Genomic DNA, 57,671 nt, shown 5'->3' on the forward strand with positions numbered 1-57,671 from the left:
CCCTTCGGCGTCGGCCTGCGCGGTGAGCGCCGCCTCTTCATCTTCAGGAAGCCGCATCGTCCATGCCATAGCTTCATGATACCTACCGTGATACCGCTCCTAGAAGTGAGCTCCGAAAGTTTCTAATCCTTATCCCCGATACGACAAAGGCCCGCTTCCCAGACGGGAAGCGGGCCTTCGAGTATCGACTTGTCAGCCGAGGAGGAGCCTTACTTGGCCTTCTCCAGGACCTCGACCAGACGCCAGCGCTTGGTGGCCGACAGCGGGCGGGTCTCCATCAGCTGAACGCGGTCGCCGATAGCGGCGATCTCGTTCTCGTCATGCGCCTTCACCTTGGAGGTGGTGCGAATGATCTTGCCGTAGAGAGCGTGCCGGTGCCGGTCTTCCAGCTCGACGACGATCGTCTTGTTCATCTTGTCGGAGACAACGTAGCCGCTGCGAACCTTGCGGCTGTTGCGCTGCCCCTCAATCTTCTCGCTCATGCCGCATCTCCCTTGCCAGCGGGTGCCGTGGCCAGGCCGAGCTCGCGCTCACGCATGACCGTGTAGATGCGCGCGATCTCGTGACGGACGACGCGCAGACGACGGTTGTTGTCGAGCTGACCCGTCGCCATCTGGAAGCGCAGGTTGAACAGCTCTTCCTTCGACTCGCGCAGGCGGGAAACGAGTTCCTCTTCGGTGAGCTCGCGGAGCTCTGCGGCTGGTGTACCGGTTGCCATCAGAACTGCTCCTCCCTGGTCACGATCCTGCACTTCATGGGGAGCTTGTGCATCGCGCGGCGCAGGGCCTCACGAGCGGTCTCCTCGTTGGGGTACGACATTTCGAACATCACGCGACCGGGCTTGACGTTCGCGACCCACCACTCCGGCGAACCCTTACCGGAACCCATGCGGGTTTCGGCCGGCTTCTTGGTCAGCGGGCGATCCGGGTAGATGTTGATCCAGATCTTGCCGCCACGCTTGATGTGGCGGGTCATCGCGATACGAGCCGACTCGATCTGTCGGTTGGTCACGTAAGCCGGCTCCAGCGCCTGGATACCGAACTCACCGAACGCCACCGAAGTGCCGCCCTTTGCCATTCCGGAACGACCCGGGTGATGCTGCTTGCGGTGCTTGACCTTGCGAGGCATCAGCATGGCGTCAGCCCTCCTGATTCTCTGCCGGAGCGGCTGCTTCCGCGGAAGCGGCCCGTCCGGCCTCGGTGCTGGTCGCCGTGGTGCCGGTCGAGCCGGACCGACGCGGGCGAGACGGACGCTCACGACGCGGACGGTCGTCACGACCGCCGGCCGGAGCGGCGGCGGCGACGAGCTCACGCTTGCCACCGACGATGTCGCCCTTGTAGATCCAGACCTTCACGCCGATACGACCGAAGGTGGTCTTGGCCTCATAGAGGCCGTAGTCGATGTCCGCGCGCAGGGTGTGCAGCGGCACGCGACCTTCACGGTAGAACTCCGAGCGCGACATTTCGGCGCCACCGAGGCGGCCCGAGCACTGCACACGGATGCCCTTGACGTTCGGCGAACGCATGGCCGACTGGATGGCCTTACGCATCGCGCGACGGAACGCCACACGGTTGGACAGCTGCTCCGCGACACCCTGAGCGACGAGCTGCGCATCCGATTCGGGGTTCTTGACCTCGAGGATGTTCAGCTGCACCTGCTTCTTGGTGAGCTTCTCCAGTTCGGCGCGGATGCGATCGGCCTCGGCGCCACGGCGGCCGATGACGATGCCCGGACGAGCGGTGTGGATGTCGACACGGACGCGATCCCGCGTGCGCTCGATCTCTACCTTGGAGATGCCGGCCCGCTCCATGCCAGTGGCGAGGAGCTTACGGATCTGGACATCTTCCTTCACGTACTCCGAGTACTGCTTGTCCGCGTACCAACGCGACTTCCAGTCGGTGGTGATACCGAGGCGGAAGCCATGGGGATTGATTTTCTGTCCCATTTACTTTGCCCCTCCCTTCCGGCGGTTGCGAGTTGCGCCACCGGCGGTGGGAACGCTCTCGACCTCGATGGTGATGTGGCTGGTGCGCTTGCGGATCCGGAACGCGCGACCCTGGGCCCGCGGCTGGAAACGCTTCATGGTCGCGCCCTCGTCGACATACGCCGTCGAGATGACCAGGGTGGCCGGGTTCAGGCCGAGGTTGTTCTCGGCGTTCGCCGCGGCACTGGCCACGACCTTGGCGACCGGCTCGCTCGCGGCTTGCGGCGCGAACTTCAGGATCGCCAGGGCGTCCTCGACTCGCTTGCCGCGGACCAGGTCCACGACACGACGAGCCTTCATCGGGGTCACGCGAACGTGCTTGGCGGTCGCGCGCGCAGTCGGATTCTGAACCGTCGCTGTGCTGTTATCGCTCATCGCCGCTTGCTCTTCCGGTCATCCTTGACGTGGGACTTGAACGTCCGAGTGGGCGCGAACTCGCCCAGCTTGTGCCCGACCATGTTGTCCGAGACGAACACCGGGACGTGCTTGCGACCGTCGTGGACGGCGAAAGTGTGGCCGATGAAATCGGGGATGATGGTCGAACGACGGGACCAGGTCTTGATGACCTGCTTGGTGCCCTTCTCGTTCTGGACGTCCACCTTCGCGAGGAGGTGGTCGTCGACGAACGGGCCCTTCTTCAGGCTGCGTGGCATTTCTTACCTCCTCCTTAGCGCTTCTTGCCGGTCTTACGACGGCGGACGATGAGCTTGTCGCTCGGGCGGTTGGGCTTGCGGGTGCGGCCTTCCGGCTGACCCCACGGCGAGACCGGGTGGCGACCACCGGAGGTCTTGCCTTCACCACCACCGTGCGGGTGGTCGACGGGGTTCATCACGACACCACGAACCGTGGGGCGACGGCCCTTCCAGCGCATACGGCCGGCCTTGCCCCAGTTGATGTTCGACTGCTCGGCATTGCCGACCTCGCCGACGGTGGCGCGGCAGCGCACGTCGACGCGGCGGATTTCACCGGAGGGCATACGCAGGGTCGCGTACGGGCCTTCCTTACCCAGCAGCTGGATGCTCATGCCGGCCGAGCGGGCCATCTTGGCCCCGCCGCCCGGACGCAGCTCCACCGCGTGGATGGTGGTACCGGTGGGGATGTTGCGCAGCGGCAGGTTGTTACCCGGCTTGATGTCGGCGGTGGGGCCGGACTCGATCGGGGTGCCCTGCGTCACGCCCTTGGGGGCGATGATGTAGCGCTTCTCGCCGTCCTTGTAGTGCAGCAGGGCGATGTTGGCGGTGCGGTTCGGGTCGTACTCGATGTGCGCGACCTTGGCCGGGATGCCGTCCTTGTCCATCCGACGGAAGTCGATCAGACGGTAGGCACGCTTGTGGCCGCCACCGCGGTGACGAGTGGTGATACGGCCGTGCGCGTTACGGCCACCCGTGCTGTGCAGCGGGCGGATCAGCGACTTCTCGGGGGTCGACCGGGTGATCTCGGCGAAATCCGAGACGGACGACCCGCGGCGGCCCGGGGTTGTCGGCTTGTATTTACGAATTGCCATGAGTTCTTCTCTACTTTCTGGATTCCCGAGCGCTTACGCGACCGGGCCTCCGAAGATCTCGATGGGCTTGCTGTCGGCCGAGATGGTCACGAGCGCGCGCTTGGTGTCCTTGCGCTTGCCGTAACCGAAGCGGGTCCGCTTGCGCTTGCCCTGACGGTTGGCGGTGTTGACGCTGGTCACCTTCACACCGAAGACCTTCTCGACGGCGATCTTGATCTGCGTCTTGTTGGAGTCCGGGTGCACGATGAAGGTGTAGGTGCCTTCTTCGATCAGTCCGTAGGACTTCTCGGAGATGACCGGCGCCAACAGGATGTCGCGGGGGTCGGCGATGGTGCTCACTTGCTCTCCTCCTGTGCGGCTTCGGCCGGGCCGTGCACGAAGGCGTTGAGAGCCTCGACGCTGAACACCACTTCGTCGCTGTTGAGCACGTCGTAGGTGTTGAGCTGGTCCGGAGCAATCGGCAGCACGTTTTCCAGGTTCGCCACGCTCTTCCACGCGGCAACGTCCTCGCGGCCCACGACAACCAGGAACTTCTTGCGATCCGAGAGCTCGGACAGGAAGGTCTTGGCGGTCTTGGTCGACGGGGCCTGCCCGGCAACCAGTTCGGTGATCACGTGGATCCGCTCGTTGCGCGCCCGATCGGAGAGGGCGCCACGCAGGGCGGCGGCCTTCATCTTCTTGGGGGTGCGCTGGCTGTAGTCGCGCGGCTGCGGGCCGTGCACGGTGCCACCGCCGACGAACTGCGGTGCACGGGTCGAACCCTGACGGGCGCGACCGGTGCCCTTCTGGCGGTACGGCTTCTTGCCGCCACCGGAAACCTCGCCACGAGTCTTCGTGGAGTGCGTGCCCTGACGCGCCGCAGCGAGCTGCGCGACGACGACCTGGTGCATCAGCGAGATGTTCGCGGTCACGTCGAAGATCTCGGCGGGCAGATCAACGGTTCCGTTGGTCTTGCCGCCGATTTCCTTGACCGGCAGGGTGAGGCTTGCGGCCTTCTTCTCTGTGTTTACTGCGGAGCTGGTCATGCGTGTGCACCACCCTTCACGGCGCTCTTGATCACCACGACGTTGCCGCGACGACCCGGGACAGCGCCCTTGATCAGCAGCAAGCCGTTTTCGGCATCCACCTTGTGAACCGAGAGGTTCTGGGTGGTGACGCGGTCATTGCCCATCCGGCCCGACATGCGCATGCCCTTGAACACGCGGCCGGGGGTGGCGCAACCACCGATGGAACCCGGGCGACGGTGCACAGCCTGCGCACCGTGCGAGGCGCCCTGACCGGCGAAGCCGTGCCGCTTCATGGTGCCGGCGAAGCCCTTGCCCTTGCTGGTACCCGTGACGTCGACGTAGGTGCCCTCTTCGAAGACGTCGGCCGAAAGCTCCTGGCCGATCTCGAAGGTGGACGCATCGGCGACGCGGATCTCGGCAACGTGGCGGCGCGGGGTGACACCGGCCTTGGCGAACTGGCCGGCGACCGGCTTGTTCACCTTGCGCGGGTCGATGGCGCCGAAAGCGATCTGCACGGCGCTGTAGCCGTCGCGCTCCTCGGTGCGGATCTGGGTGACGACGTTCGGTCCGGCCTTGATGACGGTCACGGGGACGACGCGATTGTTCTCGTCGAACACCTGGGTCATACCGAGCTTGGTGCCCAGGATGCCGGCCGCAGGCCTGCTCTTGTTATCAGTAGTCATGTCTCGAGTCCCCGTCACTGAATGTTGACGTCGACGCTGGCCGGCAGGTCGATACGCATGAGCGCGTCAACCGTCTTCGGCGTCGGGTCGAGGATGTCGATAAGCCGCTTGTGCGTGCGCATCTCGAAGTGCTCGCGCGAGTCCTTGTACTTGTGCGGCGAGCGGATGACGCAGTACACGTTCTTTTCGGTGGGCAACGGCACCGGGCCGACGACGCGGGCCCCGGTACGGGTCACCGTCTCGACGATCTTGCGCGCAGACGCGTCGATCGCCTCGTGGTCGTAGGCCTTGAGCCTGATGCGGATTTTTTGTCCCGCCACGCTAAGTGTCCTTTTCTCCGCTTTCGTTCGTGATCCCGGAAGCCCTGAGGCATTCCGTACCACCCTGCATTTACACAGCCCGAACACACGAAGACGTCTCACATTGAGACCACGATCGAGGCAATCGCCCGATCTCTCGCCGCTGTTCATCTGTCATGGTTCTCCGGTCCACGCGGTCGGGCGTGTCGTGCCGATCTTCGATCGGCATGGGCACAGCCGCTCAGCCCCCAGCCCGGATCAAAACTTCATCTCAGGCTCGGAACCAGTGTCCCGGACGTACTCGCACCGGATTCCCGGTGAAGCACACGATGTAGTACTCGCCTCGCTGATCCACCCCTTCCGCAGAAGTGGGCACGACCCTGTGCAAGGCAACCCGAACAGTATGCCCGACGCGATCCGCCGATTCAAATCCGCCCCCCTCGAAGCGGACGCGGCGCCTTGAACTGGGCGTTCACCCGGACCGGAGGGCTTCACCCACGATACCCAGACCGCGCCGACGACGGATAACCACCCGGTTGCTACTGCGCCCGAGCGGCCCGGCGCGCAGCCACCCGCGCACGGCGCTCGCGCACCCGGGCGCGGGCCGTACGCCAGGTGCGCACGCCCATCCACACCAGCGCGGCGAGCATGAGCACGCCGAGAAACGGTAACGGAGCGTGCCACCACCGCGACGCCGAGAGCCCCGCGGTAGCCGAGGCGTACACCTGAACTTCGGCCCCGGGCGCGCGCTGCCCGATCTCCAGCAGCCGCCCCTTGCCGGGTGCACCGTTCTTCAGAGTCCAGGTACCGAGGCAATAGTTCGACCGGCCCGAACTACCACCGCCCCCGCGCCTGGCCTGCGGTCCGGCGGCGATCAATTCGACGCGTCCGGGGCCTCGAGCCGCTTGATATCCGGTACAGCGCTCCACCGTCGCGACAACCTTGTCTCCCGTCAACACGAGCTCGGCATCGGCGAAGAACCCGACCGTCAAGATCGGGCCGAGCAGCAGCAGTACGCAGGCCGCCCCGATACCGGTCAGCTTTCGTTTCGCTTTGTCCAGCAAGGTATTTCACTCCCCCACGTCGAGCAGCCCCAAGTGCTCGGAGCTTAGTGCAGCCGCTCTGGGCGCGGAACTTACTTATGAGTAAGATAGCGGCATGAGCAAAGAGACCGCCACGTATCGGGGCTGGAAGAAGCTGCCGGACAATCGGCTGGGGCATGCGTTGTTTTCGCTGGGGATGGTGGCGCGGGTGCCTTATTTCGGCACGGTGCTGCCGAATGTGGTGCGGCTGGAGCCGGGGTTGTGCGAGGTGACCTCGCCCAAGTGGTTCGGGATTCACAATCACCTGGGGACGTTCCACGCGATCGCGGCGTGCAATCTGGCCGAGGTCGCGATGGGGATGCTGAGCGAGGCGACGGTGCCCGGGACGCATCGCTGGATTCCCAAGGCGATGAATGTGCAGTACCTGGCGAAGGCGGAGACGGGGTTGCGGGCGGTGGCGAAGCTGCCGGAGATTCCGGATTTCTCGCAGATCACCGAGGGCACGAACGTCGTGGTGCCGATTTCGATCTACGACAAGAACGGGCTCGAGGTGGTGCACGCCGAGATCACCACGTGGGTCACGCCCAAGTAGGCGCAGGCGGTGCGGCCGAGGTCACCTCGGCCACGCCCGGTCCTTTCTTGCCAGCGGCGGAGCGGAGCGGATTAGATGCGTCTATGACTGGCAGCGCGGGCGGGGAATTCGATCTGTGCGTGGTCGGGCTGGGCCCGACCGGCCGGGCGCTGGCACATCGGGCGATGCGGGCCGGGTTCCGGGTCGCGGCCGTCGATCCGCGTCCGGAGCGATTATGGCCGGAGACGTTCTCCTGCTGGATCGACGAGTTACCCGGATGGCTCCCGGCCACTGCCATCGCGCAGCGCATCGAAGCGCCCGTGGTGTGGACCAAGACCGAGCATCGGATCCAGCGCCCCTACTGCGTGTTGTCCAAGCCGGGACTGCGGGCGGCGCTGCCGCTGGACGACGCCACCGTCATCACCGGCCGCGCCACCCGGGTCGACGCGCGCGAGGTCGAGCTGCGGGACGGGACAATCCTCAGGGCCGCAACGGTTTTCGACACCCGCGGCCTGCCGCCGCTGGGTCGGCGCCGGGCCGCGAGCGCGCACGGCATCTTCGTCGACGCCGAGACGGCCGCGCCGATGATCGCCGACGGCGAAGGGCTGCTGCTGGATTGGCGGCCGGAGAACGGCGCGGGGCCGGACGAGCCGCCGTCGTTCCTGTATTCGGTGCCGCTCGGTGACGGCACGGTGATCTTCGAGGAGACCAGCCTCGGCCTACGCGGCGGTATGCCGCAGCACGAGCTACGCAGGCGCACGCTGAATCGTCTCGCCGCGCACGGAATCCGGCTCGGCGGGGATGAGCCCACCGAGGCCGCGCACTATCCACTTGACCAGCCGCCGCCGAAAAAGGGTGTGGCGCAGGCTGTTCCGTTCGGCTCGCGCGGCGGGATGATGCATCCCTGTACGGGGTACAGCGTTGCCGATTCGCTCGCCCTGGTCGACACCGCCGTCACGGCCCTGCAGCACGGCCGGGATCCGATCGAAGCCCTCTGGCCGTGGCGCGCCCGCCTCGTCTACTGGATGCGCATGCGCGGCCTCTGGGGCCTGGGCCGCTTGACCACCGATCAGTCCATCGCCATGTTCGAGGCGTTCTTCACCGAATCCGACCGCGGCCAGCGCGCACTGCTGTCCGCGCACGACGACTACACCGCGCTCGGCGCGGTCTTGTTCAACACCGTCGCGCACACCTGGCCGTTCCGCTGGCGCTACGACCTCGTCGGCTGGACCAACCGCGACCGGTGGGCCGACTATCCGTTCGACGCGGCCCCGGAACGCACCGAACGCCGCACCGGATAGTTCCGGCACGGCGTTCGGCGAGGTCGATCAGGCGCCGGTCTCGGCCGCGCGGCGGTAACCGCGGACGGCGGGCACACCGAACACCAGGATCATGCCCACGGTCCAAGCGATGGTCTTCCACAGCGCGTCAGCCACCGGCCCGCCATAGGACAGACCGCGCATGGCTTCGACCGCGCAACTCATCGGCTGATTCGCGACGATCTCCTGCAACCAGCCCGGATAGGCCATCTTCGGGACGAATCCGGTGTTGAAGAACATCAGCAGGGTGTTGACGATGGTGATCAAGTTGATCAACATGACGCCCTCGGTGATGGTGGCCAAGGCCGTGGCCAGCACCGCGAAGCCCACGCCGAACAGCACCGGCAGGCAGATCAGCGCCAACCCCGCGACCCAGCCCTGATCGAAGCGGAAACCGAGCGCGACCCCGACGACCAGCACGAACAGGGTGGTGATGAGTACGCGCACCGCCTCGGCGAGCAGCCGCCCGGTCAAACCCGCGGCACGATGCACCGGCATGGTCCAGAACCGCCCGAGCAGCCCGGTGGCCTTCTCCGTCTTGAACCCGAGCGCGGACACCACCGCGCCGGACATCGCCGCCACCAAGGTGATCATCGGGACCTGCCCGTAGATGGCGGGTTTGCCGGTGGCCGCGCTGATCGAGTTGCCGAGCACGACATGGAACATCAGCAGCGTCAGGGCCGGGAAGACCAGGGCCTGAATGGTGGTGGCGGGGTCGCGGGCCCACCCGAAGAGCAGCCGCTTGCACTGCAGGAGGCTGTGCGAGATGAGCGTGGCGACAGCGCTCTCGGATTGCGACGGCACCGCGGGCAGCGGCGTCCACCGCACCTCGCCGTGGGTTTCGACAACAGTGCTCATGACCGCCTCACACTCGCCCACACCGCAAACGGGATGAACACCAGCGCGGCTCCGATCAACCAGACCAGCGGCACCCACAACACCTGCCAGGTCACCCCGTCGGCCGCCATATCACGCATGGCGAAGGAGAACTGGGAAATCGGCTGGTTGCGAGCGAACGGCCGGATCCATTCGGGAAAACTGCGTTCCGGGACGAAACCGCAGGACAGCATGCCGAAGATCAAGGTCGGCAGGGTGAGCGCCTGACTCAGCGCCTCGGGGCTTTTGGTGAGCGAGCCGAGACCGTCGGCGCCGATGGCGAGCACCGTGCCGACCGCCAGGGAGAACAGGCAGAACAGCGCCGCCTGCCCGAACCCGGCGATGAACCGGAAGCCGATCATGTGGCCGAACAGGATGGCGGCGATCAACGACGTGGTGGAGCGGACCAGACCCGCCGAGATACGGGCGGACAACGGGACCAGCGTGCCGATCGGCATCGTCTGCAATCGGCTGCTCAGACCCGTCAGCGCTTCGAACGCGGAGAGCTGCGCGTTCGACATCATGGTGAACGCCATGGTCTGCAGCACGATGATCGGCATGACGAACTGGGCGTAATCGATGCCCTGGACCTTCATCACGAATTTCAGCGGCAGGTAGAAACCGAGGGTGAACACGAGCGGCGTCACCAGGGCGACGATCAGTTCGCCCTTGGTCGCCATGGTCCACACGATGCGACCGGTCAGCGCGCGCCACTGGGCGAACGAGGACGGCTCGGCCGACGGCAGCTGCGCGAACAGCACCGCCGGATCGGTCTCGAAACCGGACTTTTCGGCAGTTGTCACTGCTTGCCGCCCGAATGACCGGTGAGGGACAGGAACACGTCGTCCAGAGACGGCCGGCGCAGACCGATATCGGCGAGATCGACGCCTACGTAGTCCAGTCGCCGCAGGGCCTCGGCCAGGGTGGCGGCGCCGTCGGGCGCGGGGAAGGAGATCCGGTCGGCGGAACCGATTTCGGCCAGCACCGCCGCGGGCACCAGATCGCCGAGCGCGTCGGCGGCCAGCTGGAGTTTGCTCGGGTCCAGCGGCACCACTTCGCAGTAGCTGCCGCCGATCTTCTCCTTGAGCTCGTCGGCGGTGCCCTCGGCGATCACCGTGCCCTTGTCGATGACGATGATGTTGTCGCTGAGTACGTCGGCTTCCTCGAGGTACTGCGTGGTGAGCAGCACCGTGATGCCCTGGGATTTGAGCACCTGCACCAGATCCCACACGCCCTGGCGGCTACGCGGATCCAGGCCGGTGGTGGGTTCGTCGAGGAAGACCACCTCCGGGCGCACCACCAGACCGCAGGCGATGTCGACGCGGCGGCGCATACCGCCGGAGTAGTGGCGCACCGAGCGCCGGCCCGCGCTGACCAGATCGAACTGCTCGAGCAGATCGTCGGCGCGCTTGCGGGCGGCGGACTTGCGCAGGCCCATGAGGCGGCCGAACAGTTCCAGGTTCTCCCGGCCGGAGAGGTTTTCGTCCAGCGCGGCGTACTGCCCGGTCATCATGATCGCGCGGCGCACCCCGGCCGGGTCGGTGCGGACATCGTGACCGGCGACCACGGCGGTGCCGGAGTCGGGGGTGAGCAGCGTGGACAGAATTTTGACCATGGTGGTCTTGCCGGCGCCGTTCGGGCCGAGAATGCCGAGTACCCCGGCTTTTTCCGCCGTAAAGCTGATGCCCTGTAGAGCGTGCACGTCTCCGAAGGACTTGCGCACGTCTTCGACAAGGACCGCGGTCTCGCGTTCCGGCCCGCCGGGGCTGTCCACGTGCGATTCTGGCTTGGTCAAGCTCGGCATCAACTCTCCACTATTGGCGCAACGGCAAGGCGTCTCCGGAGGAGATCCGTCCCAATGGGCGTGATGTTACCGGCTGGGTGAAACCGGCCGAGGCTCCAGCGCTGTACCCAGTTCCGCTCGCAGTTAAGTGTGTCGTTGCTCACAGTCACCGAATTCCATTGGCGCAATTCGGGATCGGCGCTGGTCGGGCCGCCAAGGGCAGTGCGGTGGCGGCGGCAGTGCCTTGTCGGGCCGTGAACACGCCCATACCCTGCAATTCAGGGAGGTGAGACCAATGGCCGAGTCCGCGCAGCCACGGTTGGCAGGGCATCGGGGTGGCTCGAATGTGCTGACTTCGTATGACCCTCGTACCGGGGAAGTCGTCGGAAGTTACGCGGTGATGGGGCACGGTGAACTCAACCGCACCGTCCGTTCCGCCCGCGCCGCCGAAAAATGGTGGGCCGGTTTGGGTTTCGGTAGCCGCAAACGCTGGCTGCTGGATTGGAGGCGCAGCATCGCCCGGCAGGCCGGCGAACTGGTGGACCTGGTCTGCGAGGAAACCGGAAAACCCGAGGCGGACGCGGCCATCGAGGTGATGCTCGCGGTGGAAACCCTGGATTGGGCCGCGCGCAATGCCGCCCGGGTCCTGGATCGCCGCAAACTCGGCTCCACCTGGCTCACCCGTAATCAGCACGCCTCGGTCGGCTATCTGCCGCTCGGCGTGATCGGCGTGCTCGGTTCCTGGAACAACCCGGTCTTCACCCCCATGGGCTCGATCGCCTACGCCATGGCCGCCGGCAACGCCGTGGTGTTCAAGCCACACGAGCTGACCACCGGCGTCGGCGTCTGGCTGGCGGAGAGCTGGACCAGGCTGGCGCCGAGCCAGCCGGTGCTGCAAGCCGTCACCGGCGAGAAGGCCACCACCAACGCGTTGTGCCGGGCGAAGCTCGACAAGATCGCCTACGCCGGGTCGGACAGCGGTGCGCGCGAGGTGATTTCGCTCTGCGCCCAAACCATGACCCCGGTGGTGATCGAACGCGGCGGCAAGGGCTCCATGGTGGTGCACGTCGACGCCAAGCTCGAGGACGCGGCCGAGGCGGCCGTCTTCGGCGCGATGGCGAACGCGGGCCAGAATCCCACCGGCATCCAGCGGGCCTATGTCGCCGATTCGGTGTACGACAACTTTCTGGAATTGGTCATCGAGCAGGCGCGCAAGCTGCGGCCCGGCGCGGACAAACGGGCGAGCTACGGGCCGATGGTGGTCGAATCCCAGGTCGACGTGGTGCGCAAACAAGTGCGCGACGCGCTGGCCCGCGGCGGCAAAGCCGTTGTCGGCGGGCTGGATTCGTTCCGGGAGCCCTATATCGAGCCGATCGTGCTGGCCGAGGTGCCCGAGGAGAGCGTCGCCGTCACCGGTGAGGCGTGCGGGCCGGTCCTGGTGGTCAACCGGGTGCCGTCGATGGAGGAAGCCGCGCGGCGTATCAACGCCACCGGCAACGGTGTGGCGGTGTCGGTGTTCACCCGGGACACGGCGAGCATTCCCAGCTTCGCGGAACGGCTGCGGGTGGGCGTGGTGACCATCAACTCGTCCACCCTCTACGCCGGTATACCGGCGCTGCCCTTCGGCGGGCTCGGCGAATACGGGCAGGGCCACAGCCATGGTGATCAGGGCTTACGCGAATTCAGCCGGACCCTGTCGATCGCGCGCAAGCGTTATCGGGCGCCGGTGAATCTTTCCACTTTCGACCGGCAGGGGCGTCATCTGCGGACGGCCCGCACCATGTTCCGGATTCGGCACGCCCGCCGCACCTGAGCACCACCCGTTCCGATGACGCGCCGGTTCCGGCGATTCCGCATTCCGACTAGTCGGTCTCCTCTAGGCTCGGAGCCGGCTCGTTCCGCACCTGATCGGTCAATTCTCGGCACATCGGAGGTCGGCGTGACTGCAGTGGTTGATTGCTCGGATCTTGCCAACGGCACCCTGCTCACCGTGGAGCCGCTACCGCGAGAGTTGTGGCCCGAAGGCACGAAACAGGGTTACCGCATCGAATACGTCGCCTCCAATTTCAGTGGCGGAAAGCGCGCCGTCGGCGGTTCGGTCTTCGTCCCGGAATCCGGCGCCACCCCCTCCCCGGTCCTCACCTGGGCGCACTGCACGGTGGGCAGCAACGCCCACAACGCGCCCTCGAAGGTGGGACTGATCCCGGAGGAGCGCGCGCACCTGGCGCAGTGGCTGGCCGCCGGATTCGTGGTCGCCGCATCCGATTACGAGGGGCTGGGGACCAGTGAACCGCACCCCTATCTCGACGGTGAGGCGATCGCCGACGACGTCATCGACATCGCGCGGGCGGTGCACCACATGGACCTGGACGTCGACAACCGCACGGTGATCGGCGGCTTCTCCCAGGGCGGGCACGGCTCACTGTTCGCGGCGGCGATCTGCACGGCCTATGCGCCGGAACTGGACCTGCGCGGCACCGTGTCGCTGGCGCCGCCGGTGCGTTTCCTGGAATTCATCCAGCCCTACACCGCGGACGGCGACAAACCCGTGCACGCCCTCGTGCCCACCATCCTGGCCGGGCTGCGCAACCGCCGGCCGGAATTCGATCCGGGGATTCGGGTCAGCCCGGTGGGCCGCGACCTGATCGAGGCGGCGACCCGGCAGTCCATGGCGGAACTGGATGCCCTGTGCTCGGCCACCACCAACGACGAGGCGGGGATCACCGGAATCGCGACCTGGCAGCCGCTCATCGACGCCCTGGCCTCGACGAGTCCGCCGGTGACCAAGTACGACCGGCCCCTGTTCCTCTGCGCGGGCGGAGCCGACCCGGTCTTCACCTCGCGACAAGGCAGTGGATACTCCACCGCCCTCGCCGAGTGCGGCTCGGATATCACGTTCCAGGATTACGAATCACTGGACCACTTCGGGCTGCTGGAGCCCGCGGCACACACCGCGACCCGCTGGGCCGCCGATCTGATCAGCTCCACACCAGCCGCGACCCCGGCCGCGGACGAGCGGGCCGACGATCGAGATATCCGCTTCCGGATCCTCGATGCCACCGGCGACGGGCGCATCGGACCGGACGACTTCCGCGTCCATGCGCTTCGGCTGGTGCAGAGCTTCGGTCGTCCGCTGGGCGACCCGACCGCGATCCGCGTCCGCACGGGCTACGAGCAGCTGGCCCGGCAGCTGATCCAGCACTACGACCGCGACGGCGACGGGTACGTCGACCTGAACGAATTCCTCGCCTCGGACACCGACCGCACCTCGCAACCGATCGCCGGCACCGTGCGCGAACTGGTCTCGGCGATCATGGAACTGATCGACACGGGCGGCGACCACCGGATCACGCGCTCACGGTTCCGAGCGGTGACACACGGTCTGGGCATCGGCGAATCCGAATCCGATCTGCTCTTCGGCCTGACCGACACCGATGGCGACGGCTATCTCGTCGAGGAGGAGTTGGCCGCGAGCGTCGTGCGTTTCCTGACCGGCGACGATCCCGGCGCTCCGGGCTATTGGCTGTTCGGCCGGTCGGAGTGAAACCGCGATGACGTCGCGGTCGCACTTGATCGATGCGAGCCCGATCGAGTCGGCGCTGTGGCCGGCCGGGGCGGCCGGCGGGTATCGGTTGCGCTATCACGACCACGGCCGGATCAGCTCCGGATCGCTGTTTCTGCCGCCGGCGGACCGGACTCCGGAGCGCATGCCGTTGCTGACCTGGGCCCATTGCTTCCTAGGGCTCGAACACCACAACGCCCCGTCGCGCCACGGGCTCCCCGGGATCGAACTCAAGCACCTATCTCGTTGGCTGGCAGCGGGATTCGCCGTGGCGGTGGCCGACTACAAGGGACTGGACGGTTGCGGCCTCAGCCCGTTTCCCGGGACGAGCCAGATCGCCGCGGACATCATCGCCATCTGCCCGGCCGCGCGCGAATTCGACGAGCGAATCGAGAAGACCGTCGTCGCGGCGGGATTCTGTCAGGGCGGCGTGGGGGTGCTGCACGCCGCGCACCCCGGCCCCGAACTCGACTACAAGGGCGCGGTCGCGCTGGCGCCGCCGGACTTTCTCGCCTATTTCAGCCTGGTCACCGGTGATCCCGAGTTGCCTGCGGACGCGTTCATCCTCGCGCTGTTGGCCGGTGTGCGCATCAGCGACGATCGTTTTCATCCCGAGGAGTTCCTGACCCGCAAGGGAGCCGAGCTACTCGACGCCATCACCACGCTGTCGGTGCCGCAGATGCGGGACCTGCTGGCGCCGTACACCGTCGGTGATCTCGGGGCCGAGCAGGTGACACTGCGGAACCCGGTGATCGAAGCCCTCGCGCGCTGTCAGACCATTCCGCGGACCACCGCGAAATCATTTCTGGTGTGCACAGTCGACGTGGATCCGCTGGCGCCGCCGGCCGCCGCGCAGCGCTACTGCGCCGAATTGACGCACTGGGGCGCGGAGGTGACACATCGGTCGTACGCCACCGGCGGGCATATGGACATCTTGAATCTAGCGGCCGCTGACGCGATCGACTGGGCCGTCGAACGCGCCGTCTGACAGCAGGACGGCTTCCATCAGCCGGCTGACCCGCGCCAATTGTTCTGGGCGGGAATCGAATCGGACCAATCGGCCGACATCGATGACCTGGCCGATGGCCGCGTGCACCCGGAAGCGCGCTTCCACCGGATCGCCGTCGAGCAGATTCGCCCACTCCAGTACGTTCTGCCGCTGGATGGCGCGCAGCTTGTGCTGTTCGGCCTGCGGCAGGTTGGAGAACTCCGCGTAGTAGACCGGCATGATCTCCGGCATGGCGAAGGTCAGTTTGGCCTGCCGTTCGGCGATGCGCCGCACCGCGTCCGGGCGGCTGGTGGCCTCGGCGAGCGCCTCGGTGATCGCCATGGCGACGCGGTCGCCGGTGCGGTAGAACGCGGCGGCCAGCAGGTCGGCCTTGCTGGTGAAGTACCGGTAGACGCTGGAGGCGTTGATGCCGACGGCGGCGCCGATCTCCTCGATGCTGGCCTCGTGGTAGCCCTGGCGGCCGAAGATCCGGATCGCCTCGGTGAGCAGCTGTTCGCGTTTCGAGGTGACCGGCAGGCCGCGCACGGCGGGGCCCGGATCGGGTTCCGGTGGGGCGGGCGGCAATTCGACGCGCAGCACGGCCCAGGCCATATCGTGCAGCAGCGGCAGCATGCGCGCGCCGGACAGCGCGGTGCGGTGCGCGGAGATGCTGGCGACGGCGCTGAGCACGGCGGCGGCCCGCATCGCGACGTCGGCGGGCGCGTCCTGCGGGCGGAGCAGGGCGATCGGCGCGGCGAGGGTGGCGTTGAGGTCCTCGTAGATCTTGCGGATCCGGATCCGGTCGTCGCGTTCCAGGTAGCGCCGTTCCCAGCGGTAGAGCCCGGCTTCGCGGCGGATCTCGATGGTGTGCTCAGCGATTGCCCGAATCAGCGCGTCGAGCCGGTCGGACGGCGGCAGCTGTTCGTCGTCGGCGGCCGTGGCGACCGTCAGCAGATGCTTGGCGCCCTCTTCGGCGGCCGCGACCAGTAGCGCGTATTTGTTGGTGAAGTGCCGATACAGGGCGGGGCCGGAGATGCCGACTTCGGCGGCGATCTCGTCGACGCCCACCGGGTAGTAGCCGCGTTCGCTGAAAGCCCGCGCGGCGGCCCGGATGATCTGTACCTTGCGGTCCTTGGGACGACGGCGAACGGCCGCGGAAGGTTGCGCGGGCACCAGATGGCGCGGCGCGGCACGCCGCGCCGCGGTGTGGTCGGGCGACAGGTGGGCTTCGCTGCGATCCGCGACCATGCACCTCTCCCGTTCTCCCGCGGCACCGCTTGTTGACAGCGCCGGACAAGTCCACCTAAGTTAACCACAATTCGCAAAGTTAACCATTATTCATGGCCGCGAGCCCGTCGGATACCAGACCAGGAGCACATAATGAGTAATCCCGATTCCAACCGACCGGCGGGTTTCTCAGCGATCCACGACGGGAAGATTCTGCGCCTGACGCTCACCAAGCCCAAGCGCAAGAACGCCATCGACTACGACACCATGGTCGCGCTCGGTGATGCCGTGCTGGCCGCTGCCGAGGACCGCTCGGTCCGGGTCATCGTGCTGACCGGGGAGGGCAGCGATTTCTGCACCGGCGCCGACCTCAGCACCGGCCCCGAGGAAGCGGCCCGCGGGATCACCTCCGACATGGTGATGGACGCGGCCAACCGTCTGGTGAAGGGCATCGTGGACGCGCCGGTGCCGGTCATCGCCCGGATCAAGGGCGCGGCCGCCGGCGTCGGCGTCGGCATGGCGCTGGCCGCGGACCTGGTCTACGCCAGCGCGGATTCCTACCTGCTGCTGGCCTTCATCAATATCGGCCTGATGCCCGACGGCGGCGCGGCCGCGATGATCGCCGCGGCGGCGGGCCGGCCGCTGGCCGCGGAAATGGCGCTGCTCGGCGAGCGCCTGCCCGCGCCCGCCGCCGCGCAGGCCGGACTGTTCACCGCGGTCGTCGGCGACGACGAACTCGACGCGAAGGTGGAAGCCGCCGCCGCCAAGATCGCCGCCGGCCCGCGCCGCGCCCTGGAACTCACCAAGAAGGCGCTCAACGCGGCCACCCTCGGCGCGCTCGACGCCGCGCTGGCCGCCGAGAAGGCCGGGCAGAGCGAACTTTTGCAGTCCCCCGACTTCATCGAGGGCGCGACCGCGATGCTCACCAAGCGCAAGCCCGTCTTCCAGGACTGAGAGACACGCCGGGCGAGCGACTCCCGGCGACGACTCGGACGAATCGCCGGACTATGTTGACTGGCTATGGCTTACCTGGTTACCGGAGCAACTGGGTTCATCGGTCGATTCTTCATCCCTGAGCTGCTGAAGCGTCAGGGCGATATCCACGTCCTGATCCGGCCCGGCATCGACTCCGCGGACCGGTTCGCCGCCCGCGCCCGCGAATGGGGCGCGGGCGATCGAGTGCGGCCGGTGCACGGTGATCTGGGTAAGCCGAAACTGGGCATCGACGAGCGCTGGCTGGCCGAACATCGTGGAGCCATCGAGCACGTCGTGCACCTGGCCGTCGGCTACGACGCGCGCGAACCCGGCGGCGGCACCCGCAACGTGGTCGACGCCGCGGAGGACCTGAAAGCCGGGCTGCTGCATCATGTCTCGTCGGTCGAGATCGCCGGCGGCTGCGAGGGCCTGTTCACCGAGGAGATGTTCCAGGTGGGCCAAGCGCTGTCGACGCCGGCCCTGCGGGCCAAATTCGACGCCGAGCAGATCGTGCGCGAGTCCGGGCTGGCCTGGCGGATCTACCGGCCGTCCATCGTGATCGGGCACTCCGTGACCGGGGAGATGGACCGGATCGACGGACCGTACTACTTCTTCCGGCTGCTGCGAATGGCCGCGCAATTGCCGCGCATCCTGCCGGTGATCGCACCGAAGCTGGGCGAAACCAATATGGTGCCGGTCGATTTCGTGGCCCGCGCGCTGGACCACATAGCGCACACCCCGGGCGCGCACGCGACCACCTACCACTTGGTCGACCCGCGCCGGTTCCGTGCCGCCGAAGCGCTGAACCTGTTCGCGGACGAAGCGGGCGCGCCGCATCTGGTCGAGGTGATGCCCAAGCCGACGCTGGCCATGACCTTGCGTGTGCCCGGCGCGAACTGGCTACTGCCCCGGGTCGGCGTACCGCTGGAGGTGCTGGAGCACAGCGAATTCAGTTGCCGGTTCGACTGCCGCAACACCACCGAGGCGCTGGCCGGCACCGATATCAAGGTGCCCCCGCTGGACGCCTACGCGGCGCGGATCTGGAAGTACTGGATCGAGAACTGGGTCTAGGCGCCGGTGACCGTCAGATAGATCAGCAGCACGTTCAGCGCGCTGATCACCGCGGCGACCAGCCAGGCCAGCGCGGTGGTGCCGCGATGGTTCACGTCCGCGCCCATGAGCACGCGGTCACTGGTGAGGCGCACCAGCGGGATCAGCGCGAACGGGATGCCGAAGGACAGCACCACCTGCGAAATGATCAGTGCCCGGGTCGGATCGACGCCCGCGGCGAGGATCACGATGGCGGGGACGAGGGTGAGCACCCGGCGCAGCAGCAGCGGAATCCGGCGCTGGATCAGGCCTTCCATGATCATCGCGCCCGCGTACGCGCCGACCGAGGTGGAAGCCAGGCCGGAGGCGAGCAGGCCGATCGCGAGCAGCAGCGCGGCCGCCGGCCCGAGCACATCCCCGACGGCCGCGTGCGCGCCCTCGAGGGTGTCGACGTTCTCCCGCCCGCGCAGCGTATTGGCCGCCATCAGCAGCATGGACAAATTGACCGTGCCCGCGAGGACCATGGCCAGCCCCACGTCGACCTTGGTGGCGTTGAGCAGCCGCACCCGCACTGGACCACGGGCCGGGCTACCGTGCCGATCGCGAGCCAGACCCGAGTGCAGATACACCGCGTGCGGCATCACCGTCGCCCCGATCATCGCCGCCGCGAGCAGCACGCTTTCGGCACCGTCGAAGCGTGGCACCAGACCGCCCAAGGTGCCGCTCGCCGAGGGCGGCGAGAGCACGACACTGGCCAGGAACCCGATCGCGATGACGGCGAGCATCCCGGTGATGACCCGCTCGAACGGCCGCTGCCCCCGCCGGTCCTGGACCAGCAGCAGACCCATCGACACCACCCCGGTGATCAACCCGCCGACCAGCAGCGGCAGCCCGAACAGCAGCTTCAACGCGATCGCGCCGCCGACCACCTCGGCCAGGTCGGTGGCCATCGCGACGGTCTCGGCCTGACCCCAGTACGCCAATCGCACCGGCCGGCTCGCCCTGTCCCGCACCGCTTCCGGTAATGACATGCCGGTGACCAGCCCGAGCTTCGCGGACAGGAACTGCACCAGACCCGCCATCACGTTCGCCAGCACGATGACCCACACCAGCAGGTAACCGAACTCCGCGCCCGCACTGATATTGGACGCGACATTGCCGGGATCCACATAGGCGATCGCGGCCACGAACGCCGGGCCGAGCAGCGCGAAGAACGAACGCGCCCGCCGCGCGGTGGACGGCGGCGTACCGATGGCCGTACTCACACAGTGCCCGCGCCGCCGGAACTACAGCCCGAGACCCCGGGCGAGCACCGGCCAGGACTGGTGCAGATCGTCGCGCCAGTAGCCCCAGGAGTGGGTGCCCGCGGGACGGAAGTTGAAGGTGGCCGGGATACCCAGGCTGTCCAATTTCGCCTGCATGTTCCGGGTGCAGTAGTTGGTGCCCGCCTCGATGACGCCACCCACCAGCAGCTGGTTGGCCAGGCCGAACGAACCCGGCAGGGCGTAGGGCCCGTCGAGGGTGTCGTACGGACCGGGCAGACCGTTGCCGGTGGACAGGTAGAGCTCCAGTCCGCGCAGGCCCTCGGCGTGCACGTACGGGTCGTTGCGCACCCACTCCGCGGAACCTTCGGGGCCCCACATGTTTTCGGTGTCACCGCCGCCCCACACCTCGACCGTGAGCCGGACGAATTCGGAGCCGACCGGATCGGAGGTCTGCGCGCAGCCGCTGTAGGCCGCGGCCGCCTTGTACAGGCCCGGCTTGGCGATCGGCAGCGCGAGCACGGTGGTGCCCGAGGTAGACAGTCCGGCGATCGCGTTCACGCCGTTGGTGCCGAGCGCGCCGTCGATCAGCGGCGGCAATTCCTCGGTGAAGAAGGTGGTCCACTTGTTGCGACCCAGTGTGGGATCGTCCTTGACCCAGTCGGTGTAGTAGCTCCACTTGCCGCCGATGGTCTGGACGACGTTGACGTTCTTGTCGCTGAGGAACTTCAGCGCGTCGGTCTTGGCGTTCCAGGAGGCCTGGTCCTCACCGCCGCCGGCGCCGTTGAGCAGATACAGCGTCGGACGTGGCACCGAGGCATCGGCCGGGCGCTGCACCTCTACCGGGAACGTCCTGTCCATGGCCGCGGAGTAGACGTGCAGACGGATGCTGCGCGCGTCCTTGATCTCGGCCTTGGTGATCTTGGAACCGTCGGGCGCGACCGGGTTGGCCAGCAGCGCCTTGTTGTCGATGACCGGATCGACCGCCGCCGCCGGTGCCGCGCCGAGCCCGGTGACAACGCCCGCGAGCAGCGCGGCAGCCGCGATCATTGCCGCGGCCCGAGAGCCGCGACGCCGGTTCTGTCGACGAATCACTTCGCACCCACTTTTCCTCGGAGTCACCGTCACGCCATCGGTCCGCGCAGCAGTTTATCCAGAACCGGCTCGTTTTCGCTCGATGCCCCCGCTGGGTCCGGATTTGTGCCGAGGTATTCCAGACCCGCGCGGGTCAGGCGGACGATGTCACCGGTGCGATAGAGCCGCTCCCCCGCCTGGAACGGATTGGCGACGAAGTGTTCCGCCGTCAGCGCGGGTGCGTCCAGGTAGCCGCGCGCCAACTGCACCCCGGCTACATACAGTTCACCGGGCGCACCGACCGGCACCTGCCGGAGTTGCCGGTCCAGGATGTACACCTGGGTGTTGGCCACCGGCGTACCGATCGGGACCGTGCCATCGGTGTCGGTGGACCGCGTCCAGTAGGCGGTGACCACCGTGGCTTCGACCCGGCCGTACCAGTGGTGCAGTGCGCCGGGCAGTGTCGAGCCGAACCGGGCGACGGTCGCCCCGGGCAGCGGCTCACCGGCCGCGAAGACCCGGTTCAGCGTGGTGGGTGCCGCGGTGCCGCGGTCGAGGAACTCGTCGAGCGCGGACGGCTCGAAATGCACCGTGCTGACCTTCTCCCGGTCCATGATCTCGGCCAGGTAGTGCGGGTCGCGGCCGCCGTCCGGTGTCGCGATGATCAGGCGGGCACCGGTCTGCAAGGGCCAGAACAACTCCCAGGCCGCGATGTCCGCGGTGATCGGCGTTCTGTGCAATACGGCGTCCGTGGCGTCGTGCGGATATGCCGATTGGGCCCAGCGGAATTGGTTCACCAACTGGCGGTGGGTGATCATCGCGCCCCTGTGCGCCGCGGTGCGCAGGACGAAGGCGAGGTTGTCCGGGCGCGGTTCCGGCAGGTCCACCGGGATCGGATCCAGCTCGGCGATATCGAGAACCGGTATGCCGGAAGCTGTTTCGAAGCCGTCCGCCGCGGTGGTGAGCACGAATCGCGGGTGTGCGCCGGCGAGCACGTTGTCGTTGTAGTCCACCGGCTGATCCGGTTCGATCGGAACGTAGGCCGCACCGGATTCGAGCACGGCGTAGATCGCCACGACGAGATCGATGGAGCGGCGCATGGCCACCGCGATCAGCGCCTCGGGGCCGGCTCCGGACCGAACCAGGGCTCCGGCAAGCGTTCTCGATCGGTAGCGAAGTTCGGCGTAGCTGACCGTCTCCGCGCCGAAGGTGACGGCGGGAGCGTGCGGCGTGCGGACGCACTGCTCGTGGAAGAGCGACACCAGAGTCGCGTCGGCGGCGAGAACCGGCGCCTCGGTGTCGTTGAGCGAAGCCAGGATTCGACTTTCCGCGGGCAGCAGCAGATCGGTCCGGCCGAGGGTGCGCTCCGGTTCCGCGGCGAAACCGGTGAGCAGCATCCGCAGCCGCTCGGCGACCGCGTGCGCGACCGCGCTGTTGAGCACGGAACGCCGATGCCGCACTTGAACGCGCAGTTGCGTGTCCAGGATGATCCGCACGGTGAGCGGGTAGTGCGTGTAGTCCACCGCCTGTAGGTCGGTGACGTTCATGCCGTCGATAGCACCGGCCTCGATCAACGCGGCGGCGTCGACCGGGTAGGACTCGAACACCAGCGCCGAGTCGAACAGATCCTCCGCCCCGATGTCGCGCAGGCCGACGTAGCAGTGATCCCGCAAGGCGACCTGTTCGGAATGCAAGCGGCGCACCAGGTCTCGCATCGACCAGTGCGGGTCGAAGCGCACCCGCACCGGCAGGGTGCCGACGAACAGGCCGACCATGTCCTCGACGCCGTCGAGCTGCCACGGCCGACCGGCGACGCCGAACACGACTTCGTCCCGATCGGTGCAGGCCGCGATGAGCAGGCCCCAGGCGGCTTGCACAACGGTGTCGACGGTGCTGTCGGCCGCGGTGGCGAACGCCGACAGGGCGGTGGTCTCCGCCGCGGACAGCTCGAATGTCGTGACGCCCACCCCCGCACCCGGTACCGGCGGGACGGGAAGGGCGGGCGCGAGCGGCGTCGGCTCGAGACCGGCCAGCGCCGCCTGCCACACCCCCGACGCGGAATCCTGGCGCGACAACCAGACCAGGTAGTCGCGGTAGGGGCGCACAGGCGGCAGGACCGAGGTGTCACCGCGCGCGGCATACAGCGCGAGCAGGTCTCGCATCAGCAGCCGCAGGGACCGGTCGTCGACCAGGAGGTGGTGCGTGGTCAGGGTGAGGAAGCTGCGACCGGATCGGGTGCGGTGCATCGCGAACCGCAGCAGGGGCGCGACCGCCGGGTCGAAACGGCGCTGCCGCTCGTCCGCGAGCACGTCGGCCAGTTGCTCGTCGGGCACGCCGTCTACGGCCTGCCACGGCACCTCCACCCGATCCAGCACCACCTGCACCGGGCCACCGGCGGCGGTGACGAACGCGGTGCGCAGGTTGGTGTGCCGGTCCAGCAGGCTCTGGGTCGCCCGCTGCATGCGGTCGATGTAGATGCTGCCGGTCAGTTCCAGGCTGCATTGGCGAGTGTCCTCGGGACCATCGACGCGGGACAGCAGATCGGCCTGTGGCGGCGTGAGCGGAAGCAAGTCCGACAGCGCGGGATAGGTGCGCTGCCAACTGTCGATCTCAGGCTGAGTGACAGCGACCAGCGGCACGTCCGAGGGCGTGAGCCCGCCGGAGGCCGGGTGCTCGGCGTGCCAGGCCAGAGCCTCCAGCGCCGACAGCCAGTCCTGGGCCAGTTCCCGCACCTGGGCTTCGCCGATGATCTCGGCGACGTAGCGAAAGGTGACCGCCACGGCCGCGCCGTCTACACCGGCTTCGATATCGATGACCACGTCGGCGGGCAGGTCCGCGTCCGGCTCGGGCCGGTGGTGTCCCGCCGCATCGGTCGGCAGCCAGCCGAGTGCGGTGCGGGCATCATCCTCGGCGGCGCGGTAGCGGAAACCGATCTGGCCCAGGTGTTCCGGGAGTGCACCGGCGGTCTCCGGGTTCAGGTGCCGCAGCAGTCCGTAGCCGATGCCCTGGTCCGGCACGGTTCGGAGCTGTTCCTTGATGGCCTTCACCGCGGCGCCGGTGGCCGTACCGCCGTCGAACGCGGCGTCGAGATCGATCTGGCTGAGATCGAGCGCCATCGGGTACACGGTGGTGAACCTGCCGATGCTGCGGGTGAGGTCGCTGCCGGGCAGTACCCGCGCCTCACGGCCCTCGCCTTCGAGTCGCACCAGGGTGGACCGGGCGCGGATGCCGCGACGAGCGCGCCAGGCGTACACCGCCAGGGCGAGTGCGGTCAGCAGACCGTCCTCCACGCCGCCGCGGTAGAGCGCGGGCACAGTGGTCAGCACGGTCGCGGAAATATCGGCCGGTACCTGAATCCGCATCTGCTGGAGCGACTTCCGGGTGTCGGCAGCCGGATCCAGCGCGCGGCCGCCGAGCAGCGGATCCGGTGTCGCCAGCACGGTTTTCCAGAAGTCGAGCTCAGCACGGCGGGTGGCGGCAAGTCCGGCAAGTCCGTCCGCCCAGCGCCGGAACGAGGTGCCGACGGGCAGGCTGATCGTCTCCCCAGCCATCCGCTGCGACCACGCCGCAGCCAGATCAGCGGTGAGGACGCGCCGAGAGCCGTCGTCGAACACGTAGTGGTGTGCGGCCACGGCGAGCAGGTCACGCGCGTCAGGGCGATGCAACCAGGTGCACGCGAATATCTTCGCGGCACCCGGATCCAATTCCGCCACAGTCGCTTCCAGCGCCTCGACGGCGAGCCACCGCAGATCCTCGTCACTCACACCGACCGGAACGTCGGTGCGGGTGATCAGATCGGCCATCCGCAGCGAGCCAGGCGGAAGCGTCTCGAAAACCCACTGCCCGTCGACCTGCCGCACCCGCGAGCGCAGGAGATCATGGTGATCGACCACGGCGGCAACGGTTTCCACCAGCCCCGCCTCATCGATGTCGTCGGGCAGCTCGAGCATCATGGTCTCGGCGAACCGGTCGAAGACTCCGTGCCGTAGGCGGTCGGCGAGCATGGGGGTGAGGGGGATCGACTCGACAACCTCGGTTGGTTCTACCGCTCGAGAGTCGGCGTTCGATGCGCTCGGCTCCGTCGCCGCGGCGGCCGATTCCGCAGACCCTGCGGATTCGATCATCGATGGGCCGGACACCGTTGCGGCACCGGATGGTTCCGCAGGTCCTGGAGCTTCGGCATCCGATGCGCCGGACACGGTCGTCGCGGAAGCCGACTCCCTCGCGACCTCGGGCTCCGATACGCCGGACAGAGTTGTCGCCTTACCGAGTTCCCCCGGCACAGCAGCCTCGGCACCCGATACGCCCAACTCCATTGCCGCCCTTGTCGAATGCGCAGGCGGTGTGGTGCTGGACTCTGATGCACCGGCCATCATTGCGGGCGAAGCCGATTCCGCAGGCACAGCAGCTTCAGCGTCCGATGTGCCGGACACCCTTGTCGCCCGACCCAGTTCCGCGGACGCATCGGCATCGGATCTGACGGAGGCCGTCGCTGGCCCATCCAGTTCCACAGGCGATGCGGTTTCGGCATCCGGGCCGCCGGGCACCATCGCCGCCCTACTCAGTTCTGCATGTCCTGCAGCATCGGTCCCTGATACGCCGGACTCCATTGCCGCCGTCGACGACTGCGTAGGCGCTGTGGCTTCGGCATCCAATGCACCGGACACCGTTGCGACGCCACCCGATTCCGCTGATGCCGCAGGTGCAACTCTCGATACGCCGGATGTTGTCCCTGAGGCCAGATTAGAAGGCTCTGCAGCTGCGGCATCCGATGTGCCGGGCACCCTTGCCGCCCGACCCAGTTCCGCGGACGCTGCGGCTCCGGCATCCGGCCCGGCCACCATCGCCGCCCTACCCAGTTCCGCATTGCCTGCGGCATCGCCATCCGATACGTCGGGCACAGTTGTCGCAGAGCCGAATTCCGCAGGCCCCGCAGCTACAGCATCCGATGCGCCGGACACCGTCGCCGCCGAAGCCGATTCCACAGGCTCAGCAGGCTCGGCAGCCGATTTGGCGGACACCGTCGCGGCTCCAGCCTGCTCCGGAAGCGTTGGGGCCTGGGCATCCGATGCGCCGACCGGCGTTGTTGCCCTAGCTGATTCCGCAGGCCGTGCGGCGTCGGCATCCGATCCGCCGAGCACCCCTGTGGCGAAGGACGGTTTCACAGGCGCTACGGCTTCGGCATTCGATGCGCCGAATGTGGCTGCCGCCCCGGCCGATTCCACAGAGCCTGCAGCTGCGGCATCCGATCCGCCGAGTACCCCTGTGACAAAAGACGGTTCCACAGGCGCTGCGAATTCGGTATTCGATGCGCTGGGCACGGTTGAGGGGAAGGCCGGTTGCGGTGCAGCGTCGCTGTCCAGTTCGTGGCCGACATATTCCAACTCGCCGGCGGCGGTCCGGCGGACGACAGCGGTGGTTCGGTACATGCGCTCGCCCGCGACATACGGGTTCGCTACGAACGTTTCGGCCGTGTGGCCGGGGTGGGCGTGGAATCCGCGCGGTAGTCGAATGCCGGACAGGTACAGCTCACCCGGCACATTCGCTGGCACGGGCCGCAATTCGGCATCCAGGACCTTCGACCGCGGGCCGTCATGGATGACCGGTCCGTTCGCGGTCGGCGAATCGCCCAGGAAGGCCATAAGGGCAGTCGCGTGCGGGCCGTGACTCTGGTGGAACGCGCAATTCGGGAGCGCCTCAGCCCATTTCGCAACGAGCGCGGGGACGTCAGGTGCAACTACGGCGCGCAGGCTGTCCAGGCCGGCCGGTTCGAGGGTGGCCAGTATCGCGGGTGTGAGGAACGCGTGCGTCACCCGTTCGTTCCGGATCAGCTCGTAGAGCTCCGCACCGCCGGCCACGCGCGTCGGGGCGACAACCAGGGTGCCGCCGCAGGCGGTGGCGAGCAGCAATTCCAGGATCGAGACGGCAGAGTTGGGAGACGCGAAAGACAATGCACGCGAAGAGGAGTCGAGAGCGTAGCGCTCCCGCTGTTCGACCTCGAGGTCGGCCAGATCGGCGTGGGTGATCAGCACGCCTCGCGGCGAACCGGCAGCCCTGGAGGTATGGACCTCCGGTGAACCGGCGGCTGCAGAGGTGTAGACCTGCGGCGAACCGGCAGCCTCGGGGGCGTAAACCTGCGGCGAACCAGCAGTTCCAGGGGTGTAGACCTGCGGTGAACCGGCAGGCTCGGGAGCGTGGACTTGCGGCGATCCAGCGGTCCCGGAGATATAGACCGGCGGCGAACCGGCCGCCCTGAGAGCGTGAACCTGCGGCGAACCGGCGGTCCCAGAGATGTAGACCAGGTGCGCCGGATGCGCGGGACGCAGTGGGCGGACTCGGTCGGCGTCGGTGATCGGGCCGGGGTCCAGATGATCGGTGTCGAGGTCCTCCAGCCCTAGCCAGCGCAGGGTGCTGGGTAGGCCGGGCCGTACCGATTTCACCGTAAGGCCAATAGCCGCACCAGAATCGGCGACCAAGGACGCGATGCGATCGGCCGGATCGATGGGGTCGACCGGAACGGATGCTGCGCCGGACTTCGCGACCGCCCACGTGACCGATACCAAATCGGCCGAGCGCGGCATGGCAACCACGATCAGGTCCTCAGGGCCGAGATTCATCGCGATCAGCGAGCGTGCCAGGCGATTCGAGCGTTCGTCCAATTCGCCGTACGCCAGGCTGATGGGCCCGCAGACCACCGCCGGAGCGAATGGATGAAGCGCGGTGGCCTCAGCGAACAGCTCGGGCAGCGTGCCCAAGGCAGTCGGAATCAGGCCGGTTGGGGAAGCCGGGACCATCCGATCGGCGGGGTCGGGGACCTTGGCGGCACGGCGGTTCTCCATGGCATCGCGAGTCTCGACAGCATCGCTGGAGTTGAAAGCGCCGCCGGACTCGAAAGCGTCGATTGTCGCGAACGAATCGTTTTTCTCGGCAGCATTGCCGGCCTCGGCAGCATTGCCATTCCCGGCGGCATCGCTTGTCTCGAATGCATCGTAAGCCTCAGCACCGTAGGTCTCGACAGCTCTGCCACCAGCAAAAGCATCGCGAGCCTTCAGTGCATCACTGGGCACGACAGCCTTGCGACTCTCGAAGGCATCACCGATCTCAGCGGCATCGCCGGGCTCGACAGCCTTGCGCATGTCGAAGGGATCACCGATCTCAGCGGCATGGCTGGACTCGAAAGCCTCGCGGCTTTCGGCCCCACCGTCAGTGTCGACAGCGTTACGAGCTGCAAAAGCATCACCGGTCTTGGGGGCTTCGCGACTCTCGAATGCATCGTCGGTCTCCACACCAGTGCGAACTGCGAAAGCATCGCCATTCTCGAAGGCCTGGCGGCTTTCGAATGTATCGCCGGTCTCGAAAGCGCCGCGAGCCTCGAATGAGTCGCGACTCTCAAGGACACCGCCGGCCTCAACAGCATGGGGAACCTCAAAAGCATCGCTACTCTCGACGCCACCACTCTCGGCGGCATCGCCGCTCTTGAAAGCACCCTCAGCCTCGCGAGTCGCGGAAACATCGCCGCTCTCGAACGAACCGCGGCGTTCGGAGGCATTTTCAACCTCGAAAGCAGCGCGTGCGTCGGCTGCGTCGCCTGTGACCGGTGCATGGCGACTCTCGGCGTCGCCACTCGCTGAGAAGTCGCGACTCTTGAACGCATCAGCTGCGTCGACGGTCTCCGACGCATGGCGGGTCTCAGACGCATGGCGGGTCTCGCTTGCATCGCTAGCGTCGATCGAACCCCGGAGCTCGGCGGCATCACCGATCACGACGGCGTCGACCGGGATCTCCGGATCGGCGGCGACTGCCGCGAGCACTTCCTGCCACTGTGCGGTGATCGCGGTGGCAGTGGAGGGGTCGTAGCGGTCGGTGGCGTAGGACAGGCGGCCGGTGAGGGCTTCGGGGGTTTCGTGGATGGTGATTGTCAGGTCGAATCGCTCGACGGGGGGGTTGAGATCGATGGTGTGGGCGGTTGTTCCGGGGAGGGTGAAGGTTTGGGTGGGTGGGGTTCGGAGGTCCAGCAGTACCTGGAACAGTGGGTTGTGGGGGCGGGGGGCCGGGTGGAGGATTTCGATCAGGCGGTCGAAGGGGAGGTCGGCGTGGGTGAACGCGGCCAGATTTCGGCTCTGTTGCCGGGTGAGGAAATCGGTGAACGGCTCCGCTGGTTCGAGGTGGCTGCGGAGGACGACGGTGTTGACGAACATGCCGATCAGATCATCGATCGGGGCGTCGCCGCGGCCTGGGGCGGGGGTGCCGATGGCGACGTCGTCAGTGCCGGATAGTCGTGACAGCAGGACCGCCAGTGCGGCGTGCAACACCATGAACAGGGTCGTGTTGCGCGCCTCGGCCAGTTCGGCCAGCGCGGCACTGATGTCGGGTGGTACGACGAAATCGACTGCGCCACCGTGGTAGCTGGGTGTGGCCGGGCGGACGCGGTCGCCTGGAACGGTGGATTCGGCTGGTAGGCCGGACAATTCGCGCTGCCAGAAACGGATCTGCTGGGCAGCCAGTGAGTCCGGGTCGTCCTCGGCGCCGAGCAGTTGGCGCTGCCACATGCTGAAATCGGCGTACTGCGTCGGCAACGGTGGTCGGTCCGGGGCCGCGCCTTGCGCGCGGGCGGCATAGGCGGACAGGAAATCTCGGGCGAGCGGCCGCATGGACCGGGCGTCGCCCGCGATGTGGTGGACGACGAATACGAGGACGTGGTCGTCGAGATTTCCGTCCACGCGCAGCAGCGCGACCCGTAGCGGCACCTCGATGGCGACGTCGAACCCGGTGCCCACCACGGTGGCGACGCGGTCGCGCAGCTCTGCCGCGGGAACGTCGACGGGTGTGAGTGACGGAACCGCCGCTGCCGCGGGCTGAATTGCCTGGATCGGCCCAGCCGCGCCCGAGTCCGCACCGAGCTGCGGGTAGAAGGTTCGCAGGATGTCGTGCCGCGCCACCACATCGGCCAGCGCCTGTTTGAGGGCCTCGAGATCCAGTGCACCGGTCAGGCGGAGGGCGACCGGGACGTTGTAGGCGGCAGAGCTGGTGTCCAGCTGGTTGAGGAGCCACATCCGCTGCTGCGCGGGAGACAACGGGATTCGTTCCGGGCGCGGGCCTGCCACCACAGCGTGCCGCCCCGTGGCGGCTACCGCCGCGCTGTCCAGCCGGACGGCGAGCGCTTCGACGGTCGACGCCTCGAACAGCAGCCGCACCGGCACCTCGAGGTCCAGGTCCGCCGCCAGCCGGGCGGCGACGAGGGTGGCGCTGAGCGAGTTGCCGCCGAGCGCGAAGAAATCGTCGTCCACGCCGACCTGCTCGATACCCAGCACCTCGGCGTACACCTCGGCGACGGCCTGCTGACGCGCGGTCACCGGCGCACGGTAGAGCGCGGTCTCGAATACCGGCTCGGGCAACGCTTTTCGATCCAGTTTGCCCGCCGCGGTCAGCGGGATATCGTCGAGCACCATGATCGAGGTGGGCACCATGTGCGCGGGCATTCGCTGCTGCGCGTAGCCGGTCAGCTCGGCGACGTCGACGGTCCGTCCGGGCGCGGCGTGCACATAGGACACCAGCATCAGCGTGGCGGCGGTGGTGTTCTTGCGCTGGTTCCGGCGGCCGACCGTCACCGCGAAGTCGACGGTTTCGTGGTCGGCGAGTATCGCGTCGATCTCACCCAACTCGATGCGGTGTCCGCGCACCTTGACCTGAAAGTCGTTGCGGCCCAAATACTCGATCTCGTCGTGGCGGGTCCAGCGGACCACATCGCCCGTGCGGTACATCCGCGTCCCGGGCAGCCAGGGGCAGGCGACGAACCGGCTCGCGGTCAGTCCGGGCCGCCGATGGTAGCCCTCGGCCAGTTGAGCGCCGGCGATGTAGAGCTCACCGACGACACCGGCGGGCACCGGGTGCAGCCTTTCGTCCAGGACCCATTCGGTGACGCCGCGGATGGGGCCGCCGATGGTCAGGCTCTCCCCCGGCACCAGCGGCGCACTGAAATTCACGATGATCGTGGTTTCGGTGGGGCCGTAGGCATTGTGGAACTGCCTGCCGTCGACGGCCCAGCGCCGCACCAGGTCCGGCGACCAGCTCTCGCCGCCGGTGAACACTACCCGCAGGTCGGTCAGCCCGGCCGGGTCGAGCGACGCGAGCGCCGCGACCGTGAGGAACATGTGCGTAACCCGCTGTGTCCGAAGGAGTTCCGCCAGATCCGCGCCGCCGTACACATCGGTCGGGACGACGACCATGGTGCCAGCGGCCCCGGCGGCGAGCAGCAGTTCCAGCACCGCGGCGTCGAAGCTCGGCGTCGCGGCGTGCAGGGTGCGGGATTCCGGAGTGAGCGCGAACCTTTCGCACTGCTCGGCGCTGTAGCCCGCGAGTCCGGCATGGGTGACGGCCACACCCTTCGGCACGCCGGTCGAGCCCGAGGTGTACATCAGGTAGGCCACGTGCTGCGTGCGGAGCGGTCGAATCCGGTCCTGGTCGGAAATCGGTGCGGGACTGTGGCGTCCGAGATCCATCTGGTCTAGGACGAGCCATTCGATCGCGGCGGCGTGCGCCCACATACCGGCGGACTCCACCGTAAGACCCAGGGCCGCACCCGAATCGGCGAGCATGTGCGCGAGGCGCGCGGGCGGATAGGACGGGTCCACCGGCACGAAACCCGCACCGGACTTCGCCACCGCCCACAATGCCGCGACCGATTCGATCGAGCGCGGCATACCGACTGCCACCAGGTCACCCGGGCCGGCGCCCCGCGAGATCAACTCGCGTGCCAAACGTGAGGACAGCGCGTCCAATTCGGCGTAGGTCAGGGATTGTTCGCCGCATTGCACGGCGACCCGGCCGGGCTCGCGCACCGCGGCGGCGGCGAGGAGGTCGGGCAGCGTGCTGGACGCGGTGACCGCCGGTCCGGCCATCTTGGTGAGCCGGTCCAATTCGGCGTCCGACAGCACGCGCAGATCACCGACGGCCGTCGCGGCATCGGCGACGATCTCGCGTAGCAGCCGCACGAAGCGTTCCGCGAAGGCGCGGATGGTGGATACATCGAAAATGTCGCGGGCATAGCTGAGTTCACCCGCCAGGCCGTCGGGGCCGCCCGCCGCGCCCTCGGCGAGGTTCAGCTGCATGTCGAAGCGCTCGATGTCGACGGGTGCGTCCAGGCCGCGGATGCTGAGGCCGGGCAGTTCGAAATCGCCCGCGGGCGGGTTCAGGAAGGACAGCGCCACCTGGAACAGCGGAGTGCGTCCGGTGGAGCGGGCCGGTGCCAGCACGTCGACGAGTTGCTCGAACGGGATATCGGCGTGCGCGAACGCGGCCACGTCGGCTTCGCGCTGCCGGGTCAACAGCTCGGCGAACGACTCGGCGGGATCGATGTGGCTGCGCAGCACCACAGTGTTGACGAAGGTGCCGATCACGTCGTCGAGTTCGCCCACGCCCCGGCCGGCGACCGGGGTGCCGATGGCGACGTCGTTGCGGCCGGCCATGCGGGCCAGCAGCACGGCGAGCGCGGTGTGCACCACCATGAAGACGGTGGCGTTGACGCCGCGGGCCAGCTCACTGAGGCCGCGGTGGGTGTGCGCGTCCACCCGGAAGCTCACGGCGCCGCCCTGATAGGACTGGGTGGCCGGTCGCGGCCGGTCCAGCGGCAGCGTCGATTCCTCGGGCAACTCCGCCAGCGTCGTCTGCCAGAAGTCGAGCTGCGCCGCAGCCATCGACAGCGGGTTTCCGGCGTCGCCGAGCAGGGCTCGCTGCCACAGCGCGTAGTCGGCGTACTGCACCGGCAGCGGCGCCCAATTCGGCTCGGCGCCTTGTGATCTGGCGGCATAGGCGGCCATCAGGTCCCGGGTGAGCGGGCCCAGCGACCAGCCGTCGGCGGCGATGTGGTGCACCACCACGAGCAGGACGTATTGCGCGGCGGTGTGATTCGATGCGGAACCCCCGGATGACGGAACCTCGTCCGGGCGGTCCGCGACCTGGAACAGCGACATGCGCACCGGAACCTCGGTCGCGACATCGAAACCGGTGCCCGCGAGTTCGGAGACGCGCTCGTACAGTTCCTCCTCCGGGACGAGGACCGGGCGCAGGTCCGGGGTGGCGTCGGCCGGGTCCAGGATCACCTGGGCCGGGCCGTCCGCCGACTGCGGATAGACGGTACGCAAGGTTTCGTGCCGGGCCACGATATCGGCGGCCGCCGCCGCGAGCGCCTCGACATCGAGGTTTCCGGACAGCTGCACGGCCACCGGCAGGTTGTAAGCCGCTGCGGCAGTGTCGAATTGGTTCAGGAACCACATGCGCTGCTGTCCCAGCGACAGCGGTATCGGATCCGGTCGCGGGCCCGCGACCAGCGGTGGGCGGCCGTTGTCGGTGATCTCGATGCGGGCGGCCAGCGCGGCGACGGTGGACGCTTCGAAGAGCAGCCGGACGGGCAGCCGGGTATCGAAGGCCGCACCGAGCCGGGCGGCGACGCGGGCGGCGCTGAGCGAGGTGCCGCCCAGGGCGAAGAAGTCGTCGTCACGGCCGATGCGCTGGGTCTCCGGGCCGAGCACCTCCGCGAACACTTCGGCCACGGCCGCCTCCAGCGGAGTGGCGGGCGCGGTGCGGGTGGTGGTTTCGAAAACCGGTGCGGGCAACGCTTTCCGGTCCAGTTTGCCGGAAGTGTTCAGCGGTAGCTCCGGCAGCGGCAAGATCGTCGCGGGCACCATGGCGGGCGGTAGCACCTCGGCCAGGGCGGCGCGCAACTCGAGCACGTCCGGCGAATGACCCGGTGTGGCAACGACATAGCCGACGAGCTGGTCACCGGTGGGTCCGGCGGAAACGGTAGCGACCGCCTGGCTGACCGAATGCTGTGCCAGCAGCGCGGTTTCGATCTCGCCGAGCTCGATGCGCTGACCGCGGAACTTCACCTGGAAGTCGGTGCGGCCGAGGTATTCCAGACGATGCGGCGAGTCGCGCCACCGCACCAGGTCGCCGGTGCGGTACATCCGGTCGCCGGTGCCGAAGGGGTTGGCCACGAACCGTTCCGAGGTCAGATCGGGCCGGCGGGCATAACCGCGGGCCAGTTGGGCGCCGGCTAGATACAGCTCGCCCGGAACGCCGGCCGGGACCGGCTGCAACCGCGAATCCAGGACATAGACCAGGGTGTTCCATTGCGGGACACCGATCGGCACGGTCCGCACGTCGGTGACGGAGGCGGGCCAGTAGGTCACCGAGACGGCGGTCTCGGTCGGACCGTACAGGTTGTGCAGGGGCGCGCCCGACACCGTGCGCCAGGCGGCGACGGTTTCCGGCGGCAGGACCTCACCGATGACGAAGACGTGGCGCAGCGCCGGGTAGGCGTCCCAGTAGCGCTGCGGCGAATTCGCACGGCGGTTCGGTGAACGGCGTGAGCCGTCGGCGGCGAACTCCGCGGTGTGCGCGGCGAAGACGGTCAGCATCGACGGCACGAAGTCGGTGACCGTGACCTGCTCGGCGACAAGGGTTTCCGCGACGTATCGCGGATCACGATGCCCGGCGGGCGTCGCCATGAGCAGTTTCGCACCGGCCCGCAACGGCATGAAGAAGCCCCACAGCGAGACGTCGAAGGTCGTCGCCGTCTTCTGCAGGTACACGTCGCCGGGGCCGAGCGGGTAGGCGGCCAGCATCCAGGTGATCTGGTTGTGGATCGCCGCGTGCGTGATCGCGACGCCCTGGGGGCGGCCGGTCGAGCCCGAGGTGAAGATGATGTAGGCCAGGTGCTCGGGATGGAGTCGGCGTCGGAGTTCTTCGGGGCGAACGGGTTCGGCGTCGAATCCGCTCAGATTCACGGTGTCGAGCAGGACCACCGGGATCTCCGCGGGCACCGCCTCGGCCGCGCCGGTGACGCTCAATACGCAGACCGGTTGCGCGGTATCGAGGATGTGACCGATGCGCTCGGCCGGATGGTCCGGGTCCAGCGGCAGGAAGGCGCCGCCGGCGGTGAGCACCGCGTACATGCCGACGACCAGATCGAGGGAGCGCCGGATCGACAGGGCCACCACGGATTCCGGGCCCACGCCCCCCGTGATCAACAGTCGCGCGAGGCGGTTGACCCGCTCGTCGAACTCGCGATAGGTCAGCTGTGTGCCCTCGTACTCGAGCGCGACGGCATCCGGGTCCGCGGCGACCGCGCGCCGGTACCCGTCCAACAGCAGTTCCGCGGCGACTTCGTGGCGAGTATTGTTCCAGCCCAGCAGAATTCGGCTCCGCTCCGCGGGTTCCAGCACGTCGAGCGCACCGACCGGTCGCCGCGGATCCGCCGCGACCGAGGCCAGCAACCGGGTGAACCGGTCGGCGAACTCCGCGACCGTCGGCTCGTCGAACAGGTCGATGGCGTAGGTGAACAGGACCGACAGACCGCTGGGCGCGCCGTCGCGCTCGCGCGGCAGCACCGTCAGTTGCAGGTCGAATTTAGCGATCGCACCGTCGAAATCGACGACGTCCGCGGTCAATCCGGGCAGTTCCAGGGTCGTGCGGTCGGTGTTCTGGAAGAACAGCGCCACCTGGAACAGGGGGTGATGCGCCTGCGAGCGGACCGGGTCGAGGATTTCCACGAGTCGTTCGAACGGCAGCTCGGCATGCGCGAACGCCGCCAGGTCGGCCTCTTTCGTGCGATCCAGGAGTTCGCGGAAGGACGCTGCGCGATCGATGCGGGTGCGCAGCACCAGCATGTTCGAGAACAGGCCGACGAGGTCGTCGAACCCAGGCTCGTCGCGACCGGCGACCGAGGTGCCGATGGCGATGTCGTCGGCATCGGATAGCCGCGCCAGCAGAGTCGCCAGCGCGGCGTGCACCACCATGAACAGCGAGGCGCCGGTCTGCTGCGCCAGATCCGCCAGTCGGCGGTGCGTCTCGGCGGGGATCTCGAACCCGAAAACCGCACCTCGACCGGTGGCCACCGGGGGGCGCGGCCGATCCGCGGGCAGGTCGATGCGGTCCGGGATACCCGTCAAAGCCGTTCGCCAGTAGGCAATTCGACCGGCGGCGAGCGAATCCGGATCATGCTCCTCGCCCAGGAACTCGCGCTGCCACAGCGCGTAGTCGGCGTACTGCACCGGCAGCGGCGGCCAATCCGGGGCCGCACCGGCGACCCGGCTGCCGTAGGCGGCCATCAGGTCGCGCACCAGCGGCGCGATCGACGCACCGTCGACGGCGATGTGATGCGCCACCACGATGATCACGTGCTCGTCGGCACTGAACCGCGCCAGCGCCATCCGCAGCGGCACCTCGGTGGTGACATCGAATCCGGCCAGGGCGTAACCGAGCAGCCACTCCTGCAATTCGTGCTCGGCGACCGGCTGCGGTGTCAGATCGGGCAGCACCCACAGTGTGGGCTGGATCGACTGGTAGCCGGCGCCGTCGACCTCCGGGTAGCTGGTGCGCAACGACTCGTGCCGGTCGATCAGATCGGCGACCGCGGCTTGCAAGGCTTCCACCCGCAGATCGCCGGAGAGCCGGATGGCGAAGGGGAGGTTGTAGGCGGCCGAGTCGGGGTCGAACAGGTTGAGGAACCACATGCGTTGCTGGGCCGGTGTGAGCGGGATGCGCTCCGGGCGCGGCCGGGGTGGCGCGGCGTCTGCGCCGGGGTCGGCCTGAATGTCCCGGCGCCCCATGTACTCCAGTTCGCCGTCCGGATGCCGGCGCACCAGGTCGCCGGTGCGGAACAGCCGGGGACTGCCGGGGTCGAACGGATTAGCCACGAATCGGGTGGCGGTCAACGCCGGTTTCCCCAGATAGCCGCGCGCCAATGACGCACCGGCGACATACAATTCGCCGACCTCACCGTTCGGCACCGGAGTTAGTCGCTCGTCCAGGACATATTCGCTGACGCCGCGAGTGGACGCGCCGAGGGTGACCGGCTGATCCGGCGACATCGGCCCGGCGCAGTTCGTCATGATGGTGGCCTCGCTGGGTCCATAACCGACGAAGAACTCGCGCTCGGCCTCGGTCCAGCGGCGCACCAGATCGGGTGGGCACTGCGCACCGACGGCCAGCACCATGCGTAGTTCGTCGAGGCCGTCCGGGTCGACCGAGGCCGATATCGGCGGGGTGAGGACGGCATGCGTCACCCGTTCCCGCAGCAGCAGCGCGGTCAGGCCGGGGCCTTCCTCGAAGGTGGGGGCGACGGCCACCATGGTGGCCGCGGCGCCGACCGCCAGCAGCATTTCGAAGACCCAGGCGTCCGACCCGGGTGCGGCGCGCAGCAGTACCCGGGACTCGGCGGTCACGCCGTAGCGGGCGCGTTGCTCCTCGCACAGCACACCGAGACCCGCGTGCGTGACGACCACGCCCGTCGGCAGAGCACCGGCCCCGGAGACGTACCCGACGTACGCCGGATGCTCGGCTTTGAGCGGCCGCACACGGTCGGCATAGGTGACCGCGTCGGCGGGCTGTCCGGCCAGCGCGTCCAGCTGCTCCGGCGCGTCCAGCTCGAGCCAGCGCACCCGATCGGGCAGGCGGGAGCGCAGCGCGCGCACCGTCAAGCCGAACACGGCACCGGAATCGGCCACCATGTGCTCGATCCGGTCGACCCCGCTGTCGGGGTCCACCGGGACGAACCCCGCCCCGGCCTTCGTCACCGCCCACACCGCGACCAGCGCATCCACCGACCGGGGCAGGCTCACCGCCACCAGGTCCTCGGTGCCGACTCCGCGATCGATCAGCAACCGTGCCAGACGAGTGGAACGCACGTCGAGTTCGGCGTAGGTCAGCTCGTCCAGGGTCTGCTCGGCGGTGCCGAAACGTAGCGCGACACCATGGGGATTCGCTTCGACCGCGGAGCCGAGTAGCTGCGGCAGCGGTTTGAGGCGCGCGCGTTGACCGCGGGCGGCGGGCCGCGTCCTGGTCGGACGGGTCATGCGCGCACCGGTCCCGTCCACACGTACCGGCAACCCGAGTCGACCCGAACCATGAAGCAGCTCCACTATCTATCCAGCTATCAGTCGAGCCTTGTGCTCCCCTTCACAGCGACTTCCTGGTCAGCATCGTAGAGATACCGGCCGTTCGGTGCCAGATTGGCTGGATAGACCCGCACCCCGGTCTGTTCGCGCGAGCGTCGTTGCGCCGCAATCGGCTTTGCCACTGGCATGCTGAGTCCGTGAATACTCGGACCTTTGGCAAGTCATTGCTGATCTGCGTGAGTTTGCTGGTACCCGCGTGCTCGGATGATGACGGTGGCGGATCCCCCGATCAGTCCGTGCTGAGCGACTCCGAGTTCCCGGGGGGTGAGAAGACGATGGACGTCCCCGACGATCAGGTGCGCAGTCGGATGACGGACGTGCTCTCGGTCCAGGGCGCCGATTCCGTCGCACCCCCGGAATGTCAGGGCCCGATCGAGGAGATGACCGAACAAGCCGAGAAAGTCACCGCCGACGCCGATTTCGCCGCGGCGTCCGGCGGCACGCCCCCCTCGGTCTATTTCGAGGCCGTCTCCGCCACCCAGGCCGACCTCGCCAAGTTCAGTACGGCCGTGACCACCTGCCCGCGCATGCAGGTGGTCAGCACCAGCCCCGATCGCCAGAACCTGAATTCGCAGGTGACGCTGGAACCCCGCAAACTTCCGGCGGCGCTCGACGGCGTGCAGGCCGTCGCCTATCGCACCACCACCGTGTCCTCCGTTCCCGGCTTCGGCGCCTTCACCATCAAGGCCTACATCGGCTGGGCCCTCGTCGACAACAAGACCGTCGCCGTGCGCGCCGCTGTGCAGACCGCCGATTTCGATGAGGCCGCCGCCGAACGCTTCTTCGTCGCGGCGGTCGACAAGGTCCGGAAGAAGTAGATCGCCGCGGGTCAGCGGTATTGGTCGGCCAGTTCGGGTAGGTGCGGCGAGGTGGCGGCCAGGTCGCGGGCGTAAGCCTGGAAGCTGGTGCGGGCGCTGTCCAGGTTCATGCCGAGGGCTGTTTCGACGAAGACGCGGTCACCGCCCACCAGAATGAAATCGTCGGTGGAGATCAGCACGGCCGCCATGTGGTCGGTGGAGGCCAGCAGGACATCGGTGGTGCCGGGCCAGCGCCAGGCGACGATGTCCTCCAGGTTGGTCAGCACGGCCTGGTCCGCTTTGGCCTTACCTCGGCGCTCGGTGGTCAAGCCGTAGATCTGGTCGTAACCGGCCCAGGAGAAGCCGTTCAGGATGTGGGCCGCGCCCGGATCGCTGGCGAGGCTGCCGACCCCGGGCCCCGGCACCACGAAACGCCCTGCCCGCGTGGCCCATTCGGGGCGGAATTCCCGCGCTGACGCCAGAAAGTGGTCCCGCAGGCGGGCGCTTTCTTCCTTGGTCAACTTGTGCATGCCGCCGCCCTCCTGCTCGGTCCACACTCGGAACAGCAATCGAACCACGCGGTATGCGACTCCTCCGGCACCGTCGCCGGTGTGCCGTCAGCCGATCCGGGACGGCGCCTCGAGCCCCAGCAACTCCGCCAACGGCAGCACCGGGATCGGCGCCGTGGCGTCGCCGTCGGTCAGCACCGCCGCCCGCAGATCCGCCGCCACGCCGAAGTCCACCCCGGACAGCCCGCGCAGATCGGTCACCAGATGGGTCACCCACTCCTCGGCCAGCAGCCCGGTCAGATCAGCCGCCGGAGCGGCGACCACGAGGGCCGCGCCCTGCCCGCCCGCGGCGACGAGCTCGATCAGCCCGCCCGCGGACACCGGATCCGAGGTGGCGAAGGTCCGGGACTCGTAGGTGAGGCCCGCGCGAAGGGCGAATCGGTCGGCGGCCGCGGCCAGCTGGTCGTAGGTCAGCGTGTGGTCCGCGGTGCGCAGCGCCGGATCGCCGCCGCGCAGGGTGCGCAACCGCGTCGCGTAGGTGACCGGGCGGGTGGACTGGGCGTCGAGCTCGGCGCCCAGGGCGGGGTCGTCGAGCGTCAGCCAGTCCACCCGGTCGGACGCTTCCGGTGTCCGCCGGGATGGCGACGCCGAACTGGTGAGGCCGAGCATCAGGTTCAGGCCCACCGGCTGGTCCCCGGGTAGCAGCGCGGCACCCGCTTTGAGCACCGCCCAGCTCGCCACCATCGCCTCCACTCCGCGCGGTAAGCGCAGCGCGACGCCGGTGCCCGGACCGCAGCCATGGGCGATGAGCAGCCGCGCCAGCTGCGAGGAGCGCGCGTCCAGTTGCCGATAGGTGAGGACCTGGTCGCCCCAGACCAGCGCGGGGCTCTCCGGGTCGTCTTCCACCGCGGCGGTCAGCGACTGCGCCAGCGCCGCGCCGGCTGTGCCGGTGGTCTCGGCGGTCGCCACCTGGGCGGCTTGCACGACCGGTTCCGGATCCGGTGTCACCTCGTCCAGCAGGTCGATCGCACCGACGGCGATCTCCGGGTCGGCGGCCACCACGGTCAGGATCCGCTCGAAGCTGCGGCCGAAGGCCTTGATCGTCGACTCGTCGAAAAGATCGATCGCATAACTCAATACGACGTTCAACTCACCGGAGGCGCGCGGGTCGACGATCACCTGCAGATCGAACTCGGCGGCGAGCGCGCCGGTGTCGAGGCCGGAGATCGTGAGTCCGGGCAGGGTCAGCGTCGGCGCCTCGGCGTTGTCGAACGACAACGCCACCTGGAACAGCGGGTCGGGTGCGGAACGACCGGCCGCGACCTCCTCGACCACCCGCTCGAACGGCACATCGGCGTTGCCGAAGGCCGACAGATCGGCTTCGCGCGCCTGCTCGACCAGATCGTCGAAGGAAGCCTCGCTGTCGACGGTGATGCGCAATGCCAGGGTGTTGGCGAACATGCCGACCAGATCTTCGAGTGCCCGTTCCCCGCGTCCGGCGACAGCGGTGCCGATGGCGATATCGGAATTGCCGGACATGCGCGCCAGCAGCACCGCGAGCGCCGCGTGCACCACCATGAACAGCGTCGAATTGTGTTCGTGGGCAAGCTCGTCGAGATTGCGGTGCACCTCGGCGGGCAAGCTGATCCGAATCGACGCGCTGCGCCGCGACGGCACCGGCGGCCGCGGGCGATCCAGCGGCAGCGCCGGCGCTCCGGTCGATCCCGCCAGGCGATCCCGCCAGTAGGCGACTTGCTTTGCCGCCGCCGAGGTTTCGTCGTCCTCGGTGCCGATCGCGGTCCGTTGCCACAGCGCGAAGTCGGCGTACTGCACTTCCAGCGGCACCCAGGCGGGCGAACGACCCTCGACACGGGAGACATAGGCGGTCACCAGGTCACGAACGAGCGGCGCCATCGATAGTCGATCCACCGAAATGCCATGCGCCACAATAACGAGAAGATGCTCCTCGGGGTTGTCGGCCGAGTTCAGCAACACCGCGCGCAGCGGGGGCGCGGTGGTGACATCGAATCCGCGCGACATCATGTCGGTGATGTGCGCGATCGGGTTCGTGGTCGTTTCCATATCCAGCCCGCCCGGCAATGCCTCGGCGACCGACACAATCTCCTGATACGGCACCCCGTCCGGCCCGATGGCCGGATAGCGGGTGCGCAGCACCTCATGCCGCTCCAGCACGTCGGCGACGGCATAACGCAGCGCGGACACGTCGAGCACGCCGGTGAGCCGGATCGCCAGCGGCAGGTTGGCGACGGGTGCGGCCGGATCGAGCTGGTTGCGAGCCCACACCGGCTGCTGCACCAGCGACAACGGAATTCGGGCGGGCCGCTCACCCCGGGCGAGCGGCGGCCGGGTGGACGCCCCCAGGGCAACGCGGGCGGCCAGTGCCGCGACCGTCGAGGCCTGGAACAGTTCCCGCACCGCGAGATTCGCGTCCAGAGCCGCGTTGATCCGGGCCACCGCGCGGGTCGCCAACTGCGAATTTCCGCCCAGGGCAAAGAAATCGTCGTCCAGGCCGATCTCCGCGCGGTGCAACAGGGTCGCGAAGACTTCCGCGACGGCCAGTTCGATCGGCGAGGAAGGAGCACGGAAGGTCGCGCCCGCGAATTCCGCCGCGGGCAGTGCCTTTCGGTCCAACTTTCCGTTCGGAGTGAGCGGCAGCGCGTCCAGCACCACGATGGCGTCCGGCACCATGTAGGCGGTGAGGAATTCCGCGGCCCGAGTACGCAATTCGTTCGGATCGAGCTGAGTGTCTTTGTCCGGCACCGCGTATCCGACGATCCGGTCACCCGCATGCTCGTCGGCGCTGACCAGCACCACCGCCTGGCGCACACCCGGGCAGCGCAGCAGCGCCGACTCGATCTCACCGAGTTCGATGCGGAACCCGTGCAACTGCACCTGCTGGTCACTGCGCCCGGCGTACTCGAGGTTCGCGCGGCCGCCGAGCCCGACCCACCGGCCCACGTCACCGGTCCGGTACATCCGCGAACCGGGTTCGCCGAACGGATTCGCCACGAAACGGGTCGCGGTGAGCCCCGGGCTGCCGAGGTAGCCGCGGGCGAGCTGCTTACCGGCGACATTGATCTCACCCGCGACACCGACCGGCGCGGGGTGCAGTCGCTCCTCGATGACGTATGCGTGCAGTCCTGGCAACGCCCGGCCGATCACGCTGGCCGCGTCGTCGACCATCTGCGCGTTCAGCGCCAGGAACGTCACGTGCACCGTGGCCTCGGTGAGGCCGTACATATTGACCAGCCACGGCGCGTCCATCGGATGCCGTTCGTACCAGCGCTTCAACTGACGCAGGTCCAGCGCCTCGCCGCCGAAGACGACGTAACGCAAGGGCAGGTCGGCCGCGGACGGCGCGGTCCGATCCGCTTCGGCCAGTTGATAGAACGCCGACGGTGTCTGGTTCAGCACCGTGACCTGTTCCCGAATGAGCAACTCACGGAACGACTCCGGCGAGCGGGCGGTGTGGTGGTCGACCACGACGACGGTGCCGCCGTTGGCCAGCGCACACCACAGTTCCCACACCGAGAAGTCGAAGGCGACCGAGTGGAACAACGTCCACACGTCGGTTTCGTCGAAGTCGAACAGGAGCTGGGTGTTGGCGAACAGCTCCACCACGGCGCGGTGCGGGACTCCGACACCCTTGGGCACGCCCGTCGACCCCGAGGTGTACATGACGTACGCCAAATTGTCCGGGCGCAGCGGCGCGAACCGATCCCGGTCCGTGACGGGGCCGTCCGGCCGGTCACCGGTCCGCTCCAGCAGCAACACCGGCTGGGACGGCCGCCACCCCCAGGTTCCGATCACGTCGGCCGTGGTCAGGAGGGCGGCGGGCGCGGCGTCGGAGAGCATGAAATCCAGGCGCTGCGCCGGGTAGGTGGTGTCGATCGGAAGGTAGCCGGCACCGGTGAGCAATACCGCGAGCAAACCGACCGGCAGCTCCTCGGTGCGCGGAAGCGCCACGGCGACAATCGTTTCCGGGCCGGCGCCGTGGGCGATCAGCGCCCGTGCCGCCCGGTTCGCCCGGCGCTGCAATTCGGCGAAGGTCAGCGCGACGTCCCCGCAGCGCACCGCGATCGCGTCCGGGCGGCGGCGCGCCTGTGCCGCAACGAGATCCACCAGGGTGACCTCGGGGATGGCGGCGCCCTGGGTGTTCCACTCGCGCAACACCAACGCCCGCTCCCCCGGAGCGAGCAGGTCGACATCACCGACCACAGCCGTGGTGTCGGTGGTGAGCGCGGACAATATCCGACGGAAGCGATCCGCGAAATCCGCCACGGTGGGCTCGTCGAACAGATCGGTGGCGTACCGGAAGGTGAGCGAAAGGCCCTGCGGTGAACCGTCTTCGGCGAGTTCCTCGACCAGTTCCAGCTGTAGGTCGTACTTCGCCAGCGGCACCGTGGGTGCCGTGCCCGCCACGCTCAGTTCGGGCAGTTCGAGCTGGGTGCGCGCCATGTTCTGCCCCACGAGCAGCACCTGGAACAGCGGGTGCCGGGCCGTGGAGCGCACCGGATCCAGTGCTTGCACCAGCCACTCGAACGGCAGGTCTACGTGCTCCAAGGCTTCGAGATCGGTTCTGCGGACCTGGGCGAGCAGGTCCGCGAAGCTGATCCCCGGGTCGATCTCGGTGCGCAAGACCAGGGTGTTGACGAACATGCCGATCAGCTCGTCGAGCCCGTCCGCGTTCCGGCCCGGGACCAGCGTGCCGATGACGATGTCGCGGGTGCCCGACAGCCGGGACAGCAGCACCGCCAGTGCGGTGTGCGCCACCATGAACAAAGTCGAGTCAGTGTGCGAAGCAACCGTTTTCAGGGCGTCGTGCAATTCGGCGTCGACCGTGGTCTGGAACGTCGCCCCCCGGTTCGACGCGACGGCGGGCCGCGGCCGGTCGGCGGGCAGATTCAATTGCTCTGGCAGTGCGGCCAATTGACGCTGCCAGTACGCGCTCTGCGTGCTCAGCAACGATTCCGGATCATCCTGCGAGCCCAGCAGCTCACGTTGCCAAATGGTGTAGTCGGCGTACTGGAGCCCCGGCATCGGCCGATCCGGCCGCCCGCCGCGGACGCGCTCCGCATAGGCGGACATCAGATCCCTGATCAGCAGATCCATCGAGAAACTGTCACCGGCGATGTGGTGGACGACGCACACCAGCACATGCTCGTGATCACGCAACCGCAACAGTTGCACCCGAATCGGCGGCTTCACAGTGACGTCGAACTTGGTCATCGCCACCCGGGTGACGAACCCCGCAACCTGCTCCGGCGTCGAATCCAGCGTCGGCAGCGGCGGCACCGCCCGCGGATCGGTCAGCGGCAGCACAACCTGCACCCCGCCGCCGTCGACCTCCGGATAAACCGTCCGCAACACCTCGTGCCGCTGCACCAGATCCCGCATCGCCGACTGCAACGCCACCACATCCAGCCGCCCGGACAACCGGACCGCCACCGGAACATTGTCGACCGCCGAAGACGGTTCGAACCGATTCCGAAACCACATGCGCTCCTGCGCATAAGACAACGGCACCACCGCAGGCCGCTGCACCGAATGCAGCACGCGCCGCGCGGGACGGGCCGTTTGACCCGGCGCTGCGGCGAGGTCATCCTCGGGCATACCCGTCCGCGGTGACGCCGATTCAGGCAGCGTTCCGTCGGACAACGCCTCCTCTGGTGACGCGTCCGTCCGCGACACCGGCTCCGGAGACAACGGCTGGGGCGGTGCCGCATGCCGTGACGCCGACTCAGGGACTGCACGCTCAGACTCCGACCGGCCCGGGAACGCCGACTCGGATGACAACGGATCCGAGGATGTCAGGTGCTGCGACGGGGACTCAGGCACTGCACTCTCAGACCCTGTCCGGCCCGGCAACGCCGACTCCGACGACAACGGCTCCGACGGTGTCGCGTGCCGCGACGCCGACTCAGGCACCGCTCTGTCAGCCCCCGTCCGGCCTGGCAACGCCGACTCCGACGACAACGGTTGCGACGCTGCCCGGTGCTGCGAGACTGAATCGGGCACCGCTCGGTCGGGCAACGCCCGATCCGGCGACGCCGTCTGCCGCGACGCGGACTCAGGCGGGACACCCTCGAAACCCGCCCGCCCCGGCAACGCCGACTCGGATGACAACGAATCCGACTGTGCCGCGTGCCGCGACGCCGGCTCAGGCAGCGCCCGCTCACGCACTGCCTGCTCCGGCGAGGCCGACTCCGATGACAACGAATCCGACTGTGCCGCATGCCAGTACGGCGACTCAGGCACTGCTTCCTCAGACCTCGACCGCTCCGGCAATGCCGACTCGGACGTTAGGGGTTCCGGCGGTGCCACGTGCCGCGACGCCGACTCGCGCAGTACGTCCACACGCTTCGCCTGCTCCGGCAACGTCATCCGCTGCCGCGCTGTCTCCGACGACACTCGCTCGGGCGTTGCCGTCTCTCGCGACACTGCCCCCGGTAGCGCGTCCTCCGGCGACGGCCGCTCCGGCGACGCCGAATCCCATGCCGCCGACTCAGGCCCTATCGACTCCGACAACGGCGGCCCGAACGGTTGTCCCTCGCCCCACTCCGACTCGCTTACTTCCGGCTCGGGCAAGGACTGCTCGGCCGGAGCCACGTGCCGCGACGCCGAATCAGGCCCTACCGACTCAGGCGACAATCGATCGGGCGGCGCTACACGCCGCGACGCCCACTCGGGCTGCGCCCCTTCGGGCAATGATCGCTCGGGGCGTTCCACCCGACGAGGCACTGACTCGGGCAACGACCGCTCGGAAAGATGCTCCTGCCACCCCGACTCGCTCGACTCCGGCAACGACCGGTCAGACGGTGCCACGTGCTGCGGGGCACGCTCGAGTTGTGCTTCCTCCGGGCGTGGGATCTGCTGCCGTGACGACTCAGGATCTGCCGGTGCGAATGGCGGCGCGAGTGGTGCGGCAGCCCGCGATGCCGGGTCAGCAAGCGTCGCATGAGGTTCCGGTCGCTCAGGCAATCCCTTCTGGTGCCGTGCCGACTCGGACGACGTGGGCTGGGTGGGTGCCGCGTGCCGGGGCGGCGCCTCAGGCAATGACCATTGCGGCGCTGCCGACTCGGGCAACGCAGATTCGCTCGGTCTCGACTCCGGTAATGGCCGATCGGACGGTGGTATCTCCCGCGAGGACTGCGGCGGCAGCTCACCGAATCTCGGTCGCTGTGGCAATGCCGGCTCTGGCGACTCCGGCTCGGACAACGACCGGTCGGACGGTGCCGTCTTCGGCGACGCGGACTCGGGCACTGCTGAATCCGTCAACGATGGCTCGGATGGTGCCGCGTGCCGCGACGCCGAATCGGGCAATGTCGGTTCAGGCAGCGGCCGTTTCGGCGTCGAGTCCCGAGACGCCCACTCGGGGGCTGTCGTCCCGGGCGACGGCCGCTCGGCCGATGCCGCCTCGGCCGATGCCCACTCGCGGCGCACTGCTCGAGGCAATGGTCGCTGCGGGCGGCCCATCGGCCGTGGCACCGGCCCAGGTACCGCCGACTCGGGCAATGACGGCTCGGACGGTGCCGCATGCTGTGGGGTGGAACCAGGCGGCAGCTGCTCGGACGCCGGTCGTTCCGGCAACGCCGGACCACGCAACGCGGAATTCGGCGATGACGACTGGGGCAAGGACGGCTCGGACGGCGCCCGGTGCCGCGACGCCGAATCACGCAGTGCTGGTTCAGGCGACTGCTGCTCCGGCGCTGCGGTCTCCCGCGGCGCAGACTCGGGCGCTGCCGGATTCCGCGACGCCGGAGCACGCAGGGTCTGCTCAGACGCCGGTCGTTCCGACGATGCGGTCTCCGGCAACCCCGGCTCGGGCGTCGACAACTTGGGCAACGACGACTTGGGCGGTGCCAGATGCTGCGGTGCCGAATCAGGCAATACCTGCTCCGGCGCTGCAATCTCCTGTGACGACGGCTCATGTCCTGCCGACTCGGACAACCGTGGCTCGAATCCCGCTGACTCGGTCAGCGCCGAATCGGACGATGCCACATGCCGCGACGCCGACTGGCCCCCGGACGACGCGCTGAACGACCGCTCGGGCGCGGTCGCGTGCTGCGGCGGCGGCTCAGGCAGCGTCCGCTCCGGCGAACTCGATTGATCCAAAGCCCGCTCTGGCGAACTCGTGTCACGCAATGCCCGCTCCGGCAACCCCCGCTCACGCAACGCGGGCTCCAGCAACCCCGGCTCATCCGAGATCCGCTCCGGCGACCCCGACTGACCCAACGCCCGCTCCCGCGAGCTCGTCTCACCCAACGTCCGCTCCGGCAACCCCGGTTCGCGCAACGCCCGCTCCAGCAGGGCGGCCCGGTCCAATTTGCCGAGTGGGTCCGGTGCGGTCTTGTCGAGTGGTGATGTCGACGCCTCGGCGGCGGGGGGTTGCGCGGGGATGAGGACGCCGTCGGTGGTGCGGCGTACCAGTTTTCCGGTGCGGTAGAGGCGGGTTCCGGGGGTGTCGGTTTTCGCGCCGAAGGGGTTGGCTATGAAGCGGTCGGAGGTGGGGGCGGGGTCGCGGAAGTAGCCCTGGGCGAGGGCTGGGCCGGAGAGGTAGAGCTCACCGGTGGCGTCGGTGGGGACGGGGCGTAGTCGGGGGTCGAGTACGAATGCGTCGATGCCGGGGATCGGGGTGCCGAGGGTGATCGGGTCGGCGGTGCGGATGGGTGGGGTGCTGGTGGCGAGGGTGGTGGTTTCGGTGGGGCCGTAGCAGTGGTAGAGGTCGCGGGTGGGGGCGGTCCAGCGGGTCAGCAGGTCCGGATCGAGGGTGTCGCCGGTGACGACTACGACCTGGAGGTCGGGGAGGTCCGCGGGGTCGATGGAGGTCAGCGTGCGCGGGGTGCTCAGAAGGTGGGTCACCTGTTCGGCGCGGAGCAGGTCGGTCAGTTCGGGTCCGCCGGATATCGACGGCGGGGACACCACCAGCGTCGCGCCTGCCGAGCAGGCGAGCAGCAGTTCCAGCACCGACACGTCGGCGTTCGGCGAATGACCGTGCAAGACCCGGGAATCGGCGGTGACGCGATAGTGGGCGGAGGCGGCGACCAGCCCGGCCAGGCCGGTGTGCGTGACCACCACGCCCTTCGGCTCATCGGTGTAGATGGCGTACGCCGGGTGCCGTTCGTCGAGCGAGCGCACGCGCTCGGCCTCGGTGATCGGATGCTCCGGGCGGTCCAGAATCCGCTGCGCCACCACCGGATCGTCGAGCTCGATCCAGTAGATGTCCGAGCCGAGGGCGCGCCGATGCCGCGAGGTGGTGACTCCGATCGTTGCGCCGCAGTCCCGCACGATGTGCGCGACCCACTCCGTCGGATCAGCCGGGTCGACGGGCACGTAGGCGGCGCCGGTTTTCGCGATCGCCCACACCGCGAGAACGGATTCGACACCGCGCGCGACGCCGAGGGCCACCATGTCACCGGGGCCGAGACCGCGCGCGATCAGCTCCCGGGCCAGCCGCGAAGAGTCCGCGTCCAGTTGGCGGTAGGTGAATTCCTCGGCTCCGGCTCGCACGGCCACCGCGTCGGCGGCGGCTGCCACGGCGGCGGTGAGCAGGTGATCGAAGGTGAGGCGGGCCGCCCCGGGATGGGCACTACGACCGGAACGATGGGTGATATCCATTCGGGTGTAAGCACCTCTCGCGTCTAGCTCGGCCGCATGGCCGTTCATCTCATCGACCGCTCGGCCCCGATGCGGTCCGGGCCATCATAAGTCTCAGAGCCAGCCGCGCCGGGTGGCCTGCACTCCGGCCTGGAACCGGGTGCTCGCGCCCAGCCGTTCCAACAGCCGCGCGGTGCGCCGCACCACGGTGCGGCGGGACATGCCGAGCCGGCGGGCGATGGTGTCGTCGGTGGCACCCAGGCCCATCAGGGTGAGGATCGCTTTGTCGCGTTCGTCGAGTTCCTCGGCGGAGGGATTGACCGAGATCGGCGCGGCCAGCGACCACAGGACGTCGAAGGTTTTGATCATCAAGCGCAACGCGGGCGAGCCGGAGACTCTGATGCCCATCGGATCCGGTCTGCGTTCGTCGGCGTGCAGGACCAGGATGCCGCGCTCGTCGTCGACGACGATCATCTTGAACGGCGGTTCCGGCAGCGTACGGGCCTGCGCCCCACTGGCATTGGTGGCCAGCGCGTGACGTAGTCGTTCCGCGTCCTGATAGATGGTGTCCTGGTACAGCGTCTGGTAGCGGATGCCCTCGGCGAGGCGGGCCCGTTTCAGCTGGAACTGGCGCTGTTCGCGTTCGGAATCGCTGAGGTAGGGCCCGCGTTCGATGAGCTTCACCGAAGCTCGTGCGGCGGACTGGATTTCCTCGAAGTCGGCCAGCATCTCGACCCGCTCGAACACCGGCACGATAGCGCCGTTGCTGCGCGGGGAGCGCCGCACCGAACGGAAGGTTTCGCTGAGTCGTGCCGCGGCGGCGTGCATCTGGCTGATCTCGTGCTGACGGCGGCGCGCCTCGGATTCCGAGAGTGATTCCGGCGCATGCGCATCCCAGACGGGCGCGCCGTCGCCGTTGGAAAGCTGTACCGCGGCTTGCAGTTCGCACAGCACCTTCAGCGAGGCGGCCGCGGACTCCTCCGAAACATCCAGATAGCGGGCGATATCGGCCAACTCGGAGCGCGGATGATGCACCAGCACGGCGTAGGTACGTCCGTGCGGAGAATCCGGTTCGAAGATATCGCCCAGCTCGGTCACGACAGGAGCCTAACCAGCGTCCTGCCGCTCTGTAGGCGAGATGTCGAGCTGGGCAACGAGATCAGTGCTTGGACGGGCCCCACTGCATCGGCACGCCCTTGGCGGCCAGATACGGCAGGGGATCGATTTTCGCGCCGCCCTGGTCCCAGATTTCCAGGTGCAGGTGCGGGCCGCTGGAGTTGCCGCGGTTGCCGACCGAGGCGATGACATCGCCCGCCCGCACCCGCTGGCCCTCGTGCACGAACATGTCGTTGACGTGGCCGTAGACCGCGGTGGTGCCGTCGTCCTGCAGCACCCGCACCCAGAGGCCGAAGCCCGATGCCGGGCCGGCCTCGATGACGGTGCCGCTGCTGACGGAGTGGATCGGGGCGCCGAGATGGTCGGCGAAGTCGACACCGTAATGCATGGTGCCCCAGCGGGCGCCGTAGCCGGAGCTGATCTGGCCGGCTACCGGGCGCACCGCGGTGGCCGGGGCGACCTGCTGCTGCACACCTTTGAGGACCTCTTCGACCTGGGACAGCGGGCCCGCGATCTCCGGCGGCAGGTTCTGGATGCCGAACGGCTGCGCCACGGGGGCGGCGACCTGGGCCGCGACCGGAGTGGGCTCGGGCGCGACATCGGCCACCGGGGTGGCGAACTTGGCCTGGGTGGCGGAGATGTCGCCGGCGCCCTTGAAGGTGATGGGCTCGGCGGCCTTGTCGTCGCTGTCGTGATGCGGCGACAACGGCGCGGCCAGGGCCGGTGCGACCTGAGTTGCGGTGCCGACCAGGGCGCCCGCGGCGACCGCGAAGGTGGCGACGCGCTTGACGCGCTCGGTCGAGGCCGACTCGGCGCGATGCCGGGTGGGGCGCTCGGAGACCGCAACCTGATCGCCCAGAAGGCTCATGACGGTGATGGAACTGGGGCCAACCCGGTGCTGCGACAAAGCTTCGTCCTAGCGTCCGACCTACAGGGAGAACGGAGGTCCGAAATTTGTAACGTTTCGGCTTCCGTTGTGACGGGAACTCTACCCTGTCGTGACCATTCCGCAACCTTCTCTTATGTTTACGCTGGTCGCGGGCAGGTAAAGGGTCCAGATTTCGGTAACGTCCCACCGTTATCCGTGACCTCGGCAGTGCCAGACTGGATCTCGTGATCCTCGATGAGTTGCAGACGCCGATCGTGCTCGCGCCCATGGCGGGTGGCCCTTCCACACCGGAGTTGACCGCGGCCGTGTCCGAGGCGGGCGGCCTCGGACTGCTCGCCGCCGGATATCTCGGCACCGCGGAGACCGCCGCTCGGATCGAGCAGACCCGCGCGCTCACCGGCAAGCCGTTCGGCGTGAATCTCTTCGCGGCGGGCGCGCCCACTCCCCCGGCCGAATTCGCCGGCTATCTGGACGCGTTGGCGACCGGGCACGAACTCGGCGCACCGAAGTACGACGGCGACGCCTGGGACGCGAAGATCGATCTGCTTGTCGCGGCACCTGTTCCGGTGGTCACATGTACCTTCGGCTGCTTCACCGCGGACGAGGCCGCCCGGTTGCATGCCGTCGGCTCGGAGGTGTGGGTGACGGTGACCTCGGTGGCCGAAGCGACCGTGGCCGCCGAAGCGGGTGCGGACGTGCTCGTCGCCCAGGGAGCCGAGGCCGGCGGTCATCGCGCGACCTTCACCGATCGGGTCGCCGACGATGTGGTGGATCCGATCGGGTTGCTGTCCCTGCTCCAATTGCTGTCCGCCGCCGTGGATCTCCCGCTGGTGGCGACCGGCGGAATCACCACGGGCGCGGGTCTCGCCGGGGTGCTGGCCGCCGGCGCACGCGCGGCGCAATTGGGCACTGTCTTCTTGCGCTGCCCGGAAGCCGGTACCAATCCGGTGCACAAGGGCGCGCTGGGTTCGCCGGCCCCGACCATGCTCACCCGGGCGTTCACCGGGCGACGCGCCCGCGGCATCCGCAATCGCTTCATGCTGGAGCACACCGACGCGCCCGCCGCGTACCCGGAGATCCATTACGCGACCGCCCCATTGCGCGCCGCCGCGCGCGCCGCCGGGGACGCCGAAGAGGTGAACCTCTGGGCCGGGCAGACCCACTCGCTCGCGCCCGAGTTGCCCGCCGGTGAACTGGTCACGCGGCTGACCACGGAAGCGAAAACCGCTCTGCACAAGGCTCTTTCACGCTGAATCCAGGGAGGCAGGTCCACCATGACGACTGCGGATCGACGCGCTACCGAAGGTGACACCCGGCGGAGCGGGCGGTTACCGGTCATCGTGCTCGCCTTACTGATCGCCCTGGGCCTCAGCACTCCGGCCCACGCGGACGTGGGCCGCGAGCCGGTGCTTCTCATGCACGGCTGGCAGGGCTCGACTACGCAGTTCGCGGCTATGCGGACCGCGTTGGAGCAGGACGGTTTCCCGGTCTACGTGGTGGATCTGCCCGGCGAGGAGAACCTCGCCAACGCCCAGGCGATCGCCCGGGTCGTCGAACGGGCCCGGCAGGAGCACGGCGACCGCCAGGTCGCTCTCGTCGGCCACAGTATGGGCGGGCTGTCCGCACGGCACTACCTGAAATTCCTGGGCGGCACCAAGCACACCCGCCACTACATCTCGATGGGCACCGCGCAGCGCGGCTACGCCCCGGCCTGCCTGCTGCCGCCCGCCGACGGTGGCCAACTGTGCCCGCTGAACAGCTTCATCATCCAACTGAACAGCGGTGACCCGACCCCGCCGCCGGTCACCTACACCTTCCTGAACAGCTCGCTCGACGCCACCCGCAACGACACCATCGGCGGAAACTGGTGCCGCGCGGAGATTCCCGGCGTGGAGCATGCCGACGAACCCGCAGACCCCCGCTTCATCGCGGCCGTCCGGCACGCGCTCGACGGAGGCTGCGGATGATTCGGCTACCCGTTCACCGTGCGGCTCAGGACAATTCGGTGACTTGCAGCTCGCCCTCGGCGTACTGAGCGCGCAGGCGCTTCTTGTCGAACTTGCCGACGCTGGTCTTGGGCACCTCGGGGATGAAGGTCCAGCGTTCGGGGAGTTGCCATTTGGCGAACTTGTCGGCGAGGAAGTCGCGGAGTTCCGCCGGCTCGGCCTCGGCGCCTTCCTTCAGGACGATGGCGACCAGGGGCCGTTCGTCCCACTTCTCGTCCGGGACGCCGATGACGGCGGATTCGGCGACCGCCGGATGGCCCATGACGGCGTTCTCCAGATCGACCGAGGAGATCCACTCACCGCCGGACTTGATGACGTCCTTGGAGCGGTCCACCAGGGTGAGGTAGCCGTTCGGGGTGATCTTGCCGACGTCGCCGGTGCGCAGCCAGCCGTCGTCGAACTTGTCCGGGTCCACCACCGCACCATCCGGGGAGTAGTAGGAACCGGTGATCCAGGGACCGCGAACCTCCAACTCGCCCAGCGCTTCTCCGTCGTTCGGGACGACACTGCCGTCGTCGGCGACCAGGCGGGCCTGGACGCTCGCGGGGAAGCGACCCTGGGTGTAGCGGTAGGACCATTCCTCGTCGCCGCTGACGCCGACCGGGGGGTGGGAGACGGAGCCGAGCGGCGACGTCTCGGTCATGCCCCAGGCGTGCAGCACCTTCACTCCGTGCTGTTCCTCGAAGGCGTGCATCATCGCGGGCGGGACGGCCGAACCGCCGACCACGACGGTGCGCAGGTGTGAGATGTCCTGCGGTGCGGCCGCGAGCTGGGCGAGCACGCCGCCCCAGATGGTCGGGACCGCGGCGGCGAAGGTCGGCTGCTCGGCCGCCATCATCTCCAGCAGCGGTCCGGGCTGCAGGAAGCGGTCGGGCATCAGGACATTCGCGCCCGACATCAGGGCGGCGTAGGGCAGGCCCCAGGCGTTGGCGTGGAACATCGGCACGATCGCGAGCACGTTGTCCGCGCCGCTGAAACCCATGCTGCTGGGCTGGCAGACCTGCATGGCGTGCAGCCAGTTCGAGCGGTGCGAGTAGACGACGCCCTTCGGGTCGCCGGTGGTGCCGGAGGTGTAGCACATCGCGGCCGCGGAACGCTCGTCGATCACCGGGAAATCGAAGGAATCCGATTGCGCGGCAAGCAGTTCGGTGTAGGAGTGCACCTGGACGCCTTCAGGCGCGGACAGGGCGGAGGCGTCGCCGTTGGCGACGATGACGTGGCGCACCGTCTTCAGGTTCGGCAGGTACTGGGCGAACATCGGCACCAGCGTGCCGTCCACGATGACGACCTGGTCTTCGGCGTGGTTCGCCACGTAGACCAGCTGCTCCGGGAAGAGCCGGATGTTCAGCGCGTGCAGCACCGCGCCCATCGCGGGCACGCCGATGTAGGCGACCAGGTGCTCGTTGTTGTTCCACATGAAGGTGCCGACCCGGTCGCCCTCGCCGATTCCCAAGCCGCGCAACGCATTGGCCAGGCGGGCGGCCTCGGCGCCCAATTCCCGGTAGGTCATGGTGCGCACACCGGTCCCGGTCCAGGTCGACACCGTGCTGTCGCCCTGGAAGGTGGACGCGTACTTCAGCAGCGTCGCCAGCGACAGTTGTTCGTCCTGCATGGTGCTCAACATCGGGGTACTCCTCTTTTCCTGCCGGTGGCCGAAGAGAGCCACGTCACATCCGGGGATGCTACCCAAAGGTAGTCACGGCGGAATCCCGGTGGCCCGAAATCTGAAACTGCGGAGCATCAAATATGTATCCGCTGGTCATAGCGATTCGACATCGGCAACCGCCGAGCCGCGACGGCAAGCCGGATGCGCCGGGCCGGGACGCAGCGCGGGCCTCCGGGAGGCGCGGTCCTGTCGGCGGCGACGGACCGGCCGGGTAGAACAGGGGCATGCCTGTTGATCGGATGCTGCCCACCCCCGAGGCTCGCGACCTCATCGAGCTCACCCGCGATATCGCCGACAAGGTGCTGGAGCCGCGGGTGGTCGAGTGCGAGAAGACCGGAACCTTCCCCGAGGGGGTCTTCCCCGCGCTCGGCGCCGCCGGGCTGCTGAGCCTGCCCTACCCCGAGGAATTCGGCGGCGGCGCACAGCCCTACGAGGTGTACCTGCAGGTGCTCGAGGAACTGGCGAGCCGCTGGGCCGCCGTCGCGGTCGCGGTCAGCGTGCACAGCCTGTCCTGCCACCCGCTGTTCACCTTCGGCACCGACGCGCAGCAACAGCAGTGGCTGCACACCATGCTTTCCGGTGAAACCATCGGCGCCTACAGCCTTTCCGAGCCGCACGCCGGTTCCGACGCCGCCGCCCTGCGCTGCCGGGCCACCAAAACCGACGACGGCTACCGCATCACCGGCTCGAAGGCCTGGATCACCAACGGCGGCCGCGCCGACTTCTACACCCTGTTCGCGCGCACCGGCGAAGGCTCCCGCGGCATCTCCTGCTTTCTGGTCCCCAAAGACACCGCGGGCCTGAGCTTCGGCAAGCCTGAGGAGAAGATGGGCCTGCGCGGGATCCCCACCACCACCGCCGCCTACGACGACGCCCTGCTCCCGGCCGAACGCCTGATCGGCGCGGAGGGCCAAGGTCTTTCGATCGCCTTCAGCGCCTTGGACTCCGGTCGCCTCGGCATCGCCGCCGTCGCCACCGGTCTCGCCCAGCGCGCGCTGGACGACGCCGTCGCCTACGCCAAGGAACGCGAAGCCTTCGGCCGGCACATCATCGACCATCAGGGCCTCGGCTTCGTCCTCGCCGACATGGCCGCCGCCGTCGACTCCGCCCGCGCCACCTACCTCGACGCCGCTCGCCGCCGCGACGCCGGCCTGCCGTACTCCCGCCAGGCCAGCGTCGCGAAACTCGTCGCCACCGACGCCGCCATGAAGGTCACCACGGACGCGGTCCAGGTCTTCGGCGGCTACGGCTACACCCAGGACTTCCCCGTCGAGCGCTACATGCGGGAAGCGAAGGTCATGCAGATCTTCGAGGGCACCAACCAGATTCAGCGTCTGGTCATCGCCCGCGGACTCGCCGCGGGCTGAGTTCCGGGTCCGGCGGTTCGGGTCAGCGGGCCGCCCCGACCTCGTCGAGTTGCTCGCCCAGCGGAGCCGGGAAGAAGCCGACCTCGACGTAGTAGTCGAAGTAGCGGGCCAGGATTTCCGGGCCCACCGTGGGCATGGTGTATTCCACTTCGCTTTCGTGCGGGGCCGGGTGCTCCTCGACGGTGCCCGGATCCTCCTCGGCCCGATCGGCCGCGGCGGCGCCCTCACCGGCGTAATTGATGATGAGGGCCGCTGCCCGGATCAGGGGCTCGTCACCGGTGGCGATCGCGTGCTCGGCGGCTTCGGCGACCGCCTGCACGAACTCCCTGGGCTCGACCATGGATACCGGGTAGCCGCGCCGCCGTGCCTCCGCGGTGACGGTCTCCCAGACGCCCTCGCTCGTACCGGTGAGGAAGTGCACGGCGTGCTCCGGATCCGGTTCACCGGAGAGCCGGATCAGCTCGGCGGCGACGTGGTCGACCGGCGCCATCGGCTGTTCGATGACACCGAAGTCCGGCCACACCCCGAGAACCAGCATGGCGCGGATCATCGTCATCGCGGCGTCGTCGACCGGGGCCGCGCCGGTGCGGGAATCGCCGGTAAGCAGGCCCGGTCGATAGATCGTGGCCGGGATACCACGGTCCAGGGCGGCCCAGACCAGCTGTTCGCCAACCCATTTGGAGAGTGCGTAGCCCTCCATCCCGATCGGTACCCCGCCCTCCTGCGGAGTGCCCTCCAGCACGGACACCGTCGACACATAGTGCAGCGGTTTGATCCGGGTGGTGGTCGCCAACCGCAGCACCTCGACGGTGCCGCCGACGTTCGCCGCCCGCATTCGCGAATACGGTTCGATGTGGTTGACCTGAGCGCCGTTGTGGTAGATCACGTCGATCCGCTCCGCCAGCATCGCGAACCGAGCCGGTTCGAGGCCGAGCCGCGGGCGGGCCAGGTCGCCGGTGACCGCGACGATCCGGTCGCGGTAAGGCTCCAGATCGACCCGATACTGTCGTGCCACCGCGTCGATTCGGGCCGCACCGGCGGCGTCGTCGGTGGCGCGGACCAGGCAGTAGACGGTCGCGGTCGTCCGTTCGAGCAACTCACGCAGCAGGAAGCTGCCCAGGAAGCCCGTGGCCCCGGTGATCAGGATGGATTCCGGCGCACCCGCGCGCGGCGCGGCGCAACCGGCGACGCTGATGGCGGCGTCCAGCACCGTATCGGCCATGGGGTCGGAGCCGTCGGAGGCTTCGGCTCGGTCGCCGTCGCGCAACGCGATGGCCAGCGCGCCGACACTCGAGTGCGCGAACAGCATCTTGATCGAGACCGGCCGGCCGAGTTCGGCGGTGAGCGCCGCGCAAGCCCGGATACCCAGCAGCGAATTGCCGCCCAGCTCATAGAAATCGTCGTCCAAGCCGACCTGTTCGGCATCGAGCACGGCGGCGAAGACCTTGGCGATGGCCTGCTCCTCCGGGGTGCTGGGTGCCCGGTATTCCCGCGCGACGGCCAGCGGAGCCGGCAGCGCCGCCCGGTCGAGTTTGCCGTGC

The 57,671-nt window shown here is 68.3% G+C and carries 37 protein-coding genes (2 of these 37 only partly in view); 11 read left to right on the plus strand and 26 right to left on the minus strand.

Translation table 11 applies throughout. The annotated features are described in order from the left end of the window. From BJ987_RS01845 to BJ987_RS01905, 13 genes are all read right to left on the minus strand, one after another. Positions 1-69, minus strand: the beginning of a protein-coding gene (locus tag BJ987_RS01845) for a ribbon-helix-helix protein, CopG family (protein ID WP_209884078.1). The gene continues 156 nt to the left of window position 1, outside the view; only the first 69 of its 225 coding nucleotides appear in the window; the start codon lies at positions 67-69; its stop codon lies off the left edge, out of view. Between the two features lie 140 nt (positions 70-209). Beyond that, a complete protein-coding gene (rpsQ, locus tag BJ987_RS01850) occupies positions 210-482 on the minus strand; it encodes a 30S ribosomal protein S17 (RefSeq protein ID WP_209884080.1) in 273 nt (90 codons plus the stop codon). Continuing rightward, complete coding sequence (rpmC, locus tag BJ987_RS01855) at positions 479-718, minus strand: 50S ribosomal protein L29 (protein WP_209884082.1); 240 nt, start codon at positions 716-718, stop codon at positions 479-481. Before rpmC ends, rpsQ begins: the two co-directional genes overlap by 4 nt. Continuing rightward, entirely contained in the window at positions 718-1,134 is a 417-nt protein-coding gene (gene rplP, locus BJ987_RS01860; protein ID WP_040704375.1) for a 50S ribosomal protein L16, read from the minus strand. Before rplP ends, rpmC begins: the two co-directional genes overlap by 1 nt. 4 nt (positions 1,135-1,138) lie before the next feature. After that, positions 1,139-1,945: a 30S ribosomal protein S3 gene (gene rpsC, locus BJ987_RS01865; protein ID WP_209884084.1), complete on the minus strand. Its 807-nt coding sequence runs from the start codon at positions 1,943-1,945 to the stop codon at positions 1,139-1,141. Beyond that, complete coding sequence (rplV, locus tag BJ987_RS01870) at positions 1,946-2,359, minus strand: 50S ribosomal protein L22 (RefSeq protein ID WP_209884086.1); 414 nt, start codon at positions 2,357-2,359, stop codon at positions 1,946-1,948. Next, positions 2,356-2,637, minus strand: a complete 282-nt coding sequence (gene rpsS, locus BJ987_RS01875; protein ID WP_019045020.1) for a 30S ribosomal protein S19 — start codon at positions 2,635-2,637, stop codon at positions 2,356-2,358. Before rpsS ends, rplV begins: the two co-directional genes overlap by 4 nt. 14 nt (positions 2,638-2,651) lie before the next feature. Then, on the minus strand, positions 2,652-3,488 hold the full coding sequence (gene rplB, locus BJ987_RS01880; protein ID WP_209884088.1) for a 50S ribosomal protein L2: 837 nt from the start codon (positions 3,486-3,488) through the stop codon (positions 2,652-2,654). Between the two features lie 33 nt (positions 3,489-3,521). Then, on the minus strand, positions 3,522-3,827 hold the full coding sequence (rplW, locus tag BJ987_RS01885; protein ID WP_030522697.1) for a 50S ribosomal protein L23: 306 nt from the start codon (positions 3,825-3,827) through the stop codon (positions 3,522-3,524). Beyond that, positions 3,824-4,513 (minus strand): 50S ribosomal protein L4, encoded by a 690-nt coding sequence (gene rplD, locus BJ987_RS01890; RefSeq protein WP_209884090.1) that lies wholly within the window; start codon positions 4,511-4,513, stop codon positions 3,824-3,826. The genes rplW and rplD overlap by 4 nt, the downstream gene beginning before the upstream one ends. Then, positions 4,510-5,178: a 50S ribosomal protein L3 gene (rplC, locus tag BJ987_RS01895; protein ID WP_209884092.1), complete on the minus strand. Its 669-nt coding sequence runs from the start codon at positions 5,176-5,178 to the stop codon at positions 4,510-4,512. Before rplC ends, rplD begins: the two co-directional genes overlap by 4 nt. A gap of 14 nt (positions 5,179-5,192) precedes the next feature. Then, complete coding sequence (gene rpsJ, locus BJ987_RS01900; protein WP_003938093.1) at positions 5,193-5,498, minus strand: 30S ribosomal protein S10; 306 nt, start codon at positions 5,496-5,498, stop codon at positions 5,193-5,195. A gap of 518 nt (positions 5,499-6,016) precedes the next feature. Next, positions 6,017-6,541 (minus strand): hypothetical protein, encoded by a 525-nt coding sequence (locus tag BJ987_RS01905; protein ID WP_209884094.1) that lies wholly within the window; start codon positions 6,539-6,541, stop codon positions 6,017-6,019. A gap of 94 nt (positions 6,542-6,635) precedes the next feature. Between BJ987_RS01905 and BJ987_RS01910 the strand changes: the two genes are divergently transcribed. Together BJ987_RS01910 and BJ987_RS01915 are read left to right on the plus strand one after the other, a co-directional pair. After that, positions 6,636-7,112: a hotdog fold domain-containing protein gene (locus BJ987_RS01910; protein ID WP_209884096.1), complete on the plus strand. Its 477-nt coding sequence runs from the start codon at positions 6,636-6,638 to the stop codon at positions 7,110-7,112. A gap of 83 nt (positions 7,113-7,195) precedes the next feature. Further along, positions 7,196-8,392 (plus strand): lycopene cyclase family protein, encoded by a 1,197-nt coding sequence (locus BJ987_RS01915; protein WP_209884098.1) that lies wholly within the window; start codon positions 7,196-7,198, stop codon positions 8,390-8,392. A 27-nt stretch (positions 8,393-8,419) separates the two neighbouring features. Here the strand turns inward: BJ987_RS01915 and BJ987_RS01920 are convergent, their stop codons facing one another. Genes BJ987_RS01920 through BJ987_RS01930 form a run of 3 tightly spaced genes read right to left on the minus strand, consistent with a single transcriptional unit; the run spans position 8,420 to position 11,090 of the window. Continuing rightward, on the minus strand, positions 8,420-9,268 hold the full coding sequence (locus BJ987_RS01920) for an ABC transporter permease (protein WP_209884100.1): 849 nt from the start codon (positions 9,266-9,268) through the stop codon (positions 8,420-8,422). Next, on the minus strand, positions 9,265-10,047 hold the full coding sequence (locus BJ987_RS01925; protein ID WP_307869876.1) for an ABC transporter permease: 783 nt from the start codon (positions 10,045-10,047) through the stop codon (positions 9,265-9,267). The genes BJ987_RS01920 and BJ987_RS01925 overlap by 4 nt, the downstream gene beginning before the upstream one ends. A 38-nt stretch (positions 10,048-10,085) precedes the next feature. Continuing rightward, on the minus strand, positions 10,086-11,090 hold the full coding sequence (locus tag BJ987_RS01930; protein WP_209884102.1) for an ATP-binding cassette domain-containing protein: 1,005 nt from the start codon (positions 11,088-11,090) through the stop codon (positions 10,086-10,088). A 274-nt stretch (positions 11,091-11,364) separates the two neighbouring features. On the opposite strand from BJ987_RS01930, the gene BJ987_RS01935 reads away from it, so the two are divergent. The 3 genes from BJ987_RS01935 to BJ987_RS01945 all read left to right on the plus strand — a co-directional run bounded on the left by BJ987_RS01935 (position 11,365) and on the right by BJ987_RS01945 (position 15,619). Beyond that, positions 11,365-12,882: an aldehyde dehydrogenase family protein gene (locus tag BJ987_RS01935; RefSeq protein WP_209884104.1), complete on the plus strand. Its 1,518-nt coding sequence runs from the start codon at positions 11,365-11,367 to the stop codon at positions 12,880-12,882. A gap of 126 nt (positions 12,883-13,008) precedes the next feature. Next, on the plus strand, positions 13,009-14,613 hold the full coding sequence (locus tag BJ987_RS01940) for a lipase family protein (RefSeq protein ID WP_209884106.1): 1,605 nt from the start codon (positions 13,009-13,011) through the stop codon (positions 14,611-14,613). 7 nt (positions 14,614-14,620) lie between these two features. Continuing rightward, positions 14,621-15,619: a lipase family protein gene (locus BJ987_RS01945; protein WP_209884108.1), complete on the plus strand. Its 999-nt coding sequence runs from the start codon at positions 14,621-14,623 to the stop codon at positions 15,617-15,619. Here BJ987_RS01945 and BJ987_RS01950 read toward each other — a convergent pair. Next, positions 15,572-16,867 (minus strand): TetR/AcrR family transcriptional regulator, encoded by a 1,296-nt coding sequence (locus tag BJ987_RS01950; RefSeq protein WP_209884109.1) that lies wholly within the window; start codon positions 16,865-16,867, stop codon positions 15,572-15,574. The two genes, BJ987_RS01945 and BJ987_RS01950, sit on opposite strands and share 48 nt — an antisense overlap. Positions 16,868-16,999: 132 nt before the next feature. On the opposite strand from BJ987_RS01950, the gene BJ987_RS01955 reads away from it, so the two are divergent. Further along, entirely contained in the window at positions 17,000-17,800 is an 801-nt protein-coding gene (locus BJ987_RS01955; protein WP_209884111.1) for an enoyl-CoA hydratase-related protein, read from the plus strand. Between the two features lie 66 nt (positions 17,801-17,866). Continuing rightward, the gene (locus BJ987_RS01960; RefSeq protein WP_209884113.1) at positions 17,867-18,892 is read left to right on the plus strand and encodes an SDR family oxidoreductase; all 1,026 of its coding nucleotides are present in this window, start codon (positions 17,867-17,869) and stop codon (positions 18,890-18,892) included. On the opposite strand, the gene BJ987_RS01965 is transcribed toward BJ987_RS01960, so the two are convergent. The 3 genes from BJ987_RS01965 to BJ987_RS01975 all read right to left on the minus strand — a co-directional run bounded on the left by BJ987_RS01965 (position 18,889) and on the right by BJ987_RS01975 (position 38,060). Next, on the minus strand, positions 18,889-20,136 hold the full coding sequence (locus tag BJ987_RS01965) for an Nramp family divalent metal transporter (protein WP_307869416.1): 1,248 nt from the start codon (positions 20,134-20,136) through the stop codon (positions 18,889-18,891). The genes BJ987_RS01960 and BJ987_RS01965 overlap by 4 nt on opposite strands. Before the next feature lie 21 nt (positions 20,137-20,157). Continuing rightward, positions 20,158-21,183: an alpha/beta hydrolase gene (locus BJ987_RS01970; protein WP_209884115.1), complete on the minus strand. Its 1,026-nt coding sequence runs from the start codon at positions 21,181-21,183 to the stop codon at positions 20,158-20,160. 74 nt (positions 21,184-21,257) lie between these two features. Next, positions 21,258-38,060 carry a non-ribosomal peptide synthetase gene (locus BJ987_RS01975; RefSeq protein WP_209884116.1) on the minus strand — a complete coding sequence of 5,601 codons (16,803 nt, stop codon included), beginning with the start codon at positions 38,058-38,060 and terminating at the stop codon, positions 21,258-21,260. Between the two features lie 278 nt (positions 38,061-38,338). On the opposite strand from BJ987_RS01975, the gene BJ987_RS01980 reads away from it, so the two are divergent. Beyond that, entirely contained in the window at positions 38,339-38,980 is a 642-nt protein-coding gene (locus BJ987_RS01980; RefSeq protein ID WP_209884118.1) for a hypothetical protein, read from the plus strand. Positions 38,981-38,991: 11 nt separating this feature from the next. On the opposite strand, the gene BJ987_RS01985 is transcribed toward BJ987_RS01980, so the two are convergent. The 4 genes from BJ987_RS01985 to BJ987_RS02005 all read right to left on the minus strand — a co-directional run bounded on the left by BJ987_RS01985 (position 38,992) and on the right by BJ987_RS02005 (position 51,070). Continuing rightward, the gene (locus BJ987_RS01985; RefSeq protein WP_209884120.1) at positions 38,992-39,537 is read right to left on the minus strand and encodes a hypothetical protein; all 546 of its coding nucleotides are present in this window, start codon (positions 39,535-39,537) and stop codon (positions 38,992-38,994) included. A gap of 39 nt (positions 39,538-39,576) precedes the next feature. Then, positions 39,577-49,107, minus strand: coding sequence for a non-ribosomal peptide synthetase (locus BJ987_RS01990; RefSeq protein WP_245365769.1), 9,531 nt, complete (start codon positions 49,105-49,107; stop codon positions 39,577-39,579). Between the two features lie 93 nt (positions 49,108-49,200). After that, positions 49,201-50,184 carry a helix-turn-helix domain-containing protein gene (locus BJ987_RS02000; protein ID WP_209884122.1) on the minus strand — a complete coding sequence of 328 codons (984 nt, stop codon included), beginning with the start codon at positions 50,182-50,184 and terminating at the stop codon, positions 49,201-49,203. A 61-nt stretch (positions 50,185-50,245) separates the two neighbouring features. Continuing rightward, complete coding sequence (locus tag BJ987_RS02005; RefSeq protein WP_209884124.1) at positions 50,246-51,070, minus strand: M23 family metallopeptidase; 825 nt, start codon at positions 51,068-51,070, stop codon at positions 50,246-50,248. A gap of 245 nt (positions 51,071-51,315) precedes the next feature. Here BJ987_RS02005 and BJ987_RS02010 point away from each other — a divergent pair, with 245 nt between their 5' ends. Continuing rightward, positions 51,316-52,344 carry an NAD(P)H-dependent flavin oxidoreductase gene (locus BJ987_RS02010; protein ID WP_209884126.1) on the plus strand — a complete coding sequence of 343 codons (1,029 nt, stop codon included), beginning with the start codon at positions 51,316-51,318 and terminating at the stop codon, positions 52,342-52,344. 21 nt (positions 52,345-52,365) lie between these two features. Next, positions 52,366-53,058, plus strand: coding sequence for an esterase/lipase family protein (locus BJ987_RS02015; protein ID WP_209884128.1), 693 nt, complete (start codon positions 52,366-52,368; stop codon positions 53,056-53,058). Positions 53,059-53,083: 25 nt separating this feature from the next. On the opposite strand, the gene BJ987_RS02020 is transcribed toward BJ987_RS02015, so the two are convergent. Continuing rightward, positions 53,084-54,721 (minus strand): long-chain fatty acid--CoA ligase, encoded by a 1,638-nt coding sequence (locus BJ987_RS02020; protein ID WP_209884129.1) that lies wholly within the window; start codon positions 54,719-54,721, stop codon positions 53,084-53,086. A 266-nt stretch (positions 54,722-54,987) separates the two neighbouring features. Between BJ987_RS02020 and BJ987_RS02025 the strand changes: the two genes are divergently transcribed. Further along, the gene (locus BJ987_RS02025; protein WP_209884131.1) at positions 54,988-56,130 is read left to right on the plus strand and encodes an acyl-CoA dehydrogenase family protein; all 1,143 of its coding nucleotides are present in this window, start codon (positions 54,988-54,990) and stop codon (positions 56,128-56,130) included. 22 nt (positions 56,131-56,152) lie between these two features. Here BJ987_RS02025 and BJ987_RS02030 read toward each other — a convergent pair whose 3' ends face one another. Next, positions 56,153-57,671 carry the 3' end of a non-ribosomal peptide synthetase gene (locus BJ987_RS02030; protein ID WP_209884134.1) on the minus strand. Its footprint extends 8,000 nt past the window's final position, so 1,519 of the gene's 9,519 nt are visible here — the last part of the coding sequence; the start codon falls outside the window, past its right edge; the stop codon is at positions 56,153-56,155.

This window comes from Nocardia goodfellowii (genome assembly GCF_017875645.1).
Taxonomy (GTDB): domain Bacteria; phylum Actinomycetota; class Actinomycetes; order Mycobacteriales; family Mycobacteriaceae; genus Nocardia; species Nocardia goodfellowii.

What these genes read in the sequence shown, in the direction of transcription:
- rplV (WP_209884086.1), bottom strand. Translation starts at nt 2,359, where the DNA reads ATGAGCGATAACAGCACAGCGACGGTTCAGAATCCGACTGCGCGCGCG.
- rpsS (WP_019045020.1), bottom strand. Translation starts at nt 2,637, where the DNA reads ATGCCACGCAGCCTGAAGAAGGGCCCGTTCGTCGACGACCACCTCCTC.
- BJ987_RS01970 (WP_209884115.1), bottom strand. Translation starts at nt 21,183, where the DNA reads ATGATCGCGGCTGCCGCGCTGCTCGCGGGCGTTGTCACCGGGCTCGGC.
- BJ987_RS02020 (WP_209884129.1), bottom strand. Translation starts at nt 54,721, where the DNA reads ATGTTGAGCACCATGCAGGACGAACAACTGTCGCTGGCGACGCTGCTG.
- rpsC (WP_209884084.1), bottom strand. Translation starts at nt 1,945, where the DNA reads ATGGGACAGAAAATCAATCCCCATGGCTTCCGCCTCGGTATCACCACC.
- BJ987_RS01945 (WP_209884108.1), top strand. Translation starts at nt 14,621, where the DNA reads ATGACGTCGCGGTCGCACTTGATCGATGCGAGCCCGATCGAGTCGGCG.
- BJ987_RS01935 (WP_209884104.1), top strand. Translation starts at nt 11,365, where the DNA reads ATGGCCGAGTCCGCGCAGCCACGGTTGGCAGGGCATCGGGGTGGCTCG.
- rpmC (WP_209884082.1), bottom strand. Translation starts at nt 718, where the DNA reads ATGGCAACCGGTACACCAGCCGCAGAGCTCCGCGAGCTCACCGAAGAG.
- BJ987_RS02015 (WP_209884128.1), top strand. Translation starts at nt 52,366, where the DNA reads ATGACGACTGCGGATCGACGCGCTACCGAAGGTGACACCCGGCGGAGC.
- BJ987_RS01910 (WP_209884096.1), top strand. Translation starts at nt 6,636, where the DNA reads ATGAGCAAAGAGACCGCCACGTATCGGGGCTGGAAGAAGCTGCCGGAC.
- rplC (WP_209884092.1), bottom strand. Translation starts at nt 5,178, where the DNA reads ATGACTACTGATAACAAGAGCAGGCCTGCGGCCGGCATCCTGGGCACC.
- BJ987_RS01975 (WP_209884116.1), bottom strand. Translation starts at nt 38,060, where the DNA reads ATGACCCGTCCGACCAGGACGCGGCCCGCCGCCCGCGGTCAACGCGCG.
- BJ987_RS01920 (WP_209884100.1), bottom strand. Translation starts at nt 9,268, where the DNA reads ATGAGCACTGTTGTCGAAACCCACGGCGAGGTGCGGTGGACGCCGCTG.
- BJ987_RS01930 (WP_209884102.1), bottom strand. Translation starts at nt 11,090, where the DNA reads ATGCCGAGCTTGACCAAGCCAGAATCGCACGTGGACAGCCCCGGCGGG.
- rplP (WP_040704375.1), bottom strand. Translation starts at nt 1,134, where the DNA reads ATGCTGATGCCTCGCAAGGTCAAGCACCGCAAGCAGCATCACCCGGGT.
- BJ987_RS01915 (WP_209884098.1), top strand. Translation starts at nt 7,196, where the DNA reads ATGACTGGCAGCGCGGGCGGGGAATTCGATCTGTGCGTGGTCGGGCTG.
- rpsQ (WP_209884080.1), bottom strand. Translation starts at nt 482, where the DNA reads ATGAGCGAGAAGATTGAGGGGCAGCGCAACAGCCGCAAGGTTCGCAGC.
- BJ987_RS02005 (WP_209884124.1), bottom strand. Translation starts at nt 51,070, where the DNA reads ATGAGCCTTCTGGGCGATCAGGTTGCGGTCTCCGAGCGCCCCACCCGG.
- BJ987_RS01950 (WP_209884109.1), bottom strand. Translation starts at nt 16,867, where the DNA reads ATGGTCGCGGATCGCAGCGAAGCCCACCTGTCGCCCGACCACACCGCG.
- BJ987_RS01960 (WP_209884113.1), top strand. Translation starts at nt 17,867, where the DNA reads ATGGCTTACCTGGTTACCGGAGCAACTGGGTTCATCGGTCGATTCTTC.
- BJ987_RS01955 (WP_209884111.1), top strand. Translation starts at nt 17,000, where the DNA reads ATGAGTAATCCCGATTCCAACCGACCGGCGGGTTTCTCAGCGATCCAC.
- BJ987_RS01990 (WP_245365769.1), bottom strand. Translation starts at nt 49,107, where the DNA reads ATGGATATCACCCATCGTTCCGGTCGTAGTGCCCATCCCGGGGCGGCC.
- rplB (WP_209884088.1), bottom strand. Translation starts at nt 3,488, where the DNA reads ATGGCAATTCGTAAATACAAGCCGACAACCCCGGGCCGCCGCGGGTCG.
- BJ987_RS02025 (WP_209884131.1), top strand. Translation starts at nt 54,988, where the DNA reads ATGCCTGTTGATCGGATGCTGCCCACCCCCGAGGCTCGCGACCTCATC.
- rplD (WP_209884090.1), bottom strand. Translation starts at nt 4,513, where the DNA reads ATGACCAGCTCCGCAGTAAACACAGAGAAGAAGGCCGCAAGCCTCACC.